The following is a 57,671-nucleotide window of genomic DNA, read 5'->3' on the forward strand; positions in this document are numbered from 1 at the left end:
CGATAAATCTTTCCACATCACCAGATGCCCGATGATGTCATATCCGGCATTAGCCCCGGTTTCCCGGAGTTATTCCAGAGCTTGGGGCAGGTTGCCCACGTGTTACTCACCCGTTCGCCGCTAGGAGCAAGCTCCTCGCTCGACTTGCATGTGTTAAGCACGCCGCCAGCGTTCGTCCTGAGCCAGGATCAAACTCTCCATCAATGCTTTGAAAGAGATGGCCGGGCCGCCAAGCCCAACCGATCCTGRCAAGACAGATTCTCGTATGAGTCTATCATTGCCAAAGGAATTTCCCACCACAACCAGAAGCACTAAGCCCTGGCCATGGACGGGGGTTAAAAAATATGGCACTGACTATTCGGTACGCTGTTGAGTTCTCAAGGAGCAGGTGCGTACAGGAGTTCACGCCGCGAAGCGGTTCCTCCAGGCACTTTTGCCCAAATTCGTCTTGTTTAGGTTGGAACGCCCCGATCCTTGCCAGGATCTTGCGCTCTACCCTCAGCCTCGCCCTCTCGGTCGAGGCCCTGTCCCGCGTGGAGCCACCCTGTTCGGTGTCTTCCGTGTCGCGCTGACAGAGAGAACATTACGGGTGGATGACGGGAGGCGTCAAATCAATCGGGACCTGGATAGTGTGACGTATGTCACATGGCTCTACTTGGAGCTTGACGTCGCTGTCTGATATGCGAGGCTTGAGGTTCTGCGCTCGAACGGATGGGCGACGGACCAGCCCCGCCACCAGCGCGGGAGGACCGCTCGAAACACCTGGGTACCAGCCACTGTGAAGCGGTGGACACCTCGCCGGGTCACCCGAAGCGGGGGACGTGCCGGCCGCGGGCGAGTGGCCTCTCTGTGCCGCAGGGAGCACAGTCCGTACGCGTCGGTCTGTGCGGGTTCGGTCGGGCCGTCGCAGACCACGCGCCTCAGGCGGGCATCCGCGGGGGCCGGCCCCGGCTCACCGACGGCTCGTGCAGGATCCAGAGCCGGTACGGGCGGTCGCGGCCCGTCCGGATGCCGATCCGGGGCCCACGGCCCACCTGGGTCTCGGCAACGGGTGCTCCGGAGTGAACCGTCACCGGGCCGGATCCGACGAGGTCGGTGCCGGTGAAGCCGCCGTCCACCCCCAGGGCCCGGGCGAAGCGTCCAGGCCCGCTCGCGACGCGCCAGGCGGCCGTGGCGCCCCGCGCTCCCGCGCTCCCGGCCCCGGCCTCCCCCGGCCCCGCGCCCCTCGTCGTCCCCGAGCTCGTCGCCCCGGCGGCCACGGACCCGGCCCCGGGCTCAAGCCCGGGCTCGGGCTCCGGCTGGCGGGCGCTGCCCGGAACATGCCGGGCCGGGACGGACCCGGCGACCGCACCAGCCCGGATCAGAACCGCGGCGGCCGTACCCTCCGGACCGCACACGACGTTGAAACACCAGTGCATGCCGTAGACGAAGTAGACGTAGGCGTGTCCGGGCGGTCCGAACATGACCCGCGAGCGCGGGGTCGGACCGCGGAAGGCATGGGACGCCGGATCGTCCGTGCCGCCGTAGGCCTCCACCTCGGTGACCCGCAACGCGACCGGCCCGTGCCGGACCGTCGTCCCGAGGAGATCTCGGGCGACGGCCAGCACGGGCCGGTCGTAGAAGTCGCGACTCGGAACGCCGGTCAGCTCCCGGCCCACGCCCGGTCCCGGTCGAGCACCGGCCCGAGCGCCTCGATCTGCTCCCGGACGCGCGCGGGAGCCGTCCCGCCCGGTGCCGAGCGTGCCTCGAGCGCACCACGCACCGAGAGCACCGATCGGACGTCGGCGGTGAGCAGTGGGTTGATGACCGCGAGATCGTCCTCGGAGACCTCGTCCATGTCGGCGTCGTGGGCCACACACCAGGCCACGAGCTGCCCGACGGCCTCGTGTGCCTCCCGGAAGGCGACCCCGTTGCGGACGAGGTACTCCGCCACGTCCGTCGCCAGCGCGAACCCGTCCGGCGCGGCGGCCGCGAGCCGTTCCCGGCGCACCCGCATCGTCGCGACCATGCCGGTCACCGCCGGCAGCACGACGAGGAGGGTGTCGACCGCGTCGAACACCGGCTCCTTGTCCTCCTGCAGGTCGCGGTCGTAGGCGAGCGGCAGGCCCTTGAGGGTGGTCAGCAGCCCGGTGAGCGCGCCGATGAGCCGGCCCGACTTGCCGCGGGCCAGCTCGGCCACGTCCGGATTCTTCTTCTGCGGCATGATCGAGCTGCCGGTGGCGAAGGCGTCGTCAAGCTCGACCCAGCCGAACTCCCGGGTCGTCCACAGGACGATCTCCTCACCGAGCCGGGACAGGTGCACCCCGATCAGCGCGGCGATGAAGAGGAACTCGGCGGCGAAGTCCCGGTCGGACACCGCGTCGAGCGAGTTGGCGAAGGCCCGGTCGAAGCCGAGCTCGGCGGCCACCCCCGCCGGGTCCAGCGGCAGTGAGGAGCCGGCGAGCGCGCCAGCGCCGAGCGCGCTCACCGAGGCACGCCGGTCCCAGTCCCGCAGCCGGTCGGTGTCCCGGGCGAACGCGTGGACGTGCGCCAGCAGCTGGTGCCCGAACGAGATCGGCTGGGCGTGCTGCAGGTGGGTCATCCCCGGTGCCGGGGTCTCGACGTGCTGCTCGGCCAGCCCGACGAGGGCGGTGGAGAGCTCGGTGACCCGCGCGGCGACCTGACGCGCGTGATCGCGCAGGTACAGGCGCAGGTCGGTCGCGACCTGGTCGTTGCGGCTCCGGCCGGCCCGGAGCTTGCCCCCGAGCGCGCCGAGGCGCTCGAGCAGCCCCCGCTCGAGCGCGGTGTGGACGTCCTCGTCCTCGATGGTCGGGCGGAAGCGGCCGTGGGCGACCGCGTCCGACAGGTCGTCGAGTGCGCCGAGCATCGCCGTCAGCTCGGCGTCGTCCAGCAGGCCGGCGCGGTGCAGGACGCGGGCGTGTGAGCGGGAGGCGAGCAGGTCGTACGGCGCCAGGCGCCAGTCGAACTGCACGCTGACCGACAGCCGCGCCAGCGCCTCGGCCGGCCCGCCCGCGAATCGCCCGCCCCACAGCCGCAGCGGCGGCGTCGACTCGGGGGCGTCCGCCTGCCCACCCGCGTCGGCGTGCCCCCCGGTGTCCTCTCCGGCGGTGTCGTCGGCGGTGTCCGTGCGCGCCGCGTCCGTGCGCGCGGCGTCGCCCTGTGCCCGTTCGGGATCCATCCGTTCCTGCTCCTCGTCGGCCGCCGGGTGACTCCCAGTCGCCACCGACCGAATCGACGTCACGGGTTGAGCCGCTGTTCGCGGGCCGCCCAGACCTTGGTGGGCAGGCCCCACAGCTCGATGAATCCCCGCGCGTCGGTCTGGTCGAACTGGTCGCCGGCATCGTAGGTGGCCAGCGCGTGGTCGTAGAGACTGCCCGGGCTGCGACGGCCCACGACCTGGGCGACGCCGCCCGCCAGCCGGATCCGGACGTCGCCGGTGACACCGACACTGGCCGAGTCCACGAAGGCGTCGAGGGCTGCCCGCAGCGGCGAGAACCACAGGCCGTCATAGACGATTTCACCCCAGCGCTGGTCGATGCCCCGCTTGAACCGGGCAACGTCCCGCTCGAGGGTGAGGTCCTCCAGGTCACGGTGCGCGGTCAGCAGCGTGATCGCCGCCGGGCACTCGTAGATCTCCCGGCTCTTGATGCCGACGAGCCGGTCCTCGATCATGTCGATGCGACCGACGCCCTGGGCACCCGCCCGGGTGTTGAGCTCGGCGACGAGGTCCACCAGCGACAGTGCCCGCCCGTCCAGCCCGGTCGGCAGGCCGTCGGTGAACGAGATCGTGACCTCGTCGGACGGCCGGGAGACCGTCGGGTCGGCCGTGTAGACGAAGACGTCCTCCGGCGGCTGCGCCCACGGGTCCTCGAGGACCCCGCACTCGGCCGTGCGGCCCCACAGGTTCTGGTCGATCGAGTACGGGGACTTCTTCGAGACGTCGATCGGCAGGCCACGCTCCTCGGCGAAGGCGATCGCCTTGTCCCGGGTCATGCCCGAGTCACGCACCGGGGCCAGCACGCGCAGGCCCGGGGCCAGCGCCATCACGCCGACCTCGAAGCGGACCTGGTCGTTGCCCTTGCCCGTGCAGCCGTGCGAGATCGCGTCCGCCCCGTGCTGTTTGGCGGCCTCGACCAGGTGCTTCACGATGATCGGCCGGGACAGCGAGGAGATGAGCGGGTAGCGGTCCATGTACAGGGCGTTGACGCGGATCGCCGGGGCGACGAAGGATGCCGCGAACTCCTCGCGGGCGTCGACGACGATCGACTCGACGGCGCCGCAGGTGAAGGCGCGCTGGCGGATCGCCTCGAGGTCCTCGCCGCCCTGGCCCACGTCGACGGCCAGGGCGATGACCTCGGCGCCGGTCTCGGCACCGATCCAGCCGATGGCCACGGACGTGTCGAGGCCGCCCGAGTAGGCAAGCACGACGCGTTCGGTCACGGAGTCACTCCTTAGTTGATTCTCGGTTCACGTGGTCGTTCATGACGCCGGTGGACGGGAGGTCTGCCCCGCCTGGTCCTCAGCCGGCGCCCGCGCCGGTACCTGCGCCGATGCCGGGATGCCCGCCCGTTCCGGGTGGGACCGCCACCCGTGCGACGCCGTCGGCCAGCGACAGCAGCCGGCCGGCGAACGCTGGCCCACCGGGGCCGGTGGGCCCCGCGCGGCAGACCACCAGGACGGTGTCGTCACCGGCGATGGTTCCCATCACCTCCGGCAGGGCCGCCCGGTCGAGCGCGGAGGCGAACAGCTGCGCGGCCCCCGGCGGGGTACGCAGCACGACGAGGTCGCCGTTGGCCTCGGCCGAGACGAGAAGCTCCTCGCAGAGCCGGGCCAGCGGGATGCGCACCGTCTCGGCCGGCGCCAGGTTCACGTCGACCGAGTACACGAGCGCACCGTTGGCCCCGCGGACCTTCGTCGCGCCGATGTCCTCCAGATCGCGGGACAGGGTGGCCTGGGTGACCTGCACGCCTTCCTCGGCAAGCAGACGCGCGAGCTCCGCCTGCGACCGTACCGACCGCGCCGCGATCAGCGCGGCGAGGCGGGCCTGCCGGGCGTGTTTCGTCAGCGGCGCGGCCGAGCGGATGGTCATCGGGAACCGACACCCGCCGTGGTCTCGTCCAGCAGGAACGACAGCAGGGCCTTCTGCGCGTGCAGCCGGTTCTCCGCCTGGTCGAACACCACGGACCGCGGCCCGTCGAGCACAGCCGCGGAGATCTCCATCTCCCGGTGCGCGGGCAGGCAGTGCATGACGATCGCGTCCGGGCGGGCCGCCTCGACGACCTTCTCGTCGAGGCGGTAGGGCTGGAAGACCAGCGCCCGGCTGTCGGACTCGGTGTCCTGCCCCATCGACGCCCAGACGTCGGTGTAGAGCACGTCCGCGCCGGCCGCGGCCTCGAGCGCGTCGTGCATCACCAGGGCCTCGCCGCCGGTGACCGCACCGATCTCGTTGGCGTGCCGCACGACCTGCTCGATCGGCTCGTAGCCCGGCGGCGAGGCGACGTGGACCCGCAGCCCGGCGAGTGCGCCGGCGAGCAGCAGGGAGTGGGCGACGTTGTTGCCGTCGCCCAGGTACGTCAGGGTCACGCCGGCGAGCCGGCCGCGGATCTCCCGGATGGTCTGCAGGTCGGCGAGCGCCTGGCAGGGGTGGGTGTGGTCGGAGAGCGCGTTGATGACGGGCACGGTGGCCGCCGCCGCCATCCGGTCGACCCTGTCCTGGGCGAAGGTGCGGATGACGATGGCGTCGACGTAGCGGCTCAGGACGGCTGCGGTGTCCTCGATGGTCTCGCCGCGGCCGAGCTGGGAGGAGCCGGAGTCGATCACGATCGGGTGCCCGCCGAGCTCGGCCACCGCAACGTCGAAGGACAGCCTCGTCCGGGTCGACGGCTTCTCGAAGATCAGCGCGACCGAGCGGCCCTCGAGCGGGCGGCGGGCGGGCTTCCGGTCGCGGCGCGTCGCCTTGAGCTGGTCGGCGAGATCCAGCAGTGCGGCCTGCTCGGACGAGGTCAGGTCGGTGTCGAGCAGGAAGTGTCGGGCCGTCATGCGCTGACCTTAGATCCTTCGTCCGACTTCTTCGGGCCGGTCGCCGCGGTCCTGTCCCCCTGGGCGTGGGTCTCCCGCGCCCGGTCGGCGATGCCGGGCAGCGCGGCGACGAACGCGTCGACGTCCGCCGGGGTGAGCACGAGCGGCGGCGCGAGGCGGACGGCGTTCGCCGCGACCGCGTTCACCAGGAAACCGGCCTCGCGGGCGGCGGTCTCCACCTCGGGCGCGAACGGGGCGTCGAGCTCGATCGCGAGCCACAGCCCGACGCCGCGCACCCCGGTGACCCCGGCCGCGTCCGCGGCGACGATGCCGTCGCGCAGTGCGCCGCCGAGCACCGCCGCGTGCTCGAGCAGGCCCTCGGCCACGATCGTGTCGAGCACGGCGAGGGCGGCCGAGCACACCACCGGCCCGCCACCGAAGGTGCTGCCGTGGTCACCGGGACGCAGCAGGTGACCGGCAGCGCCGATCCCGATGCAGACCCCGATGGGCAGGCCGCCGCCGAGGCCCTTGGCCAGGGTGATCACGTCCGGGACGACGCCCTCGGTCTGGTGGGCGAACCACGCGCCGGTGCGGCCGATGCCGCTCTGGACCTCGTCGAACACGAGCAGCGCGCCGTGTGCGTCGCAGGCGGCGCGGGCGGCGGCCAGGTAGCCGGGCGGCGACGGGATCACCCCGGCCTCGCCCAGGGTCGGCTCCAGGAAGACGGCGGCGGTCCGCTCGCTGACCGCGGCGGCCAGCGCGTCGGCGTCGCCGTGCGGGACGAAGCGCACGCCCGGCAGCAGCGGTTCGAACGGCGCCCGCTTCCCGGGCTGGCCGGTGATCGACAGGGCGCCCATGGTCCGGCCGTGGAAGGCCCCCTCGGCCGCGATGATCTCCGAACGGCCGGTCCGTCGGCTGATCTTGATCGCGGTCTCGTTCGCCTCGGCGCCCGAGTTGCAGAAGAAGGCCCGGCCGTCCACGCCCAGCAGCTCGATCAGGCGTTCGGCGAGCAGGAGCTGCGGGGTGTTCACGTACAGGTTGGACGTGTGGCCCAGGGTGTCGAGCTGTGCGACTACCGCCGCGCGCACCGCCGGGTGGCAGTGGCCGAGGACGCTCACCGCCACCCCGGCGATCAGGTCCACGTACTCGCGGCCGTCGGCGTCCCACACGTGCGCGCCGGACCCGCGGGTCAGGGCGATGGAGGGACGGCCGTAGGTGGCCATGATGACGGCGTCGCGCCGGTCGAGCAGATCGGCGTTCACGATCCTCCCCCGATGATGTCCACTGTTGCCGGGTCGCCCGCGCTGGAACTGGTGGTTGCCGTGACGGCGCCCTCGACCGCGACGGTGCCGGCGGCGGCGGGTGGGTCGGCGCGAATCAGCGTCCCGATGCCCTCGTCGGTGAAGATCTCAAGGAGCAGCGCGTGCGCGACCCGCCCGTCGAGCACGTGTGCCTGGGGGACGCCGCCGGAGACGGCGCGCAGGCAGGCCTCCATCTTCGGGATCATGCCCGACGACAGAGTGGGCAGGAGCCGCTCGAGCTCGCCGACGGTCAGCTCACTGATCACCTCGTCGCTCGCCGGCCAGTCGGCGTAGAGGCCCTCCACGTCGGTGAGCACGACGAGCTTGGCCGCACCCAGCGAGAGCGCCAGCACCGCCGCCGCGGTGTCCGCGTTGACGTTGTAGACGCCGCCGTCGAGGCCGCGGGCCACCGAGGCCACCACCGGCACCTTGCCCGAGTCGAGCAGGGCGTTGACGGTCGCCGGCTGGACGTCGACCACGTCGCCGACCAGCCCGACGTCCACCGGGCTGCCGTTGACCATCGCCGGGCGGCGCCGGGCGGTGAACAGGTTCGCGTCCTCCCCCGACAGGCCGACGGCGAACGGGCCGTGGTTGTTGATCATCCCGACGACGTCCCGGTTGACCTGGCCGACGAGGACCATCCGGACGACCTCCATGGTCTCCGGGGTGGTGACCCGCAGGCCGCCGACGAACTCCGAGCGCACCCCGAGCCGCTCCAGGTGGGCGGTGATCTGCGGGCCTCCGCCGTGCACGACGACGACGCGGATGCCGGCGTAGCGTAGGAAGACGATGTCCGCGGCGAACGCCTCGCGCAGCTCCGGGCGGGTCATCGCGTTCCCGCCGTATTTGATCACCATGGTGGCGCCGTGGAAGCGGGACAACCAGGGCAGCGCCTCGATGAGCACGGTGGTCTTGGCCAGCGCGGAATGCCCGCGGGCGGTTGCCGCCGGTCCGCGTGGCGGCGCGGGGATGTTCGCTCCGGCCCACCCCACGGGCTTCACCGGGTTCGTGTCCGCGCTCATGTCGAGTACGCCGAGTTCTCGTAGACGTAGCCGTCGGTGAGGTCATTCGTGCGCACGGTGAGTTCGACGTCGCCGGCGTGCAGGTCGGCGACGATGCTGATCTCCCGCCCGCCGAGGTCGACCAGTTCCCGCGGCTCACCCGGCGCGCCGCCGCGGCACACCTGGATGCCGTTCATGGTCACGTCGAGGCGGTCGGGCTCGAAGGCCGCGGACGTCGTACCGATCGCCGCGAGTACCCGGCCCCAGTTCGGGTCCTTGCCGTAGAGCGCGCACTTGAGCAGGTTGTTGCGGGCCACCGAGCGGCCGACCTCGAGGGCGTCCGCCTCCGAGGCCGCGCCGGTGACCGTGATGGAGATCGTCTTGGTGGATCCCTCGGCGTCGCCCAGCATCTGGCCGGCCAGGTCGTCACAGACGGCGGTGACCAGCTCGGTCAGCTCCGCCTCGGGCAGGGACCGCCCGGACGCGCCCGAGGCGAGCAGCAGCACCGTGTCGTTCGTCGACAGGCAGCCGTCGGAGTCGACGCGCTCGAACGTCGTCCGGCACGCCTCCCGGACCACCCGGTCCAGTGTGGCGCTGTCGGCGACGGCGTCGGTGGTGACGACGACGAGCATCGTCGCCAGCGACGGCGCGAGCATCGCCGCACCCTTACCCATACCGCCGACCGTGACGACACCGTCACCGGCCGCGCCGGATGTGCTGGTGCGCACCGCCTGCTTGGCGACGGTGTCCGTGGTGCGGATCGCCTCGGCCGCGGCGTCACCGCCGGCCGGCGAGAGCGCCACGACCGCCTGGGTGACGCCGGGGAGGAGAAGATCCATCGGCAGCCGCACGCCGATCAGCCCGGTGGAGCAGACCGCGACCTCACCGGCGCCGATCCCGAGCGCCGCGCCGACGTGCTCGGCGGTCGCGTGGGTGTCGGCGAACCCCTCGGGGCCGGTGCAGGCGTTGGCCCCGCCGGAGTTGAGCACGACAGCGCGCAGCCGGCCGGTGGTCAGCACCTGACGGGTCCACAGCACGGGCGCGGCCTGCACACGGTTGCGGGTGAACACACCCGCGGCGGCGTCGGCTGGACCATCGTTGACGACGAGGGCGACGTCCGGACGCCCGGACGGTTTCAGCCCGGCGGCGGCGCCGGCGGCCCGGAACCCCCGGGCGGCGGTGACGCTCACTGTTGCTTCCCTTCCCTAGCTGGCAGGGCCCTCGCTGCCACCGGGGCGGTCACGGCGCGAGGCCCTGAACGCTCAGACCGGTGGTCTCCGGCTGGCCGAGCATGAGGTTGGCGCACTGGACCGCCTGCCCGGCGGCTCCCTTGGTGAGGTTGTCGATCGCGGCGACGACGACCACCCGGCCCGCCTCGTCGTCCACCGTCGCCTGCAGGTGGATGCAGTTGCTGCCGAGCGTCGAAGACGTGCGCGGCCACCGCCCGGGCGGCAGTACGCGCACGAACGGCTCGTCGTCGTAGAAGGCGCGCAGGATGCCGGTGATCGTGTCGGCGTCGGCGCCGAGGCCCGTCCCCAGGTCGTCACCGGCGGCGAGGTCGGCGGCGGGCCGGGCGGTGCAGGTCGCCAGGATGCCGCGGGGCATCGGCGCGAGCACGGGGGTGAACGACAGCGACACCGGCGAGCGGGCGTACCGGGTGAGCGTCTGGACGATCTCGGGACGGTGCTGGTGGGTGCCGACCTTGTACGCGGTCATGTCGCCCATGACCTCGCTGCCGAGCAGGTTGACCTTCGCCGCCCGGCCGGCGCCGGATGTCCCGCTCGCCGCGACCACGACGATGTCGGACGGGTCGACCGCACCCGCCGCGACCAGCGGGACCAGCGCGAGGCTCACCGCGGTCGGATAGCACCCGGGCGCGGCGACCCGGTTACTGACCCGGATCTCCTCCCGCGCCCCGGGCAGCTCGGGCATTCCGTACGTCCAGGTGCCGGCGTGCTCCCCCCCGTATGCCCGGCGCCATGCCTGCGGGTCGTGGAGGCGATGGTCCGCGCCGAGGTCGACGATGCGGACCCCGGCCGGGAGGGTCGCGGCGACCGCGGCCGACTGCCCGTGCGGAAGCGCCAGGAACACGATGTCGGCGGTGGTCTCCGCCAGCGCGGCGGCGTCGACGAAGACGCGGCCGGCCAGGTCGGGCAGGTGCGGGTGGACGTCGGTCACCTCCACCCCGGCGGAGGTGTTCGCCGCCAGGTCGCCGATCTCGATGCCTGGATGGCCGAGCAGCAGCCTCAGCAGCTCGCCGCCGCCGTATCCGCTCGCGCCCGCCACTGCCGCAGTCACTCCCATGACTGCAACTTTATACACATGACCCTATGAAGATACAAGGGTTTACGGAGCGCGCCGAAGCTCCCACGGAGCGCCCTCACCGTGCCACCGCCATCGAGAACCTCCCTGAAACACGGCCCTACCTGCCCGTTGAGCGACGGTTGACGCCCTGGGGGACCACTGTGGGCACACTGGTCCCGACGCCACTCCGGACAACGGCGTTCCGGAGGCGGGTCGGGGTGGGCGGTCACGGCCGTCCACCCCGATCGTCACACCGCCCCGCCGGTCAYGCGGGCCGCTACCGCCCCCGGATCACGAGAAGGCACCTGCCCGGTTCGCCGCCCGTAACGCACGCTTCCGATCAGGCCAGGTGGCCCCGCCCGCCTCGCCCGCCCGGGCCAACTCGCCGGTCCGTCCGGTCCGTCCGGTCCGTCCGCCTCGTGCCATCGCCCGGCCGTCCGGGAACCTCTCGCGTTGAGAGTTCGACAACAAACCGTCAGTCACCTGACAGTCGGCCCCCGGGCCGGGATGCCACCATCCCGGCGTCGGGCCGACCCAGGATGGGAGTGACGATGGCGATCTCACTCGGTTACCTGCTCACAGTGCTTGCCGCGGTCGCCGTCGTGGCGGACATGCGGGCGAGGGCGGTGCGCGGACGCGGACGCGGACATGGAGCGGTGCATCCCGATCCACAGTCGGTCCCGATCGAGGACCTTGCGCTGGTCACCGCCGGCCCGCGGCGCGCCGCGCTGACGGCGCTCGTGGGCCTCTACGAGGCCGGCGCCGTCGACATCCCGCTGACCTGGCGACTCAGGGTGGCCGGACCACTCCCGCCGGGAAGCACACCGCTCGCCGCGAGCGCGCACCGGCTGATCGCGAGCGCCGGCCAGCCGCTCGTGCGCGGGATTCTCCGCCAGCTCGCCCGCGGCCCCGAGATCCGGACCGCGCAGGCACGCCTGGCCGCCGCCGGATACCTGCCGCCCGCTGGTCAGGCCCGCCTGCTGCGCATCCTGCGGCTGGTGCTGCCGCTGGCCATCGTCGCGGCGGCCGTCGTGTTGACCCCGCTGGCGGACGACGGAGACGGGGCTGGCCTGGTCCCGGTGGCGATGGTCGCCGCCGCGGTGGCCGTGATCGCTCTGGCCCGACCCGTGCCGGTCACCCTGGACGGCCGCCGGCTCGTGCAGGCCGCCGGTACCCGCGCCGCGGGTTACGCGGACGGGGGTGTCCCCGGTCAGCGCGCCGTGGCGGTCGCGCTGTTCGGACCGGCGGCCCTGCGGCGCGCCGACGCCGTCCTCGCGCGGCGAATGGGCGTCGGCTCCCGGCCCCAGCACGCCCGGCTCGGCGGCCGCGGCGGATCCTCCCGCGGCCACACCGGCTCGACGGACTCGGGTGAGACCGCCTTCGGCGGATTCGCCGGCTGGTTCGCATTCGGTGGGGACGGCTCGCACCACGGGGGCTGGGGGGGCGGCCACAGCGACGGCGGATGCGGCGGCGGCGGACACAGCGGCTGCGGCGGCGGGGGCGGCGGCTGCGGGGGCGGCGGCGGTGGCTGAGCGGCTCAGGGCCGCCRGGCCGGCCGGGCGCCTGGCAGGTCTCGGGGCCGGCTGGCGTCCCGAACTCGGCGCCGTCCTCGCCGAGCGGTCCGACCTGGGTTTCGTGGAGGTGATCGCGGAGTTCATGCGCCCCGGGGCGCCGCTGCCGCCGACACTCACCGGACTCGGCGTGCCGGTCGTCCCGCACGGCACCAGGCTCTCCCTCGGCGGCACCGAGCCGCTCGACCCGTCCCGGGTGGCGTGGCTGGCCGCGGTCGCCGAACAGCTGGGCTCACCCCTGGTCAGCGAGCACGTCGCCTTCGTCCGGGCGGGGGGAGTCGAGGCCGGGCATCTGCTCGGCGTCCCGCGCACCCGGGAGGCGCTGGGCGTGCTGACCCGCAACATCGCCGACCTGCGGGCCGAACTGTCCGTCCCACTGGCGCTGGAGAACACGGCGAGCGTGCTCGCCTGGCCGGACGATGAGCTGGACCCGGCCGCGTTCCTGACCGAGCTCGCCGACCGCACCGGCGCGCTGCTGCTCGTGGACGTCGCCAACCTGCACGGGGACGCGCTGAACCACGGCGTCGACCCGCTGCGGTTCCTCGACGCGCTGCCCTGGGAGCGGGTGGCGTACGCCCATGTCGCCGGGGGACGGGTGGCGAACGGGATCTACTTCGACACCCACCTGCATCCGGTGGCGCCGGAGGTCCTGGCCCTGGTGGGCGAGGCCGCGGCGCGCTGGTCGGGGGTCCCCGCCGTCCTGCTCGAGCGGGACGGGAACTACCCCCACGCGCCCGAGATCCACGCGGAGCTCGATGCCGTCCACGCCGCCGCTCTCGGGCCGGGCCCGGGACGGCCGGCGGGACGGCCGCCGGCCGCGGAGTTCGAGCAAAGACCGGTGACGCTCAGAGAGACACCGGTGACGCTCGAGGAGCGGCAGGTGACGCTGGTCGCCGATCTGGTGAGCGGCCGCGGTCCCGGCGACGGGTTCGATCCGGAACGGTTCGAGGCGGTCCGCGGGACGCTGATCGACAAGCGGCGCGCGGCGGTCGCCCGGTGCTGGCCCGAGCTCGCCGCGACGAGCGACTTCGCGAGCCGGTTCGCGGAGTTCGCCCGGACCCGTCCACCGGCCGGAACCCGCGCTGACGCGCTGGGCTTCGCCGCCACCGTCCACGACCGCCTCGGGCCGGGGGCTCGCCGGGAGGTGCTCGCCGCCCGCCTGTCGTCACGGCGGCTCGCCGTGATCGTCGACCGCGTGCCCGGCGGGCGGACCCTGATCGGCCTGCGACTCCCCCTGCTCGCCCCGTTCGTCCTGCCGACCGGAGCGGCGGCGGCCGGCGGCGGCTGAGCGGCGGCCGTCGCTCAGCCGCCGCTCAGCCGTCGGTGACGGCCGGCGGCCGCCGGCCGTCAGTCAGCCGCGTAGGACGGCGCCCGTCCGGCTGGTGGCCTCGGCGACGGCCGCGTCACGGGCATCGTTGGCCTCGGCCGCCGTCAGTGTCCGGTCCGGGGCCCGCAGGCGCAGGCCGAAGGCCAGCGAGCGGCGGTCGGGGCCGACCTGGTCGCCCTCGTAGACGTCGAACAGCGACAGCGCCTCCAGCAGATCCCCGGCCCCCGCCCGCAACGCCTCGGTCACCGCCGCGACGGAGACGTCCACCGCGGTGACCAGCGCGACGTCACGGTCGGCCGGCGGGAAGGTGGAGATCGCGGGAGCCGCGACCGGCGGCCGCTCGAGCGCGGCGCCGATCAGCGCGTCCAGGTCCAGCTCCATCGCGCAGGTGCGCGCCGGCAGCCCGGCGGACCCGAGGACCCGCGGGTGCAGCTCCCCGGCGTACCCGACGACCCGGCCGTCGACCGACAGCTCGGCGCAGCGGCCGGGGTGCCAGGGCATGGCGTCCCCGGCGGCGACGGCCAGCTCGACGCCGACCGCGGCGGCGGCGGCATGCGCGGCGGCCAGGGCGTCGCCCCAGTCGGCGGCCCGCCCCGGACCCCACCAGCCGGCGGGCTCGCGCAGGCCGGTGAGCACCACCGCGACATGACGCGGCTGACGGGGCAGGGCCGCGTTCAGCGCGGTGACCTCGTCCTCGCTGGGACGGCGGTCGACCGGCGGCGTGACCACCGCGGCCGGCGCGCCCGCCGGCTCCCGGAAGACCAGCCCGCTCTCGAACAGCGCGAGATCGGTCTGGCCGCGGCCGAGGTTGCGCACGGCCGTGGCGATCAGCCCCGACAGCAGCGTGGTGCGCAGGTAGGAGGCGTCCTGGGCGATCGGGTTCGCCACCCGCACCGCCGCCCGGCGCTCGTCGCCGGCGGGCAGGCCGAGCGCGTCGGCGGCGTCCTCGGCGACGAACGGGAGGGTGAGCACCTCGACGAACCCGTCGGCGGCGAGCGCCCGCCCGACGGCCCGCCGCATCTGCTGGGCGGCGGTGAGACCGCGCCCGGCGGGCAGCAGCGGCAGCGTCACCGGGATGGTGTCGTACCCCTCGAGCCGCACGACCTCCTCGACCAGATCCGCGGGGCGGAGCAGGTCGGGCCGCCAGGACGGCGCCGTCACCAGGAGCTCGCCCGGCTCGCCCGGACTACCCGCCGCCTCGGCGGGCTCCGGGTCGCGCAGCAGGCAGCCGACGTCGGTGAGGCGGCGGCGGATCGCATCCACCGGGTAGGGACGGCCGGCCAGCCGCTCGGGCTCGCCGAGCGGGAACACGATCGGCTCCGGCGCCGCGCGGTGGTCGACGTCGGTGACACCGGGCTCGGCGGTGGCTCCGGCCAGCTCGCGCAGCAGGTCGACGGCCCGCTGCGCGGCGACCGGCGCGAGCGCCGGGTCGACCCCGCGCTCGAAGCGGCGCGACGCCTCGGAGCCGAGGCGGTGCCGGCGGGCCGTCCGGGCGACGGTCACCGCGTCAAAGTGCGCGGACTCCAGCACGATGTCGGTGGTCGCCGCGGAGATCTCCGTCGCGGCGCCGCCCATCACCCCGGCGAGCGCGATCGGCCCGGAGTCGTCGGCGATGACGAGGTCCTCGGGGTCGAGCTCGCGGTCGACGCCGTCCAGGGTGAGCAGCCACTCCCCCGCCCGGGCGCGGCGGACGACGATCGGGCCGGTGAGCTTCGCCCGGTCGAACGCGTGCAGGGGCTGCCCCAGACCGAGCATGATGATGTTGGTGACGTCGACCGGCGCGGAGATCGGCCGCATGCCGGCCAGCGACAGCCGCCGCGACCAGTCCAGCGGGGTGCGCGCGGCGGGGTCGACACCGCTGACCGTCCGGGCGACGTAGCGATCGCAGGCGGCGGTGTCCTCGACCCGCACCGGGTATCCGGCCGCGGAGTCGGCGCCGGTCGCGGCGGGCTCGTCGGAGCCCCAGGCACCGGGGTCGTCGAACGGCAGGCCGAAAGCCGTCGCCGCTTCCCGGGCGATGCCGCGCACCGACAGGCCGTAGCCCCGGTCCGGGGTGACGGCGATGTCGAGCACCTCGTCGCCGAGGCCGAGCAGCTCGGCGACGTCCGTCCCGATCCGGGAACCCGCGGGCAGGACGAGGATCCCGCTGTGGTCCTCCCCGAGGCCCAGCTCCCGGGCCGAGCAGATCATCCCGTCGCTGACGTGCCCGTACGTCTTGCGGGAGCTGATCTCGAACCCGCCGGGCAGCACCGAGCCGGGCAGCGCGACCGGCACCCGGTCGCCGACCTCGAAGTTGAACGCGCCGCAGACGATCCCGCGCACACCGGGCTCCGCCTCCCCCGACCCGGACGCCACGGGCCCGCCCGGCTCACCGAGCTCGGCGACCCGCACCCGGCAGAAGCGGACGTCCTTCTTCTTCGCCGCGACGACCTCGATCGAGAGCACCTCGCCGACCACCACGCCGGCCAGGTCGCCACCGACGGTCTCCAGGCCCTCGACCTCGAAACCGGCGCGGATCAGCGCGTCGGCCACGGCCTTCGCCGGCGGCAGGCCGCCGACCTGCTCACGCAGCCACGACATCACGATTCTCACCGGGTCAGCCCTCGCTTCCGAACGGCAGGCCGAAGCGGACGTCCCCGTCGACGAAGTCGCGGATCTCGCGGACGTCGTGCCGGGTCATCGCGGCCCGTTCCAGGCCCATCCCGAAGGCGAAACCGCTGTAGCGCGCAGGGTCGACCCCGCAGGCCCGCAGCACGTTCGGGTCGACCATCCCGCAGCCGCCGGCCTCGATCCAGCCCTCGTCGGAACAGACCCGGCACGGCTGGCGGGCGGCGTCGCCACGGCAGGCGAAGCACTGGACATCCAGCTCGGCGGACGGCTCGGTGAACGGGAAGAACGACGGCCGCAGCCGGGTGGACAGTCCGGAACCGAACAGCGCCTGGGCGAACACCTCGAGGGTGCCGCGCAGGTCGGCCATGGTGATGCCCTCGTCGACGGCGAGGCACTCGAGCTGGCCGAACACCGGCGAGTGCGTCGCGTCGATCGTGTCGTTGCGGTAGGTGCGCCCGGGGCAGACCACGTAGACCGGCAGCGGGCGGGACAGCAGCGAGCGGATCTGCACCGGCGAGGTGTGCGTGCGCAGCAGCCGGCCGGACGCGGCCGGCTCGACGTAGAGCGTGTCGTGCTCGCTGCGCGCGGGGTGGTCGGGCGCCATGTTGAGCGCCTCGAAGTTGAACCAGTCGTGCTCCACCTCGGGGCCCTCTGCGACCTCGTAGCCCATGGCCACGAAGACGTCGGTGAGCCGGTCGGAGAGCAGGCTCAGCGGGTGGCGGGCGCCGCGGCGGCGGCGGTCGACCGGCAGGGTCACGTCGACCCGCTCGGCGACCAGGATCTCGGCGTCACGCCGGGCGGTGAGCTCGACCAGCCGGGCCTCGTAGGCGGCCCGGACCTTCGCGGTCGCGGCGTTGTGCGCGCGGCCGGCCTCCGCCCGGTGCTCGCGGGGCAGGGCGCCGAGCTCGCGACGGGCGAGCATCAGCGGCGCCTGCTGTCCGTCCACGTGGGCGGTGCGCACGGCGGACAGCGCGGCCAGGTCGTCGGCCCCGGCGATCGCGGCGAGTGCAGCGGCCGCGGCACCGTCGAGCCGTCCGGGATCCAGGGCACCGAGATCCACGGGATCAGCGGTCTCGTTGGGGGCGGGCACGATGATCATCCTCATCGACGGTGGGCGGGCTGGCACAGCCCGCCCGAATGGATGGGTCGGTTCTCCGGGGCGCCCGCCGGTGGTTCGTCGTACGCGGCCTCAGCCGAACACGGGCCCACCGGCGGGCACGAAAAATCGGAACTCCGCCCCGCCGCCCGGCGCCTTGCCGACCGAGATCRTCCCACCGTGCGCGTCGATCAGCGCCTTGGCGATGTACAGCCCGAGACCGGTGCCGTTCCCGCGGCTCGCGCCGCGCCAGAACTTGGCGAACACCCGGGTGGCGTTGGCCTCCGGGACTCCGTCGCCCTCGTCGCCGACCGTCACCTCGGCGCCTGTCCCCGTACCGCTGAGCACGACGGTCACAGTACCCGCGCCGTGGCGCAACGCGTTGTCGACGAGGTTGTGGAGCACCTGCTCGATCTTGTCGGGGTCGACCCACATCTCGGGCAGGTCGCCCTCCATCCGGACGGCGAACCGCTCCGGTGGGGCGGAGCCGGCCGCGATCTTGCCCTCGACGACCCGGCGGACGGCGACGCGCATGTCCACGATCTGCTTGCGGATCTGCACCCGGCCGGCGTCGATGCGGGAGACGTCGAGCAGCTCGGTCAGCAGCCTGGTGACCCGGTCGGCGTCGGTGTTGACAGTGTTGAGCATGAGCTTCTTCTGCTCGTCGGTGAATCTGTCCCACCGGGCGAGCAGGGTCGCCGTGAACCCCTTCACGCTGGTCAGCGGCGAGCGCAGCTCGTGCGCGACCGTGGCGATGAGATCGGCGCGGTTGCGCTCGATCCGCTCCCGGCTGACCGTGTCACGCAGGCAGACGGCGACCCGTACGAGGGCGCCTTCGACACGGGTGAACCGGGTGGTGACGTTGAAGTCATGGTCGGAGGCGGGACCGGCGTAGGTCAGCCGGCGCTCGGGTTGCCCGGTGACCCGGGGCAGCTCGCGGCTCGGCTGCGAGCACTCCCACCAGTCGTTGCCCCGCTCGTCGAGCAGCGGCAGGACGTCGGTGACGTGCCGACCGACCGCGTACCCGGCGGACAGCCCGGTCATCTTCGTCGCGGCGGCGTTGAAGAGCTCCACAGTGCCCGTCGCGTCGGTGACGACCACCGGGTCGGGCAGCAGGTCGAGGGCCGCCGGAGAAAGCACGTCCACCGACTCCTCCGCGGTCTCGGTCTCACCAGCCCCGTGCGCCGTGGCGCCGACGTCGGGGACACCGGCGGCTACGGCGTCACCCTCCGTGACACCGACGTCCGGTACACCGACGATCTGGTCGTCGTCCGCGACGTAATGCCCGGAAGTGGACGCGACGATGCGCGTCAATGCGCCCCACCTCCCCCGGCGCCGGACGTAGCGGACCCGACCATTCTCTGCGCCCGCGCCGACGCATACAGACACAGCGCTGACGCAACCGCAAGATTCAGCGACTCGGCCTGACCGTACACCGGTACCCGCACCGCCGCGTCCGCGGACGCCGCCGTCGCCGGCGTGAGGCCTCTCGCCTCGTTGCCGAAGACCCAGGCCGTCGGCCCCGCCAGCGTGCCCACGCCGGCCAGGTCGTCAAGGTCGCGGGCCGCGTGGCCCGAGGCCGCCAGCACCAGGCACCCGGCCCGGCGCAGCGCCCCGACGACCGCGGGGCCGTCCTCGGCGACCACGACTGGCAGGTGGAACAGGCTCCCCGCGGACGCCCGGACGCACTTCCCCCCGAAGGGGTCGACGCTGTTCCCGGTGAACACGACCGCGTCGGCGCCGGCCGCGTCGGCCGAGCGAATCACGGTACCGGCGTTCCCCGGGTCGTTCGCGCCCTCGCAGACCGCGACCAGGCGCGGCCGGCCCAGATCCGTCAGCTCGTGGCGGGGCAGCTCGGCGACGCCGACCAGGCCCTGCGGGGTCACCGTCTCCGACAGCGCCGCGGCGGCGGCGTCCGTCACGAGCCGGACCGGCAGGTCGGCCGCGGCCAGCAGGTCCGCGTGCCGCTCCGCCGCCGACTCGCCGACGAAGAGCTCCACCAGGGCACCCACGGCGAGCGCCGCGGTGACCGCCTGCGCGCCCTCGACGAGGAACAACCCCTCGCCGCGGCGATCCGCCGGCCGCCGCAGCCGGCGGGCGGCGGCGACCCGGGCCGAGCGCAGCCCGTCCACCCGCCCGGGCGACGGGCGGGCGGCCCGGCCGCCGGCCGCCGGCCCGGACCGGCCGCCGGCGAGGGCTGTCGGCCGGCCCGCGGAGCGGCCCTGCGGGTGGCGAGGCGACACCGGTGGAAGCCCGTGGTGCCTCAGGCGGCCGAGGTCTCGGCCGCCGCGGGCAGCGCCGCGCGGGCGACCTCGACGAGGGCGGCGAACGCGGCCGCGTCGTTGACGGCGAGATCGGCGAGGATCTTGCGGTCCACCTCGACACCGGCCAGCCGCAGGCCCTGGACGAAGCGGTTGTAGGTCAGACCGTTCGCCCGCGCCGCGGCGTTGATACGAGTGATCCACAGCTGCCGGAAGTCGCCCTTGCGCGCGCGACGGTCCCGGTAGGAGTAGGTCATCGAGTGGAGCATCTGCTCCTTGGCCTTGCGGTAGAGCCGCGAGCGCTGGCCCCGGTAACCGCTGGCGGCCTCGAGAACCTCGCGGCGCTTCTTCTGGGCGTTGACCGCCCGCTTCACGCGTGCCATGAGGGCACCTGTCTCCTTCGTTCGTTCACTTCCGGCCCCCGGACCCCGCCAGGGAGCGTCGGCGGAGGCGGAACTGTCAGCGAGCCAGCAGGCGCTTGATGCGCCGGTTGTCCGCGGAGCTCAGCGGGACCTCGTCGTACAGCCGGCGGGTGCGGCGGCTCGTCTTGTGCTCGAGCAGGTGGGCGCGGTTGGCGCGCCGACGCATGATCTTGCCGGTGCCGGTGACGCGGAACCGCTTCCCGGTACCGGTGTGGGTCTTCATCTTGGGCATGATCGTGTCCCTGTGGGTGGATTGCGGGCACGCGCCGCTGGCGCGCCTGTTCGAGGTATCCGTGCTGTGTGCACGTCGTTGCGACTTCGCCCGGCGTGACCTACACCTGGCTGGCGGACTCTGGGAGCCGCTGGGGCTTGGCGCCCTTGTGYGGGGCCATGACCATCGTCATGTTCCGGCCGTCCTGCTTGGGCTGGGCCTCGACGTAGCCAAGGTCGGCCACGTCGGTCGACAGCCGCTGCAGCAGCCGGATGCCGAGCTCGGGACGGGACTGCTCCCGACCTCGGAACATGATGGTGATCTTGACCTTGTCGCCGGCCTTGAGGAACCGCACTACGTGACCCTTCTTGGTCTCGTAGTCGTGCGGATCGATCTTCGGTCGGAGCTTCATCTCCTTGATGACCGTCTGGACCTGGTTCTTACGAGCCTCGCGACGCTTCTGGTCGGACTCGTACTTGAACTTTCCATAGTCCATCAGCTTGCAGACCGGCGGACGGGCAGTCGGTGCCACCTCGACGAGGTCGAGGTCGGACTCCTGCGCCAGGCGCATGGCTTCCCCGATGGAGACGATGYCGATCTGCTCGCCCTCCGCACCTACGAGGCGAACCTCCGGAACGCGGATCCGGTCATTGATACGTGACTCTGTGCTGATGTGCTTTCCTCCGTGGCTCGACGCGCGGGCACGACCTCACCGCAGCGGAGCACCAAGCCCGGGACATCCCGGACTCCCGGCCGACAATGCCGTGGGAACGGCTCGGCCGACCGGCGACCCGGCCACCGCGTGCGAGCCGGTCGAATTAACGACCAGCCGGCTGACTGTTCCGCGGCGACGACGGGTGGAGGGCGAACCCCCGCTTTGACCCGATCACGGGGCCCGAGCGACGTGCCGTCGGGACGCCTGCCACCGCAGTGGCCTTGCCACCTTGGTGACCCTGCCACGTCAGTGACCTTGCCACCTCAGTGACATGTCGCGCCCAAGCACGACCCCAGGACCCGCCATCAGGCGGTCTACGGTCCAGCGTAGCAGAGATGCCCGGCAGGACCGATCAACGCCGACCCCGGTGGCACGGCCCCACCCCGGCGCCGCGGCCGGCCAGGCACCGCGGCGGAGCGGGTCCGGGCCCGCGGGATGTCCACTCGGACCCGACCGACCTGCGCCGGCCACGCGGCCACAGGTCAGCTCCCATTAGGCGCGGCCGTCCCGACGGCGGAACAGCGAACGCCGCGGGGGGCGCACCCCGCGGCCGAGATGGGCGCGCACCGCTGGCACCTCGGTGGGGTCGACGACGAGCACGGCGGCCTCCGCGCTCCCGCCGCCCGCCGCGGATCCGCCGGGCCCGTCCTCGATCAGCAGGCGCAGCCGGCGCACGATCTCGGTGATCATGTCGTCACCCCCGGGAGCGGCGCCCCCGGCAGCCCCGGTGTCCCCGAAATCGCCGGGGCCGTCTGGATTCTCCGTGTCGCCTGGATTCTCGAGGTACCCGCGGTCGACGGCGTCCCGGCTCCCGGCCCTGCCCGCGGCGCCCCCGGCACCAGCGGTGGCACCGGCACCAGCCGCGGCGGCACCGACGGCGGCAGCGGCGGTGCCGGCGGCGCCGTTCACCGCGACGGCGAGGACCGGGCGGGCCGGCCAGCGCTGCCCGATCGACTCCGCCAGCTCCGCCGGCCAGACCTCCGTCTCCGGCGGCAGGCCGGCGAGCGCGGCGCGGATCCGCCGACGGCCCCGCGCGCCGAGCGGCACCGGGCGCGGGCGGAGCAGACCACCCCCGGAGTCTGCCGCGACGATCAGCTCGTCCGCGTGGCCGTCGGCGCCAGCGGTCGCCGGGCCCGCCGCGCCCCGCATGGCGGCGGACGTCCCCGGCTCGCCCGACGAGATCCACATGCCCTCGCCGCCACCGAAGGGCCGCGGGCCACGCCGGCCGACCCCGCCGCCGACATCCCCGGCGGCGGGCCGGACGTCCAGGGTGACCGGGGCCGGGCCGCCGAGGTCGATCACGACGGCGGCCAGGCCCATCCGGACAGCCTCCGCGCACGCGTCGGGCAGCGTCACGGGAACGGGGCGCACCGAGGGGCGCCAGGCCGCCATCACGTCCACCGCACTGAACACCGGCAGCGCACCGGAGCCTGACGGCGTACGCAGGGTGACCAGGACCATGTCGCTCTTCTTGTCCGCGCCGGTCAGCGCGTCGGTGGCGAGAGCCCGGGCCTCGACCCCGACGAACACCCGGGCGCCAGGAAGCGCCGCGGTGAGCGCGGCACGGTCGCCTGAGCGCAGGGCCGCCAGCAACGCGGAGTCGGCACGGCCGTGGTCACCCTGCCCGGGTGGCGTCAGCAGGTCGGGGGACACCCCATCGACTGTAGTGCGTGAAAGTGGCGCTCCGGGACCACACCCGTCGCCTTTGGAGGGGTAGGCGGCCAGGTGTCCGGCGCCGGCGGTCGCGCGGGGTGGGGCCGGCTCGGCCGGTCCGACCCCACCCCGCGCGACCGGCTCAGCCGGTGCCCGGCGGACGGCCGCCCGGACCCGCCACGGACGCCGGGTCGACGGCCGTGGCGAGATCGTCGAACGCGGCCCGGGTGCGCTTGCGCAGGCTCCGCCAGGCGAACGGACGGCTGTCCGTCAGCGCCGGGTCGAACGGGACGACCACCACTAGACGGGCGCGGCCGGCCAGGTCGTCCAGGCGCTGCCGGGCGGCGCGGGTCAGCCGGGTGGGGTAGGTCTCGACCACGGCCACGAGCGCCGAGGCTGCGAGGTCGCGGCGGCCGGCCCCGCCGAGCGCGGTGAGCGCGGTGAGCGCGGTGAGCGCGTCGTCCGTCGCGGCCAGTTCGGCCTCGCCGGCCCGGGTGGTGACCACAACGAGATCACTGCGCGCGAGCAGGGTCGCCGGCACCGGCTGACTCCATCCCGACGGCCCGTCCGCGATGACCACCGGGAACCACCGGGCAAGCAGGTCCAGGGCCGCGGCCAGCTCGTCGCCGGCCAGGCCGGGCGCGGTGAGATCGTGCACGCCGGGCAGCACCTCGAGCCCGCCCGGACCGTCGGCGGCCAGGTAGCGCCGCAGCTCGGTCAGCGACGCGACCGGGGGCCGGGCCCCCGCCAGCTCGCGCAGCCCGACCCGGCGCGGCCGCAGACCGACCCGCTGGGTCAGCATGCCGTACTGGTCCGGGCAGGCGTCGACGGCGGCGATGCGGGAGTGGGCGCGCGCGGCGAGCGCCATGCCCAGGCCGGCCGCCACCGTCGTGCGGCCGCAGCCGCCACCGAACCCACCGACCAGGACCCGCAGGGCGCGTACCGCCGGACGCCGGTCCGTAGCGGGAACGACTTCGGCCGACGGCCGGGGCGTCTCGGACGCGGCCGGCAGCGGCGCGGCCGGCCGGGGCACGGCGGGTGCCGGAGCCACCCGTTCCACCGCTCGCGACGGCACGGGTGCTCGAGGGGCCGGATTCGGCGGCGGCGGTGCTGGGGATGGCGGTGGCGGCGGAGCGGGCGGCAGCGGGACCGACGGCGGCAGGGTGGGCAGTGATCCGAAGGACGCCGCGCGCTCCCACTGGGCCGGGGGCCGCTCCCCGGTCGGTGTGGCGGCGATCCCGACGTCGGGCGTCCACCCGCCCGCGGACGGCGCCGGGGCGGGACTGGGCAGAGGAGCGGTGGCCTCGCCCTCGATCACCGCCCGCCCGGGCGCCGGAGCCCGCGTCGGCGTCGGCGGCGGCGGCGCAGACGGCGGCCGGACAGACGGCGGCGCAGGCGGCGGGACGGCCTGCTGACCGGATGACGGCGCGGGAGCGGGCGCGCCCGGCGGCACCTGCCGGTCGGGCGGTGTCTGCCGGTCGGACGGGGGCGCCTGGTGCCGGTCAGGTGGGGCAGCCGCGGGCGGAGGGACCGCGGGCGGGCCGGCCGGAGCGGGCGAAGCGGGCGTCCGCCGGACGGCCGGCGGAGTCGGCGGCGGTGCGCCGCGCCCCGGCTCGGGCCGCGGCGGGCGCGGGCGGCTGCGGGTCTGCCGGCGGCTGACCGTCGCCCGGCCGGGCTGGGTCTCCTGCGACATCCGCATGCCCAGCAGGGAGACCGGGCGGGCGTCGCCCTCGGAGTCGCTCTCGCCGCCCGCCTCGGGCGTCACCGGCTCCGGTTCGGCACCGAACGGGTCGCGGCCCGCTCCCGGGTAGTCGGACCCCTCGGAGCCCGAATCGCGCGAGGACGGCCCACCGGCCGCGTCACGTTCAGACCCGTGGCCCGTCACCTGCATGTCCCCACCTCATGTGTGTCGACCGTCCGAAAGGTCGGCACCGGTGGTGAGCCCCCCGCCCACCGCCGGTGCCGACCTGTCGCACCGGAACCTCGCCATGAGGTGACACGGACGCGGCGATCCCCCTCAGACCCGCTCCCGCAACCACCACCGTGCGGCAACCGTACGCCCCGACGGCGACGCACCTGACCAGGCCCTGCCGCACCAGGCCCTGCCGCACCAGACCCTGCCGCGCGAGGTCACCGATACGGTTCGAAACCACAGTCTCGCGGAACGTGTGACATCACAAGTACGCCGGGCCGTCACCGCCCGGTGACGACGGCCCGGCGACCGACGGCCCACCGGGGGCCCACACTGGTGGCCGGGCCCCGGCGAGGGCACGGCCGGCGGCTACCCGCGGCCGGCCGCGCCGCGGCGGCCCGTCAGGTGAGGGCGCCGATGCCGCGCAGGATGACGGCGGTGTCGAGCGCGGCGAGGGTGGCCTCGCGGCCCTTGTCCTCCGCCGAGCCCGGCAGGCCGGCACGGTCCCTGGCCTGCTCAACGGTGTCGCAGGTCAGCAGGCCGAAGCCGACCGGCACCCCGGCGTCGAGGGTGATCCGCACCAGGCCGTCCGTCACGAAGCGGCAGACGTACTCGAAGTGCGGGGTGCCGCCGCGGATCACCGCGCCCAGCGCCACCACCGCGTCGTGGCGCGCCGCCAGGGCGGCGACGACCACGGGCAGCTCGACGGCCCCGGAGACCCGCACGACGGTTGGCGTGGCCGTGACGCCCGAGTCCTTCGCCGCGCGCAGCGCGCCGGCGAGCAGCGCGTCGGTGATCTCCACATGCCACCGGGTGGCCACGATCGCCAGGCGCACCCCGCTGGCGTCGGGCAGCTCCTCGGCGGGTGCTCCGGCGCCGCTCATCGGGCCTCCTCGCAGGCCCGGTCCGCGCGGTCGGCGACCGGGGCCGCCGTCACCGGCCAGCGGTGGGCCTCGTGCGCGCCGGCGGTCTCGTCCCCGCCGACGACCTTCGGCAGGTCAGGCAGGCCGGGGAGGCCGGGGAGGCCGGGCAGGCCGGGCAGGCCGGGCAGGTCGTGGCCCATCCGGTCCCGCTTGGTCGTGAGGTAGCGCAGGTTCTCCGGGGTGTGGGTCACCGGCAGCCCCACCTGCTCGACGATGCGCAGCCCGTAGCCCTCCAGGCCCGCGCGCTTCGTCGGGTTGTTGGACAGCAGCCGCAGCCCGCGCACGCCCAGGTCCACCAGAATCTGGGCGCCGGTGCCGTAGTCGCGGGCGTCGGCCGGCAGCCCGAGGGCGAGGTTCGCGTCGACGGTGTCGTGCCCGGCGTCCTGGAGCTGGTAGGCCTGCAGCTTGTGCATGAGGCCGATGCCGCGGCCCTCGTGACCGCGCACGTAGAGCACCACACCCCGGCCCTCGGCCGCCACCGCGCGCAGCGCCGCGTCGAGCTGGTTGCCGCAGTCGCAGCGCTGGGAGCCGAAGACGTCCCCGGTCAGGCATTCGCTGTGCACCCTGACCAGGACGTTCTCCCCGTCACCGACCTCGCCGCGGATCAGCGCGATGTGCTCGACGCCGTCCAGGGTGCCCCGGTATCCGACGGCCCGGAAGGAGCCGTAGCGGGTCGGGATGCGGGCCTCGGCGACCCGCACGACCTGCTTCTCCGTCCGGCGGCGGTAGGCGATGAGGTCCGCGATCGAGATCAGGGCCAGGCCGTGTTCGCGGGCGAAGGCGGTCAGCTCCGGCAGCCGGGCCATGGAGCCGTCCTCGTTGACGATCTCGCAGATCGCCCCGGCCGGGCGCAGGCCCGCCAGCCGGGCGAGGTCGACGGCGGCCTCGGTGTGCCCGGGCCGGCGCAGCACGCCGCCCTCCTTCGCCCGCAGCGGGAAGATGTGCCCGGGCCGGGTCAGGTCGCCGGGCTGGGTGGCCGGGTCGGCGAGCAGCCGGATGGTCCGGGCACGGTCGGCGGCGGAGATCCCGGTGGTGACGCCGGAGCGGGCGTCCACCGAGATCGTGAACGCGGTGCCCATCCGGTCGGTGTTCTGCGGGACCATCTGGTCGAGGTCGAGCCGGTCGACCTCCGCGGGGTCGAGCGGTACGCAGACGACCCCCGCCGTGTGCCGGACCATGAAGGCGAGCAGCTCCGGCGTTGCCGCCTCGGCCGCGAAGATCAGGTCGCCCTCGTTCTCGCGGTCCGCGTCGTCGACCACGACGACCGGCCGGCCGGCGGCGATCTCGGCGATGGCGGTCTCGATCGTCGCGAAGCTCACCGACGCCTCGTCGGATGCCGTCGGGTGGGAGGCGGGCGCCGTCGGGTGGGAGGCGGCCGAGGAGTCGCCGGCCGGGTTCGTGGTCACCGGGTTCGTGGTCATCAGTGTGATCCGTTCAGGTCGGCGTGGAGCTTCTCGACATACTTGGCCACGACGTCCACCTCGATGTTGACCTTGTCACCGACGGCGCGGGTGCCCAGCGTCGTCGCGGCGAGGGTGGTCGGGATGAGGCTGACGGAGAAACTGGCCGGTTCACCGCCGGCCGCGGCGCGGACGTCGACGACGGTCAGGCTGACCCCGTCCACGGTCACCGAGCCCTTCTCGACGAGGTAGCGGTCCAGCCCCGGCGGCAGGCTGACGCGGACGACCTCCCAGTGCTCGGCCGGCACCCGCTCGAGGACGACGCCGACACCGTCGACGTGCCCCTGCACCAGATGCCCGCCGAGCCGGTCGGAGAGGCGGACGGGGCGCTCAAGGTTCACCCGGTCCCCGACCGAGAGGTCACCGAGGGCGGACCTGCGCAGCGTCTCGAGCATCACGTCCGCGGTGAAGCCGCCGGCCGCCGTCCCGGAGGAACCGGCCGGCCCAGATACGTCCCCGCCGGCGGCGCCGTCCGGGGGGTGGACGAACGAGGTCACCGTGAGACAGACCCCGTTCACGGCGACGGAAGCGCCGTGCGTCACGTCATCGAGTACGCCATGACACTCGACGGTCAGCGACGCGGCGTCATGCCGCGGCTCGATGGCGGTCACCACGCCGAGTTCTTCGACGATGCCGGTGAACATCCGACCCCGCACCTCCGGTCCCGGCACGTCCGGGACATCAGAAGGCGACGCGGGTCAGGGCCGACGCGCCCGCGCCGACCCACGCCGGGACGGCCACGCGCACGTGGCCGGCACAGCGGTGCCCCGCGCGCGTCCTCCCATCCGGACTTTCACCGTCGGTCCCGGAATTCCACCAGGTCAACCGGCCGCCACAAGGGCGGACGGGTCGCGGACTATCACCGCCGGCTCGGAGTTTCACCGACCCCGGAGCGCGCGTGCTGTTGTTAGTACACGGTTAAGTCTGACATACGGGCGCCGCGAACGCTCGGGGCGCGGACAGTAATCCACGTCATCCCCACCGGGAAACCGTGCGGGACGCCCCCGGCGGTCACCGCAGCAGGTGGTCGTTCACCGCCCGCACACCGTCAGCGAGCTCGGCGAGCTCGAGCACCTCGACACCGGCTGCGGCCAGCCGCTCGGCACCGTCGCAGTCGACGAACAGGGCCGGCTCCCGCCAGGCGAAGACGACCCGGCGGACCCCGGCGGCGAGCAGCAGCTCGGTGCAGGTACGCGGCCGGGACGCGCGGGCGCTGCACGGCTCCAGCGAGCTGTACACGGTCGCGCCCGCGGGCAGGCCGCCCGGCGGCAGCCGGCGCAGCGCCACCTCCTCGGCATGGTCGGCCGGCTCCTCGGCTCGGGAGTAGCCCTCGGCGACCGGCGTCCCGTCCGCGGCGACGACGAGTGCGCCGACGGCGAACGCGGTGACCGACGGCGGGCAGCGCCGGCCCAGCTCGACGGCCCGCCCCAGCCAGTGCCGGTCGCCTTCCGGGGTACCGGGCAGTGGCCGCCCGCCGGCCGCGGCGCGCGCCTCGCTCACGCCCGCACCCCGCCGACGGCGGCCGCCCCGCCACCCGCATCACGATCAGCGACGGGAGCCGGGGCCGGAGCAGGGGGCGAGGCAAAATCGGCGGCCGGGGCGGTGAGCCTCGGCGCGGCCGCCAGCGCGAGCGCGCGCAGGGACTCGACCGCCGCCGCCGGGTCGTCCAGGCCGAAGACCGCCGTGCCGGCGACGAAGACGTCCACCCCCGCCTCGGCGGAGCGCTCGATGGTCTCCCGGTTGACCCCGCCGTCGATCTGGAGCCACAGGTCCAGGCCGCGCTCGTCGATCAGGCGACGAGCCGCGGCGATCTTGGGCAGGACCTCGTCCATGAACTTCTGGCCGCCGAAGCCCGGCTCGATGGTCATCAGCAGCAGCAGGTCGAAGCGGTGCAGATCGTCCAGGTAGTGCTCGACGGGGGTAGCCGGCTTGACGGCCAGGCCGGTGCGGGCACCGGCCGCGCGGATCGCGTCGGTGGTGCGCGCGATGTCGCCGACCGCCTCGGCGTGGATCGTCACGTTCGCCGCGCCCCGCTCGGCGAAGCCGGGCGCCCAGCGGTCGGGGTTCTCGATCATCAGGTGGCAGTCGAGCGGGGTGTCGGTGACCCGGCGCAGAGCGTCCACCGTGTCCGGGGAGAACGCCAGGTTGGGCACGAAGTGGTAGTCCATGACATCGACGTGCAACCAGTCCGCGTGCCCGGCCACGGCGCGCGCCGCGTCCGCGATCCGGCCGAAGTCGGCGGCCAGCATGCTGGGATATATCTGCGCGGTTGCCACGCGGCGAGCGTATCCAGCCTCGCCGGTCAGCGGTCCGCCCGGCGCAGCAGCGCCAGGAACATCGCGTCGGTGCCGTGCAGGTGCGGCCAGAGTTGGACGAACGGACCGTCCCCGAGGCCGCCCGGCGCACCGTCACCGAACGGCGGGCCGGCGAACGGCGGGCAGCGCCGCGCGTCGAGGATGGCGACGTCCCCCCGCTGTTGGGCGATCGCGGTGACCACCTCGGACGTCTCCTCCGGGTGCGGCGAGCAGGTGACATAGGCCACCGCCCCGCCCGGACGCACCAGATCCAGCGCGGCGACGAGGAGCTGGCGCTGCAGCGGCACCAGCGCGGCGACGTCCGCGGGCGTGCGCCGCCACCGGGCCTCGGGCCGGCGCCGAAGCGCGCCGAGGCCGGAGCACGGGACGTCCACCAGCACCCGGTCCGCCATGCCGGGACGCACCGGCGGGAACCGCCCGTCGGCGCGCACCGCCAGGGCGGCCGGGAACCCGGCGAGCGAGGCGGCGACCAGGCCGGCGCGAGCCGCGCGCGGTTCGAGCGCGAGCAGCCGCGCCGGCGGCGGGCGGTGCCCCCCTGCCGCCGGCTCGCGCGCAGTCTCCGCCGGCTCGCCGACCGCCTGCAGCGCGGCCAGCAGGGCGGCCTTGCCACCGGGCCCGGCGCACAGGTCCACGGTCAGCCCGGTGTCCCGGCCGATGGTGGGGACCGAGGCAAGGGCCAGGGTGACCAGCTGGCTGCCCTCGTCCTGTACCGACGCGTCGCCGGCCGCGACGGCCGGCAGCGACCCCGGGTCTCCCCCGTCCAGGTGGACGGCGTAGGGCGAGCCGGCGCCGCGCCGTGCCCCCAGGCCGACCGAGGCGGCCTGCGCCACCAGCGCCTCGGCGTCGATCCGGCCGGGCCTGGCGACCAGGTGCACCGCGGGCCGGGTGTCGTTGGCGGCCAGCGCGGCGTGCGCGCCGGCGACGTCCCCACCCAGGGCGTCGAGCACGACGTCGACGATCCAGCGCGGGTGGGCGGTGACCACCGCGAGGTGGCCGGCCGGGTCCTCGGCGATGTCCGGGGCCGAGAGCAGGACCGCGATGTCACCGGCCGCCGCCTCGATCCGCGCGGCGACCCGGCGCAGCACCGCGTTCGCGAACCGCACCGGGCGTTCCCCGCAGGTGGCGCGGACCAGGTCGACCGTGGACGCGACCGCCGCGCGGGGCGGCACCCGGGTCGACAGGAGCTGGTAGGCGCCCAGCCGCAGCGCGTCGCGCACCGGCGGGTCGACGCTGGCGACGGGCCGGCTGGTCACCGTGTCGAGGACCCCGTCCAGGGTGCCCTGGGCCCGCAGCGATCCGTAGGTCAGCTCGGTGGCGAAGCCGCGGTCGCGCGGGGAGAGCCGGCGCCCGGACAGCAGGGCGGGCAGCAGCAGGTTGGCGTAGGCGCCGCGCTCGTCGACAGCGCGCAGCACCTCCCAGGCGAGCAGGCGCGCCGGGTCTGTCGTGCCGCCCCGGCGGGGCGCGGAGACGCTCACGCGAACGCCTCGTCCGTGCCGGGCCGCAGGCCGCGGATCCAGTCGGCCGCCGGCATCGGCGCCTTTCCCTCGGGACGAACCTCGTCAAGGACCACCGGCGTGGTCGCCGTCCCCACCAGTACGAGCCCGCGCTCGGGCACCGCGAGCCGCCCGGGGGGCAGCGGCGGGTGGCCCGCGGGCGCCGGCCGCACAGGACCGAGCTTGACGCGCCGGTCACGGAAGGTCGTCCAGGCGCCCGGCGCCGGGGTGGCGGCCCRCACCAGCCGGTCAACCGCGGCGGCCGGGGCCGACCAGTCGACGCGGACGTCCTCGACGGTGAGCTTCGGGGCCAGCGAGACACCGTCGGACGGCTGCGGGCGGGCCTGCAGGGTGCCGTTCTCGATGCCGTCCATGACGGCCTCCAGCAGCCGCGCGCCGGCGACGGCGAGGCGGTCGAGGAGATCTCCGGACGTGTCCGTGGGACGGATCCGCTCGGTGAGGACCCCGTAGACCGGGCCGGAGTCCAGGGCGGGCTCGATCTCGAACACGCTGGCGCCGGTCATGTCCTCCCCGGCGAGGACGGCGCGCTGCACGGGCGCCGCGCCCCGGTAGGCCGGCAGCAGCGAGAAGTGCAGGTTGACCCAGCCGTGCTTCGGGATCTCCAGGGCCGGCCGGGGCAGCAGCGCGCCGTAGGCGACCACCGGGCAGCAGTCGGGGGCGATCTCACCGAGCCGGGCGAGGAAGTCGGGGTCACCGGCGCGGGCCGGGGCCAGCACCTCGAGACCACGCTCGTCCGCCAGCTCCCGCACCGGCGAGGACCGCTGGTGCCGGCCCCGGCCGGCGGGCCGGTCGGGACGGGTCACCACCGCGACCACCTGGTGGCGGGGACTGTCGAGCAGCGCGCGCAGGCTGGGCAGCGCGACCGCCGGCGTGCCGGCGAAGACAAGACGCATGACCACAGCTCCCTCAGCGCCGATCCCGGGCCGGATCCCCGGCCGCGGATCCGATCGTCCCGACCATCATCACGATCATCGACCCGGCGGCGGACCCGATCGTCGACCCTACCGCCGTGCCGATCACCGTTCCGGTGGCCATCGTGGCGAGGACGGCCAACGCGATGATCTTTCCCTGGCGACTCAGCGCCCGCGGCCGAACAATGGGTGCGGCGATACCTTGACCACGGGCTTCGGCTCGTTCGACCACTCCGCCTCGCGGATCGCCTTCATGGCCGCCCGCTTCGTCTCCTTGTCGAGACGGTCGATGAACAGGATCCCGTCGAGGTGATCGGTCTCGTGTTGCAGGCATCGGGACAGGATGCCACTGCCCTCGACCGTGACCGGGTCACCGTGGGAGTTCTGGCCGACGGCGAGGACGCGTTCCGGACGGCGCAGGTCGAATGCCAGCCCCGGCAACGACAGGCAGCCCTCCTCGCCGTCCATCATCTCCTCGCTGAAGGGCCCCAGGACCGGGTTGATCAGGTGCCCGACCTCGTCCGAGTCATCGAGATACGTGAAGACACGCAGCGACACCCCCAGCTGCGGCGCGGCGAGGCCGACGCCGCCGGCGTCGCGCATGGTCTCAGCGAGATCGTCAACGAGGCGGCGCAGCTCCCGGTCGAAGGTCGCCACCGGGTCGGCGACCGTACGCAGCACCGGATCCCCGAGAAGGCGGATATCACGGACGGACACGGTCACTCCCAGAATGTCGTCACCTGACCGACCTCGGTCCGGCGAGATCGGACGCTTTCATGCTACGGGTCGCGCGGGAACCGGCGCCGGATTGGACCGGCGGCCCCGCCCCGGTCCACCGGCTGACGGCTGACGGCCGGCAGCCGTCAGCCGATCGTCAGCGGGTCGAGCTGGACGCGCACCCGACCCGCACGGCGGGCGTCGAGCACCCCGCGGGCGGCCCGCAGCGCGGCGGCGAGGTCCGCGCCCTGCTCCCGGCGCACCCGGATGATCAGACGCTCGGGCTCCTCCGCCGGCTCCGGTGGCTTCACCTGCTCAGGCGGCCCCCGGCGCCTCGGCTCGTTCGGATCTCCGGACCCCGCCCGCACCCGACCCAGCCCCCTGCCCTGCTCACGCCCCTGCGCCCGGCCCGACCCACGGCCCGGTGCGTGGCCCGGCCCGGGAGCCGGCTCCCCGCCGGCCCCGCGGCCCGGTTCCTGCCTCGGGACCGGCTCCCGTCTCGGGACCGGCACCGGGCCCAGGACCTCCGCGCCGGCCGGCAGCGTGGCGGCCGCCAGCAGGTCGTCGAGCGCCGCGGGGGTGCCCTCCACCGCCGCCACCCGGCTCACCGGGGGGAAGCCGAGCTCGGCGCGCTCGTCCGACTCCCGGGCGACGAACAGCCCGGGATCCCAGCGCACCAGCGCCTGCACGGGCCCGAGCCCGAGATCCGCCGCCACGACCACCAGCCCACCGGCCGGCGCCGGCCGGGCCAGCGCGGACGCGGCCATCCACCGGCGCAGCGTCTCCTCGCCGGCTCGCAGATCGGGACGCCCGAGCAGCGCCCAGCCGTCGAGGAGCAGCACCGCCCCGTAGCCGGCCTCGGCGACCGGCTCCGCGCCCGGTGTCGCGATCACGAGCGCCGGCGCGGCCGGCACCGTGGCCAGCACCGTGTCGCGCCCGGATGCCCGCACCGGGATGCCGGGAAACGCCCGCCCCAGTTCCTCGGCGGTGCGGCGGTCACCGGTCACCGACGCGCGCAGGCGCGTTCCGCCGCAGCCCGTGCACCGCCACCCACCCACGCCGCCCCCGGACACCGCGGAACGACCGGAGCCCACACCAGCGCCGAAAGCCCCGGCTCGCCCCGGGACGGGCTCCTGCCCAGACGCCGTCGGATGGCCGGTGGGTCGCGGCACCGGGCGCCCGCACCAGCGGCAGGCCAGTGCGGCCCCGGCGGCGGACCGGCCGAGCGGGCCGGAGCAGCTCCGGCACCGGGCCGGGCGGCGGCAGTCCGCGCAGGCGATGGACGGGTGATATCCCCGCCGCGGCACCTGGACCAGCACCGGCGCGCCACCGGCCAGCGCGGCGCGCGCGGCACGCACGGCGAGCGAGGGCAGCCGGGCCGCCCGCGCGGCCGGGTCGATGGACGCCTCGAAGTCGGAGCCGACCGCCTCCACCCGGGGCGCGAGCCGCCGCACGGCGTCCCGGCCGGCCGCCAGCCGGCCGGCCCAGCCCACCCGGGCCAGGGCCTCGGCGTCCACCGACGGCGAGAACCCGCCGACCAGCACCGCGCAGCCCTCCTCCCGGGCCCGCAGGACCGCCACGTCGCGCGTGTGCGGGTAGGGCGCCCGGGGTTCGGAGTGCAGGTCGTCCCCGTCGTCCCAGACGACGAGCAGGCCGAGGTCGGCCACTGGCGCGAACACCGCGGCGCGGGTCCCCACGACCACCCGCGTCTGCCCGCGGCGGACCGCCAGGAAGCGCCGGTACCGCTCCGCCGGGCCGAGATCGGCCCGCAGCACGGCCGGGACGCCACCCGCCGCCGGCCCGGCCTCGGTCTCGGTCTCGGGAGGTGTCAGCGCCGCGGCGACCCGGTCGGCGTCCCGGTGGTCGGGAACGACGACGAGCGCGCCGCGCCCGGAGGCCACCGTGGCCGCGACCGCCACGGCGATCATCGCCGGCCAGGAGGGCCCCGGCGGCGCCCACCAGACCGCCCGCGGCGAGCGCCCGCTCGACAGCGCCGCCAGGAAGTCGGGGCCGTCGGGATAGATCGACCACCCCGCGCGGCCAGGATCACCGGACCGGCCGCCGCCCAGCTCGGCCGCGCCACCGCTCTCGGTAGCCGCCGGCGCCACGCCGATGCCGGGACCGGTGACAACCGGCTCAGCCTCGGCGCGGGCATGGCGCGGCGGGACGGCCAGGCGCAGCACGTCGGCCATCGTCCCGGCGTATCTGTCGGCGACGGCGCGGGCGAGGCGGGCGACCGGCTCGGAGAGCACCGGCTCCGCCGACACCGACCTGGCCAACGGCGCGAGACGCCCGGTGTGATCGGACCGCTCGGACCTCTCGAGGACGAACCCGTCCACCAGGCGCCCGCCGAAGCGGACGCGCACCCGCGAGCCGGGAACCGCGGCGGCGGCCATGGCGGCCGGCACGAGGTAGTCGAACGGGCGGTCAAGGTGGACGAGCGGGGTGTCGACCACGACCCGGGCCACCGGCAGCTCGTCAGCCGGAACCACCGCGCCGGGCTTCTCGGAGCCGCCCGGCTTCGCGGCGACGGCACCTCGCTTCGCCGGAGCGACGCCAGACTTCGCCGCGCCGGCGGCGGGCCGCGCCGGGCGCCCGGCCGGTGCCGCGGAGGGCACACCGCCCGCGGGCGTCGGCCCCCCGGTGGACCGGGAGCCCGCGGCCACCACGGCGCCGGCGAGGCCCGGAATCACCGCGCTCTCGTCGTCCATGCCGCATTCGTACCAGTCGCGGCGGACAGGATCGGCCCCCACTGCGCCCGCCCGGCGAACCGGATCACCGAACGGCCACGGACCGTCGGAAAGCAGACCACCGCAAACAAACCGTCCCAAAAATGCGCAGGGGCGGAGCCGTCCCCGATGGGGGGTCGGCTCCGCCCCTGCGGGCGGATCAGGTGGCGTCAGCCCTTGACGGCGGCCGTCAGGGCGTCGGCGCGGGAGGTCGCCTCCCAGGTGAAGTCCAGCTCCGGGCGGCCGAAGTGCCCGTAGGCGGCCGTCTGCGCGTAGATCGGGCGCAGCAGGTCGAGGTCCCGCACGATCGCGGCCGGGCGGAGGTCGAAGACCTGCGTGACGGCGTCCTGGATCTGCGCGTCCGGCACCTTGCCCGTGCCGAAGGTCTCGACGAACAGGCCGACCGGGTGGGCCTTGCCGATCGCGTAGGCGACCTGGACCTCACAGCGGCTGGCCAGGCCCGCGGCCACGACGTTCTTGGCGACCCAGCGCATGGCGTAGGCAGCCGAGCGGTCGACCTTGGACGGGTCCTTACCCGAGAAGGCGCCGCCCCCGTGCCGGGCGTACCCGCCGTAGGTGTCCACGATGATCTTGCGCCCGGTGAGGCCGGCGTCGCCCATCGGGCCACCGATCTCGAAGCGACCGGTCGGGTTCACCAGCAGGCGGCGCCCCTCGGTGCTGATCTCGAGGAGGGCGAGCTCCGGCTCCACGACGTACTCGGCGACGTCGGGCGCGAGCAGGGTGTCGAGGTCGATGTCGGCCGCGTGCTGCGAGGAGACCACAACGGTGTCCAGGCGGACCGGCTTGCCGTCCTCGTACTCGATGGTGACCTGCGTCTTGCCGTCGGGGCGCAGGTAGCCGACCTGGCCGTCCTTGCGGACGGCGGACAGCCGCCGGGCGAGCCGGTGCGCCAGGGCGATCGGCAGCGGCATGAGCTCGGGAGTCTCGTCGCAGGCGAACCCGAACATCAGGCCCTGGTCGCCAGCGCCCTGACGGTCGAGGTCGTCCTCGGTGGAGCCCTCGACGCGCGCCTCGTGGGCGGTGTCGACACCCTGGGCGATGTCGGGCGACTGCGAGCCGATCGAGACGCTCACGCCGCAGGAGGCGCCGTCGAAGCCCTTCTTGGAGGAGTCGTAACCGATCTCCAGGATCCGCTCGCGGACCACCGAGGCGATGTCGACGTAGGTCTTGGTGGTCACCTCGCCGGCCACGTGCACCTGGCCAGTGGTGATCATGGTCTCGACGGCGACCCGGCTCTTCGGGTCGTCCTTGAGCATGGCATCGAGGATGGAGTCGCTGACCTGGTCAGCGATCTTGTCCGGGTGTCCTTCCGTGACGGACTCGGACGTGAAAAGGCGCGTCGCCACTGGACTACCCCCTGGGGAGATCAGGACTGATACCGGCGCAGTTTACCGAGGTTCGCTCAGGGGTATGCGCACCGGCCGGCTTCCGGTCGTGCAGCGCGTCGACGATCCGGTCGAGCACCTGGTGGGCAAGAAGATCCTTACTGGTCAGGGGGATCTCCGCGGCCCCGCCCGCACGGTCAAGGAGGACCGCGCTGTTCTGCTCCACCTCGAACCCCAGGCCGGACCCGACCCGGTTCACCACCAGCAGGTCCACCGGCTTGCGGGCGAGCTTCGCCCGGGCGAGGTCGAGGACCCCGGCGTCGGGTCCGCCCGTCTCCGCCGCGAACCCGACCAACACCTGGCCGGGACGGCGGTTCGCGACAAGCTCGGCCAGGACGTCCGGGTTGCGGATCAGCTCGATCGCGTCCGGCGCCGCGGACTCCTTCTTGATCTTGTACTTGTGCTCGGTGGCGGGCCGGAAATCGGCCACCGCCGCCGCCATGACCACGACGTCGGCGCGGGGGGCGGCGTCGTGCACGGCCGCCCGCAGCTGTTCGGCCGAGCCCACCGGCACCGTGGTCGCGCCGGCCACGTCGGGCAGGGCGACGTTGGCGGCCACGACGGTGACCGCCGCGCCGCGGGCCACCGCCGCGCGGGCCAGCGCGTATCCCTGCCGGCCGCTGGAGGCGTTACCGAGGAACCGCACCGGGTCGAGGTACTCGCGGGTGCCACCGGCGCTGACGAGCACGTGGCGGCCGGCGAGGTCGGGCCGCATGCCGTCACGCCCGCGGGCGAGAACCGCCCGGGCGACCGAGGCGATCTCGGTGGGCTCCGGCAGCCGGCCCGGCCCGGAGTCGGCACCGGTCAGCCGGCCGACGGCCGGTTCCAGCACGAGGGCGCCCCGCTCGCGGAGCAGGGCGACGTTGGCGCGGGTCGCCGGGTGCTGCCACATCTCGGTGTGCATGGCGGGGGCGAACAGCACCGGGCAGGTGGCTGTGAGCAACGTGCCGGTGAGCAGGTCGTCCGCCCGGCCCGCCGCGGCCCGCGCCATCAGGTCCGCGGTGGCGGGCACGATCAGCACCAGGTCGGCCTCGCGCCCGACCCGGACGTGCGCCACGTCCTCGGCGTCGGTGAACAGGTCGGTCACCACCGGCTGGCCGGACAGCGCCGCCCAGGTGACCTCGCCGACGAAACGCAGCGCCGCAGCCGTCGGCACGACGCGGACGTCGTGGCCGGACTCGGTCAGCTGGCGCAGCACCTCGACGGCCTTGTACGAGGCGATGCCGCCGGACACGCCGAGCACGACCCGCGGCCGCCGCGCCGCCCCGGCCGAACCACCGCCGCGCATCCCCGCCCCGCCGCCTGTCACGCGGAACAACCGAGGCGGGCAGGACGGGCAGGGCCGGCGAGACGGACGCGAGCCGCGGAGGCCGCGTGGGTCAGGAGATCGGCGGCAGCGGGTCGGTGATCGTCTCGTGCGTGAGCAGACCGGAGTTGATCTCGCGGAGCGCGATCGACAGCGGCTTCTCCTGGGCGCTGGTCGTCTCCACCAGCGGGCCGACGTACTCCAGCAGGCCCTCGCCGAGCTGGGAGTAGTAGGCGTTGATCTGGCGGGCCCGCTTCGCCGCGTAGATGACGAGGCTGTACTTCGAGTCGGTGGCCTCGAGCAGCTCGTCGATCGGCGGGTTCGTGATGCCCTCGGGCTGGGCGACAGTACCGGACACGGTGTCCTTCCGGGGTGGGGCGGTCGGGCGGCTCCAGGCGCGCCGTGGGCGGCCTGGGCCGAGCCCTGTCCCGGACAACAGTACAGCCGCAACCGGTACAGCCCGTCACCGAGCCGTTCGCCGCCGGGCCGTGGGTGCCCCGGAGATCGCGCGTCCCCGGGAGGTGGAGCGCCGAGCCGCCGGTCACGGGACGTCCGCAGCGCGGTGCGCGTCCCGCGGGCGACCGGTCATCAGCCCCACCAGCTTCGCGGCGGCGGCCGTGACCTCGTCGTTCACGACGACCTCGTCGAACTCCGTCTCGGCCGCCAGCTCGATGCGTGCCCGGTCGAGGCGTCGGCGGATCACATCAGGTGCCTCCGTGCCCCGACCGGTCAGGCGACGGACGAGCTCGTCCCAGGTGGGCGGGGCCAGGAAGACGAACCGGGCGCCCGGCATTGCCGACCGGACCTGCCGGGCGCCCTGCAGCTCGATCTCCAGCAGGCAGGGAACGCCCTGTGCCAGCCGCTCCTCGAGCGGTCCCCGAGGAGTGCCGTAGGCGTGCCCCGCGAACATCGCGTGCTCGACGAACTCCCCCACCTTGACCATGTGGGCGAACTCCTCCGCGTCGGCGAAGTGGTACTCGACGCCGTCCGTCTCGCCCGGCCGCGGCGCTCGCGTCGTCACGCTCACCGACACCCACACCTCGGGGTGCAGCCGGCGGACGGCGGCGACGACCGTGCCCTTCCCCACTCCGGACGGCCCCGACAACACGGTCAGTCCCATCCCGACACCTTAGAGCCCCTCCACCGGGTCACGCAGGTTCAGGCGGGGCGGGCGGGCCACGCCGGCGACGGCCGGCCCGGCGCCCCCCGGCGCCCGCCGTCCCCTACCGTCAGCCAACGGACCATCGTCATCAGGATGCCATCAAAGGACGGGTTCCCCCGTTCACCCCGATGGTATGCGGCCGTCAATGGGAACCCGGTCGGGTGACCACACGGGTGGCCCCGGCCGGTGCACGCCAAACGGATCGGGATCGCCATCACCGAACCCCTGGGACTTTAGTCCCAGGACATTCGGCGAGAACTCCTCACGGCCCGCCGGCGATTGATCGAGTGACGCGAATCCGCGACGCAATGAACGCCGACGGCACCGGAACGTGTCGACGCCTCGCGGCCTCAACACCTTCCGGCGGCGCCCGTTACGGGCCGTTACCAACGACCCGGCAATCGGAACGCCTATGCATCACGCCACACTCAGGCGCCCGTGCCGAACTCCTCGAGGAGCGCGGCACGCTGCTTGGCCCCGAGCCCGCGCAAACGGCGGGTCGGGCTGATACCGAGACGCTCCCGGATCTTCTGGGCCCGAACACGGCCCACTCCGGGAAGCGACTCCAAGACCGCGGAAACCTTCATCTTGCCGACGACCTCATCGCTGTCCGCCAGCTCGAGAACGGCGGCAAGACTGATCTCCCCCTTCTTCAACCGCTCCTTGAGTTCGGCGCGCTGCTTACGGGCCAGCGCGGCTTTCTCGAGGGCGGCGGCCCTCTGCTCGGGCGTCAGGGGCGGCAGGGTCACGGGTACGCCTCCTCAATTCGGTGATCGCGCCGCGCAAACTAGCGAGGAAGAGGCTCCTCGGTCCAGCCGGAGCTGCATCACGGGGGTACCCCGCATTGTCCCCACAAGACACAGCCTTTGCCCGGATGAATGACCTGCGTCGCACGCGCCGGACGCATTCGGTCCGTAGCGGCCCCACCGTACCGGTACTCGGGCACCCAGAGCGGCCCAGATCCACCCGTAGTGGCGTTTGCGCAGGTCAAGGGCCTACCGGAGTGGAGTAACCCTGGTGGCGATAGTGGCGGCGGCCACGGCCCGATCGGCCGCGGAGGTGATCGGACGGCCGATCACGAGGAGGTCCGAACCGTCGGCGAGTGCCCGTTCCGGGGTGGCGACCCGGACCTGGTCAGCCCGCTCAGACCCCTCTGGACGCACTCCAGGCGTGACCAGAGTCACAGTTTCACCAAGCTCCGCGCGGACCACAGAGACCTCTTTCGGGCTGCAGACGAGTGCCCGCGCACCGGCCTCCACGGCGAGCACCGCGAGCCTGCGGACGGCGTCCGAGGGCGGTCCGGACAGCCCGACGGCGGCGAGCGTGGCGGCGTCCAGCGACGTCAGCACCGTGACCGCGGTTACATGAACATCGGGCCCGGCGTCGACCGCGGCGCGCACCATGGCCGCGCCGCCGGCCGCATGCACGGTCACGAAGCGAGGTGCCAGCGTGGCCAGCGAGCGCATCCCGCCGGCCACGGTCGCCGGGATGTCGTGGAGCTTCAGGTCGAGGAAGAGCTCGGGCGCCGCGGAGCCGCGCGGCTCACTCCAGCCGTCCGCCACATCACCCCCCGTGACGGAACTCACCACCCGAGCGGACGCCGCGGGCTGCGCCGGCCGAGCCGGAGCGAGCAGCCCTTCGTCACGCAGCGCAGTCACGATCGTCGGCCCGGCCCGGTAGAAGAGCTCCAGACCGATCTTCAGCACGGCGACGTGCGGCGCCACCTCACGGGCCCAGCCCAGTGCGGTGGCGGCGTCCGGAGCGTCGAGCGCGACCGCGATCGGGGCGCGACCCGCCGGTGGCGTCCACCGGCGGGGGGCGCCCGACGAGGTCACCGGTCCGCCACGGTCGAGGCGGGCGCCCCGCCGGCCGAGCCGGATCCCGACCCGGCGCCCGGCGCGGGTCCCGGCCGCGCCCCCCGCGCCCGGGAGCCCGAGCCGGAGGTCGCACCCGGCAGTCCCTCGGGGGTCGTCCCCCAGGTCGACCGCAGGGCCGCGTGGTACTCCTGCAGCGGCCGCACCCCCAGTTCGCCCCTTACGAGCGACTCGATACCCTGCACGCACGCGGCGGCGCCCTGAATGGTGGTGATGCAGGGCACCCCGGCGCTGACACAGGCGGTGCGGATCTCGTATCCGTCCAGCCGTGGCCCGACACCCCACGGCGTGTTGATGACCAGGTCGATCTGGCCAGACATGATCATTTCGACGCAGTCGATGAGGTTCTCGCTGGGAGCCCGATGCTTGCCGAGAACCACGGCCTTGACCCCGTTGCGGCGCAGCACGTCGGCGGTGCCCTCGGTCGCGTAGACGACGAAGCCGAGGTCCGCCAGCCGTTTGATCGGGAAGATCATCGCACGCTTGTCGCGGTTGGCGACGGAGACGAACACCCGTCCGTAGGTCGGCAGCGACGCGTAGGCCGCGGCCTGCGACTTGGCGTACGCGGTACCGAAGCCGTCGTCGATGCCCATCACCTCGCCGGTGGAGCGCATCTCCGGGCCGAGCACCGTGTCCACCCCGCGGCCGCCCGCGTCCCGGAACCGGCCGAAGGGCAGCACGGCCTCCTTGACCGAGATATGCGAGTCCAGCGGCAGGGTGGCGCCGTCGCCGTACTCCGGCAGCAGGCCCTCGGCCCGCAGCTCGGGCACGGTGGCGCCGAGCATCACCCGGGCCGCGGCCTTGGCCAGCGGCACGGCCGTCGCCTTGGAGACGAACGGCACCGTGCGCGACGCGCGCGGGTTGGCCTCCAGCACGTAGAGCACGTCGGACTGCAGCGCGTACTGCACGTTGAGCAGCCCGCGCACGCCCACCCCCTCGGCGATCAGCCGGGTGGACTCGCGGATCCGGTCGAGCTCCGAGCGCCCGAGGGTGATCGGCGGCAGCGCGCAGGCGGAGTCGCCGGAGTGCACCCCGGCCTCCTCGATGTGCTCCATCACGCCCGCGAGGTAGAGCTCGGAGCCGTCGTAGAGCGCGTCCACGTCGATCTCGACCGCGTCGTCGAGGAAGCGGTCCACCAGCACCGGATGCTCCGGCGAGATCTGCGTGGCGCGCTCGATGTAGTCGCGCAGCATCGGGTCGTCGTAGACGATCTCCATGCCCCGCCCGCCGAGCACGTAGGACGGCCGCACCAGCACCGGGTAGCCGATCCGGTCCGCGACCGTGCGCGCCTCGGCGTAGGAGGTGGCCACCCCGTGCGGCGGCGAGGGCAGGCCGGCGGCGGCGAGCACCTGCCCGAACTGGCCGCGGTCCTCCGCGAGGTGGATCGCCTTCGGTGGCGTGCCGACGAGCGGGACGCCGGCGTCGGCGAGCGCGGCGGCGATGCCCAGCGGGGTCTGGCCGCCCAGCGACACGATCACCCCGGCCAGCGGCCCCGCCTGCGACTCGGCGTGCACGACCTCCAGGACGTCCTCGACGGTCAACGGCTCGACGTAGAGGCGGTCGGCGGTGTCGTAGTCGGTGGAGACCGTCTCCGGGTTGCAGTTGACCATCACGGTCTCGTAGCCGGCCTCGGAGAGCGCCATCACCGCGTGGCAACAGGCGTAGTCGAACTCGATGCCCTGCCCGATCCGGTTCGGCCCGCTGCCGAGCACGATCACCCGGGGCTTCTCGCTCGGCGCGACCTCGGTCTCGGAGTCGTAGGACGAGTAGTGGTACGGCGTCGCGGAGGCGAACTCGGCGGCGCAGGTGTCGACCGTCTTGTAGACGGGACGGATGCCCGCCCGGTGCCGGAACGACCGGACCACGTCCTCCTTGGTGCCGAGCAGGCCCGCGAGCTGGGCGTCGGAGAACCCGGCGCGCTTGGCGCGGCGGATGCCGTCCGGGTTGCGGACCAGCGACGCGGCGATCTCGTTGATGAACACGATCTGGTCGACGAACCAGGGGTCGATGCCGGTGGCATCGGTCACCTCGGCGGGCGTCGCGCCGGCCAGCAGCGCCTGCTGGACGGTGTGCAGCCGCCCGTCGTGCGGGGTGCGGGCCGCGTCGAGCAGCTCCGCCGCGGACCGGCCCGGCGGGTCGAAGGTGAACGCCAGGCCCGACTGCTCCATCGAGCGCAGCGCCTTCTGCAGGGCCTCGGCGAAGCTGCGCCCGACCCCCATCGCCTCCCCGACGGACTTCATCGTCGTGGTCAGCATCGTGTCGGCGCCCGGGAACTTCTCGAACGCGAAGCGCGGCACCTTCACCACGACGTAGTCGAGGGTCGGCTCGAAGGCCGCCGGGGTGGTGCGGGTGATGTCGTTGGGGATCTCGTCGAGGGTGTAGCCCAGCGCCAGCTTGGCCGAGATCTTCGCGATCGGGAAGCCGGTCGCCTTCGAGGCCAGCGCGGACGAACGGGACACACGCGGGTTCATCTCGATGACGACGAGACGTCCGGTGGCCGGGTCGACCGCGAACTGGATGTTGCAGCCGCCCGCGTCGACCCCGACGGCGCGCATGACGGCGATCGACATGTCCCGCATGCGCTGGTACTCGCGGTCGGTCAGGGTCATCGCCGGGGCGACGGTCACCGAGTCACCGGTGTGCACGCCCATCGGGTCGATGTTCTCGATCGAACACACGACGACCACGTTGTCGGCGCGGTCCCGCATGAGCTCGAGCTCGAACTCCTTCCAGCCGAGCACCGACTCCTCGACGAGCACCTCGGTGGTCGGGCTGGCCGCCAGCCCGTCCGCGGACATCCGGCGCAGCTCGTCGGGGTCGTGGGCGAACCCGCTGCCGGCACCGCCGAGGGTGTAGCTCGGCCGCACCACGACCGGGTAGGAGAACTCCTCGGCCGCGGCCAGGCACTCCGCCACGGTCGTGCAGATCGCGCTGCGGGCCGTCTCGCCGTCGACGGAGGCGACGATGTCCTTGAAGGCCTGCCGGTCCTCACCGGAGCGGATCGCGTCGATGTTGGCGCCGATGAGCCGGACGCCGAAGCGCTCGAGCACCCCGGCGTCGTGCAGGGCGACCGCCGTGTTCAACGCCGTCTGCCCGCCCATGGTGGCCAGGATGGCGTCCGGCCGCTCCCGCTCGATGATCTTCGTGACGATGTCCGGCGTGATCGGCTCGACGTAGGTCGCGTCGGCGATCTCCGGGTCCGTCATGATCGTGGCCGGGTTGCTGTTGACCAGGATCACCCGCAGGCCCTCGGCCCGCAGCACCCGGCACGCCTGCGTCCCGGAATAGTCGAACTCGCACGCCTGGCCGATGACGATCGGCCCGGAGCCGATCACCAGCACGGAGCGCAGGTCCTCGCGCCTGGGCATCAGCCTTCTCCCCGCTTCCGCCGGCCGGCCGCCATCAGGCCGCAGAACCGGTCGAACAGTCCCTGGGCGTCGTGTGGGCCAGGCGCCGCCTCGGGATGGAACTGGACACTGAACGCCGGCACGTCCAGGCAGGTCAGGCCCTCCACCACGTCGTCGTTGAGCGCCACGTGGCTCACCTCGACCCGCCCGTAGGGGGTGTCGGTCGTACCGGTCAGCGGCGCGCGCACCGCGAAGCCGTGGTTGTGGCTGGTGACCGCGATCCGGCCGGTCCGGGTGTCGGCGACCGGCTGGTTCACGCCGCGGTGGCCGTAGGTCAGCTTGTACGTCTCGAAGCCCAGCGCCCGGGCGAGGACCTGGTTGCCGAAACAGATCCCGAAGACCGGGACACCGGCCTCCAGCACCCCGGTGAGCGTCTCGACCGCGTAGTCCGCGCGGGCCGGGTCACCCGGGCCGTTCGAGAGGAAGACCCCGTCGGGCGAGAGGGCCAGCAGCTCGGCGGCCGTGCTGCGGGCCGGCAGCACGTGCACCTCGCAGCCCAGCGCGGCCATGGAGAGCGGGGTGTTCCGCTTGATGCCCAGGTCCAGCGCGGCGACGGTGAAGACCGGCAGGCCCGACCGCGCCTCGACGACATAGGGCTGGTCCGTGCTGACCTCCGGGGCGAGGTCCGCGCCGACCATCTCCGGCGACGCCCGCACCCGGTCGAGCAGCGAGTCGAGATCGGTGTCGGTGCTGCTGACCCCGCACCGCATCGCGCCGCGCTCGCGCAGGTGACGGGTCAGCGCGCGGGTGTCGACCCCGCTGATCCCGACCACGCCGGCGTTCTCGAGCTCGTCGTCCAGGGTGCGCTGGGCGCGCCAGTTCGACGCCAGCCGGCTCGGGTCCCGCACGACGAAGCCGGCCACCTGGATGCGGTCGGACTCGTAGTCGGTGTCGTTCACCCCGGTGTTGCCGATGTGCGGCGCCGTCATGATCACGACCTGACGGTGGAACGACGGGTCGGTGAGGGTCTCCTGGTAGCCGGTCATCCCGGTGGAGAAGACCGCCTCGCCGAACGCCTCGCCGACCGAGCCGAACGCGTCCCCGGCGAAGCTCCGGCCGTCCTCGAGCATGAGCACCGCGCGGCGGGGCGCTCCCGGCCCGCGCCGGGCCTGTTCCCGCTCCGGCGGAGCCGGCTGCCTGTCCAAGCCGGTCACCGGCTCACCCCCGCATCGATCCGTCGTGCCCGGCCGCCGGCCAGGCCCCCTCCACCCCTGGCAGACCGCCAGGGCGCCGCTGTCACGGGTACTCCTCCCGTCGGTACGAGGCCTCACCAGGCGGTGCGGTGAACGCGTCGGTCCCCTGGTCGCGCGGCCGCTCCGCCGGGTCGGCGCCGGTCCGCCAGTAGTTCCCCTGGTCACCCGGCACGCCGCCGGCCGGCGGCGTGCCGGCCCGGCCGCGGGAGGCGTACGCCTCCCGGTCGTATCCACCCTGGTCACGTCCGCCCGGGTCGCGCCGGCCCTGGTCATATGCGCCCTGGCCGTATCCACGCGAGTCGTGGGCACCCGTGTCGTTGGCACCGGAGCCGTAGGCGCCGGAGTTGTAGGCACCCGAGCTGTAGGCACCCGAGCTGTGGACGCCGGCGTCGCCGGCACCCAGGTGGTACGCGGCCGAGTCGAGCGCCCCCTGGTCGGGAGCGGCCGGCCCGGGGGCGCCGGGGCGCCCGTACCCGCCGGTGGCGTGGCCGCGCGCGTCCAGCCCGCCGGTGCCCTGGCGTCGCAGGTCGTAGCTGTCAGTCCCGTACCCGGCCGTGTCATAGCCGGCTGTGCTGTAGCCGGCGGTGTCGTAGCCGGCCGTCCCGCCGCTCACGGCCTGGGAGCCCTGGGCGCCCACGTCGTGGGCACCTGGCCGGTAACCGCCGGTGTCGTACGCACCCGTCCGGTGCGAGCCCGTCCCGTACCCGCCAGCACGATGGGAGCCGGTGTCGTACGCGGCGGCGCCGTACGCACCGGTGCCGTGGGCGCCGGTGCTGTCGGTACTGATGCTGTGCGCTCCGGTGACGTGGGCGCGGATGTCGTAGGCGCCCGTGTCCTGGGCACCCGTCCCAAGGGCACCCGTCCCGTGGGCAGCGGTGTCGTAGCCGCCGGAGGCGCCCGTGCCGGGCGCCTCCGCGCCGTATCCGCGCTGGCCGGCGTGGGTCTCGGCGGCGGCGCCCTGACTGGCCGCGGCGCCACCGCGGCGCCACCCGGCCCGCTCCGACCGGGGCTGGCGGCCGTTGACCGGGATCGGCATCGTCGCGGGCCCGCCCGGAGCCACCGCGGCGAGATCAGGACGCTGCCCGCGGGCGGGGGCCGCGGCGGCCGGCGCGCCGGGCTCGGCCGGGCGTGCCGGCGCCGGCACGCGGGGCCGCAGCCGGTTGCGCGGCCGGGGCAGGGCGTGCGGCGAGGTGATGTCGCCGGACATCGGCTGGGCGGGCGCCGGCCCGATGAGGTCGTGCACGGAGCGGACGACCTTCGGCTGGCGGGCCCGGTCCTCGCCGCGGAAGCCGGCCTCCAGTTCCCGGCCCTCGAACGACCACGCGACCACGATCAGCCGGCTCGGCGCGGCGACCTTCCCGGCGTGCGCCCGCTCGAGACGGGCGCCCCGCACGGCCTCCCGGGGGATCCAGAACGCCTCGCCGTCCCGGTCGACCCGCACTCCAAGCTCGTAGACGGCGATGTAGTCGCCGTCGTGCCCGGCCAGGCCGCGCGCGGCGATCCACTCCCGCCAGTGGCCGGCGTCCACCGTGCCGAGGTAGCGCCCACGCAGCGGGGCGGCCAGCACGTTCCCGGTCTGCTCCGGCGGCTCGGGCAGGTCCGGCAGGTTCTCCTCCTGCTGTTGCGCACGGCCGCGCCAAGCCCGTCGCATCGCGCCCACGACTGCCACGACCAGCAGCAACAGGCCGAAGGCGAGGAGCAGGTGCAGGCCCGTCTGATCCTTGCCACCGGCGGCCAGCACGGGGCCGGCCAGCGCGAACGGGGTGATCCCCGGCAGGGATGTGGATCGTGAGGCGGAGGTCATATGATCTTCCCGTCGAGCACGGTGGGCCGGCCTCGCAGGAACGTCGCCCGGATGGCACCGGGCAGCGTGCGGCCACCGTACGGAGTGTTGCTGCTCCGGCTGGCGACGGCGAGTGGATCGATCACCCGTCGCGCCTCCGGGTCGAGCAGGGTCAGGGTGGCGGGCACGCCCACCTGGGCGAAGCTCGCCGGGTCACGCGGCATGTCGGCGACGGCGCCGATCCGGGCCGGCGCCAACGCCATCCGGTCGGCGACACCGGCCCAGTCGAGCCGGCCGGTTTCGACCATGGTCTGGATCACGATGGACAGCGCCGTCTCGAGGCCGAGCATCCCGGGCCGGGCGGCGGCCCACTCCGTCTCCTTGTCCTCGGAGGCGTGCGGGGCGTGATCGGTGGCCACACAGTCGATCGTGCCGTCCGCGAGCCCGGCTCGCAGTGCCTCTGTGTCGGCCTCGGTGCGCAGCGGCGGATTGACCTTGTACACCGGGTCGTACGAGGCGACGAGCTCCTCGGTGAGCAGCAGGTGGTGCGGGGTGACCTCCGCGGTCACCCGCCAGCCCTTCGCCTTGGCCCACCGGATGAGCTCGACCGAGCCCGCCGTGGACACGTGGCAGATGTGCAGGCGCGACCCGACGTGCCCGGTCAGCAGGGCGTCCCGGGCGATGATCGCCTCCTCTGCGACGGCCGGCCAGCCGGGCAGGCCCAGCCGCGCGGCCATGGCGCCCTCGTTCATCTGCGCCCCGGCGGTCAGCCTCGGCTCCTCCGCGTGCTGCGCGATCACACCGTCGAAAGCCTTGACGTACTCCAGCGCGCGGCGCATGAGCAACGCGTCGGACACACAGTGACCGTCGTCGGAGAACATCCGGACCGCCGCCGCGGAGGAGGCCATGGCGCCCAGCTCGGCGAGCCGCTCGCCGGCGAGCCCCCTGGTCACCGCGCCGACCGGGCGCACGTCGCAGTGCCCGGCGTCCTGGCCGAGCCGCCACACCTGCTCGACCACCCCGGCGGTGTCGGCGACGGGGTCGGTGTTGGCCATCGCGAACACCGTCGTGTAGCCGCCGAGCGCCGCCGCGCGGGTACCGGAGTCGACCGTCTCGGCGTCCTCCCGGCCAGGCTCGCGCAGGTGGGTGTGCAGGTCGACCAGCCCGGGCAGCGCCACGAGCCCGGTGGCGTCGACGACCAGGGGGGCGGGACGGGTCCCGTCGGCGGAGCCCGCGGCGGCCTCGGCCACGACGCCGGTGCGCTCGCCGCCCCCGGCCGGCGCGACCGCGGCGATCGTCCCGTCGGCGATCACCAGATCCCGCGCGTCACCACCCAGCGGACGGACGCCACGCACCACGATCACCGATGTCATGAGGACTCCCGTTCGGCGCCGCTGCCGCCGAGCAGCAGGTAGAGGACGGCCATGCGGACGCTCACGCCGTTCGCGACCTGCTCGACCACCGTCGAGCGCGGCGAGTCGGCCACCGAGGAGGCGATCTCCATCCCGCGGACCATCGGCCCGGGGTGCATGACCAGGGCGTGCTCGGGCATGAGCGCGGCCCGGTCCGCGTCGAGGCCGTAACGGCGGCTGTACTCCCGCTCGGTCGGGAAGAACGCCGCGGACATCCGCTCCCGCTGCACACGCAACATCATGACCACGTCGCTCTTGGGCAGGACCGACTCGAGGTCGTAGGACACCTCGACGGGCCACCCGGAGATACCGAGCGGCAGCAGCGTGGGCGGGGCGACCACGGTCACCCGCGCGCCGAGGGTCGTCAGCAGCCAGACGTTGGAGCGGGCAACCCGCGAGTGCAGGACATCCCCGACGATCGTCACGGCCAGCCCGTCCAGCCGGCCGAGCCGGCGGCGGATGGTGAAGGCGTCGAGCAGCGCCTGGGTGGGGTGCTCGTGCGTACCGTCACCGGCGTTCACGACGCTGCCGCGCACCCAGCTGGCCAGCCGGTGCGGGGCGCCGCTCGCGGGATGACGACAGACGACGGCGTCCGCGCCCATCGCCTCGAGGGTCTGCGCTGTGTCCTTCAGGCTCTCGCCCTTCGACACGCTTGACCCCCGGGCCGAAAAATTGATCACATCTGCCGACAGCCTCTTGGCGGCGACCTCGAAGGACGTGCGGGTACGGGTGGAGTCCTCGAAGAACAGATTGACCACGGTCCGGCCGCGCAGCGTCGGCAGCTTGCGGACCGGCGCGTCCGCGACCCGCGCCATGCGGTCCGCCGTGTCGAGCACCAGTAGCGCGTCGTCGAGCTTGAGATCCGCGGTGGAAAGCAGATGGTTCATCACATTCACCACCTCGGGCGGCGGCGCGGGGTCGTGTGCGCGGTCACGGCGCGTCCGACGAGACGATGAGGACGGCGTCGGCGCCGTCTACCTCCCGGAGCCGGACGGCGACCGACTCGCGGCGCGAGGTGGGCATGTTCTTCCCCACGTAGTCGGCGCGGATGGGCAGCTCGCGGTGGCCCCGGTCGACCAGGACGGCGAGCTGCACAGCGCGGGGGCGGCCATAGGCGGACAGTGCGTCGAGCGCGGCCCGGACGGTGCGCCCGGAGTAGAGGACGTCGTCGACCAGGACGACGACCATCCCATCGACCCCGCAGTCGGGGATCTCGGTCACCTCGAGCGGGCGCACGCCGCGCAGCCGCAGGTCGTCCCGGTACATCGTCGGGTCCAGGGAGCCCACGGGAAGGGTCACGCCCTCGACCGCGGCCACCCGGCGCGCCAGCCGCTCCGCGAGCGGCACGCCGCGGGTCGGGATGCCGAGCAGGACCACGCCGTCACCGCCGGAGGTCTTCTCCAGCACCTGGTGCGCCATCCGGCTCACGACCCGGTTCATGTCGGCGGCGGAGAGCACGGTGCGGGTGATGCCGAGCCCCTCGGACCCGGTGAGCCCCTCGGACCCGGTGGGGGTGCTGCTCACATCGGCCGTCCCGGCACGGAGCTCGTCCCGTGGACGGGCGGTACGCCCGGTACGCCCGGTCGTGTTCCGGGCAGGGTCGCCTTGTGCGGCCGAGGCCACGAGGTGTCCCTCCTTCCCCGCCTCACTGGACGGTCCTTAAAGGAGCGGTCAACGCGACGGTACCAGCCGCCTCCGGGCCCAAGGGACCGGTCGAGCAGGCCTGAGGGCCGGGGCCACGCAAGACGTCGGCCCGGTACGGACGGATTCCGCGGACGCTTCGACCAGCCCGCGAGAGCCGTTGCTGAGAGTGACACGGGTCACGATGCTCCGCATACCGAGCATCAAAATCGTCACTACACGTCACCGTAGATAGACGAAACGCACCGGCCGGCGCCCCATCCGGGAAGTACCAGCGGCGCTAATGCCAGCCGCAACCAGGAGGCTACAGAAAGTGGTACAAAGAAAGAGGCGACACGACCCCCCGGGTGTCGAGCCTCAACCTGGCGGGCACTACTATCGGTAACCGCCGGCGGCAAGAGCCCCGGTTCCAGCTGATCGACCACGACAGGAGTGGGCACTTCGATGTCCGACTATGCGAAGGCGCTCGGTGCTCGGCTGCGCGCGATACGCACCCAGCAGGGGCTCTCGCTTCATGGCGTCGAGGAGAAGTCGCACGGTCGCTGGAAGGCCGTCGTGGTGGGCTCCTACGAGCGTGGAGACCGCGCCGTCACCGTCCAGCGCCTGTCTGAACTGGCCGAGTTCTACGGCGTGCCGGTAGGGGAGCTGCTCCCCGAAGGCTCCACCGTGGCGCCCCTCGAGCAGTCCCCGCGCATCGTCCTCGACCTTGAACGTCTCGCGCAGGTTCCCAAGGAGCAGGGCGGTCCGCTCGCGCGGTACGCGGCCACCATCCAGAGCCAGCGCGGCGACTACAACGGCCGGGTGCTCTCAATCCGTTACGAGGACCTGCGTTCCCTCGCGGTCATCTACGACACCTCCCCGAGCAAGCTCACCGAGCAGCTCGTGTCCTGGGGTGTTCTCTCACCGGAGCAGGGCAGCGAGCCGGCCGCGTCGGACGCCTAGTCCCGCTGTCGGCTGGTTCCACACCCGGATGCCCGGCCCGGGCATCCGGACGCACCAGGCACCACGGGCGGACGGTCACCGGGGGGTACCGTCGCTCCGCTCCACCACCCAGCGGTGGCACGCACAGCACCAGCACCAGCACCAGGGATCTTCTGGGGGACGACCCGGTACGTCACATCCGTGACGTACCGGGACACCGCGCAGACTCAGGCGCGAGCCTCGGTACGCGAGCTCAGGCCTCGGCCGACTCGCCGCCCACGGCCTCAGCCGCCCCAGCTGCCCGAGGGCTTCCCTCCGGCACCGGTTTCTCCTTGAGCAGGCTCGCCAGCAGGCCGTTGACGAATGCCGGCGACCGCTCGGTGGAGATCGTCTTGGCCAGCCGCACCGCCTCGTCGATCACGACCCGGTCCGGCACGTCGGAACGCCAGAACAGCTCCAGCACCGCGATCCGGAGGATGTTCCGGTCCACCGGGGGCATCCGGTCCAGTGTCCAGCCCTGGGCGAACCGGGCGATGTGCGCGTCTATCTCGGCCAGGTGGGCCACCACGCCCTCGACGAGGTCCGAGGTGTAGTCCGGCACCGGCGGGTCGGCCTGCGCCCGGTGCGCGGCAAGGGTCTCCATCGCCCGCACCGAGCGCATGTCCGCCTCGTAGAGGACGTCCAGCGCCCGCTTGCGGGCCTTGGACCTGGCGCTCAGCTCGTCACCCGGCCCAGGTACCGGCCGTCGCGGGTGTCGACCTTGACCTTCTCGCCGGTGGTGATGAACAGCGGCACCTGGATGTTCGCGCCGGTCTCGAGCGTCGCCGGCTTGGTGCCGCCGGTCGAGCGGTCGCCCTGGACGCCCGGGTCCGTCGCGGAGATGGTCAGCTCGACGCTCGCCGGAAGCTCGACGTACAGCGGCGCGTCGTCGTGCAGCGCGACGGTGGCAATCGTGTTCTCCAGCATGTAGTCGGCAACCCCGCCGACCACTCCCGGAGGGACCGGGATCTGGTCGTACGACTCGCTGTCCATGAACACGAAGTCGGCGCCGTCACGGTAGAGGTAGGTCATCTCGCGGCGGTCGACGGTCGCGACGTCCACCTTGATTCCGGCGTTGAACGTCCGGTCGACCACCTTGCCGGTGAGCACGTTCTTCAGCGTCGTCCGGACGAACGCCCCGCCCTTGCCCGGCTTGACGTGCTGGAATCCGACGACGTTCCACAACACCCCGTCGATGTCGAGCGTCATGCCGTTCTTCAGGTCGTTCGTTGTCGCCACTGCGCGTGTCTCTCCGTTCCGGTCGCCGTCCGGCCGATCGCCGTAGGCCTAATCGCCGTATGACCGATCGCCGTGTTGTCGACCGACCGTCAGCTGGTCGATCGCCGGCCCGCCGCCCGTCACCGGGTCAGGCCGCGGCAAAGTCTACAGATCGAGGGCATGGCCGCCTCGCAGCCCACGGCGGACCACGCGCGGTGCCAGCCGAACGGTCAGCTCCCGGTAGCGCTCACACCGCCCGCGGCGACCGAGCCGTACGCGGCCAGCAGCAGGCCGGGCTCGGGATCGTCGAATCCGCGCGGCCGGCCGAGCGCTTCGAGCACAACGAAACGCAACCGCCGGCCCCGGGTCTTCTTGTCGACCCGCATCGCGTCGAGCAACGCCGGCCAGCGGTCCCCCCGGTACTCCACCGGCAGCCCGATGGCCCGCAGCAGCTCGCGGTGGCGATCGGCGGTCGCGCGGTCGAGCCCGGCGACGAGCCGGGAGAGCTCGGCGGCGAAGACCATGCCGACCGAGACCGCCGCGCCGTGCCGCCAGGAGAAGTTCTCGACCTTCTCGATCGCGTGGGCGAGGGTGTGCCCGTAGTTCAGGATCTCGCGCCGGCCGGCCTCGCGCGGGTCGCCGGACACCACCGCCGCCTTGACCCGGATCGACCGCTCGACGAGCTCGGGCAGCCGCGCCGACCCGGTCGGATCGGCCTCCAGCAGCTCGAGGATGCGCGGATCGGCGATGAACCCGGCCTTGACGACCTCGGCGAGCCCGGCCCGGACCTCGACCGCCGGCAAACTGGCCAGGGTCGACAGGTCACAGAGCACCGCCAGCGGCTGGTGGAAGGCGCCGACGAGGTTCTTGCCCGCCTCGATGTCGATACCCGTCTTGCCGCCGACCGCCGCATCGACCATCCCGAGCACGGTGGTGGGCACCTGGATGACGTCGACACCACGCAGCCAGCCCGCCGCGGCGAACCCGGCCAGGTCGGTCGTCGTCCCGCCGCCGAGCCCGACCACCAGGTCGTCGCGGGTGAAGCCGACACGGCCGAGGGCGTCCCAGCAGGCGCCCGCGACCCGCAGCTGCTTGGCCTCCTCGCCGTCCGGCACCTCGAACGCGTGCGTCTCGACGCCGGCACCGGCGCCGGCCCGCAGCTCGGCGATGACCGCCGCGGCGGTGGCCCGCAGCGCTCGCGGGTGAATGACCATGACCCGGGTGCGCCCCGCGGCCAGCGCCGGTAGCTCGCAGAGGGCGCCCTCGCCCAGCACCACGTCGTAGGCCCGGTCACCGGACGGGGTGACCTGGATGCGGACCATGTCGGAAACCTTCATCGCGCACATCAGTGCCCCGCCCTCCCGGCGAGCTCGATCAGGATCGCGGCGACGACGTCGTCGATCCCGAGGGCGGCGGTGTCCACGGTGATCGCGGCCACCTCCTCGTACAGCGGACGGCGGGCCTTCAGCAGCGCGGCCAGCCGGGTCCGCGGGCCCTCCACGAGCAGCGGCCGGTCGCGCGCGAGCCCGACCCGCTTCGCCGCGTCAGACGCGGTCACGTCGAGGTAGACGACCCAGTGCCGGGCCAGCTCCGCGCGGACGCCGGCGTCCAGCACTGCCCCGCCGCCCAGGGCGAGCACACCCGGGTGCTCGGCCAGGGCGGTCAGCACCGCCGCCCGCTCCGCCGCGCGGAAGTACTCCTCGCCGTGCTCCAGGAACACGTCCGAGACGCTCATTCCGAGGTTCGACTCGACATCGGCGTCGGTGTCGCGGAAGGCCACCCCGAGGCGCGCCGCGACCGCCATACCGACGGTGCTCTTACCCGCCCCCGGCGCGCCGACCAGCACGGCGACCGGGCCGGACACAGCTGCCCCCGGCCCGTCGGCCCGCGCCCCGCTCTCCGCGCGCATGGTCAACGCACCGCCAGCGACTTCAGGTAGCCCTCGTAGTTGCGCCGGGTCTCCTCCACCGAGTCGCCGCCGAACTTCTCCAGCGCCGCGCCGGCGAGCACGAGGGCGACCATCGCCTCGGCGACCACGCCGGCCGCCGGCACCGCGCACACGTCCGACCGCTGGGCGATGGCGACCGCCGGGTCGCCGGTGGCGACGTCGATCGTGGCCAGCGGCTTCGACAGGGACGAGATCGGCTTCATCGCCGCGCGGACGCGCAGCGGCTCGCCCGTCGTCATCCCGCCCTCGACGCCGCCGGCGCGATCGCTGGCCCGCCGGACCCGCCGGCCCGGCCCCTCGAGCGGCTCGATCTCGTCGTGGGCGACCGATCCGCGCCGGCGCGCGGTGCGGAAACCGTCACCGAACTCGACGCCCTTGATCGCCTGGATGCCCATCAGCTCGCCGGCGAGCCGCGCGTCGAGCCGGCGGTCGCCGTGGACGTAGCTCCCCAGCCCCGGCGGGCAGCCGTAGGCCAGCACCTCGACGATGCCGCCGAGGGTGTCCGCGTCGCGGTGGGCGGCGTCGATCTCGGCGACCATGAGCGCGCTGCTGGCCGGGTCGGCACAGCGCACCGGGTCGGCGTCGACGACGGCCAACGAGGTCGGCGGCGGCGTGCCGGGTGGCACCTCGACCGCGCCGATCGCGACGACGTGCGAGACCACCTCGATGCCGTACGCCTGGCGCAGCAGCGCCCTGGCGACCGTGCCCAGCGCGACCCGGGCGGCCGTCTCCCGGGCGCTCGCCCGCTCCAGCACCGGCCGCGCGTCGTCGAAGCCGTACTTCTGCATGCCGGCGAGGTCGGCGTGACCCGGGCGCGGGCGGGTGAGCGGGGCGTTGCGGCCCAACCCCTCCAGCTCCGCCGGGTCGATCGGGTCGGGCGCCATCACCCGCTCCCACTTCGGCCACTCGGTGTTGCGCACGACGACGCTCACCGGGCCGCCCAGGCTGACCCCGTGCCGCAGGCCGCCGAGCAGCTCGATCTCATCCTGCTCGAACTTCATCCGGGCGCCGCGACCGTGGCCGAGACGGCGCCGGGCCAGCTCGGCGCCGATGTCCGCGCTGGACACCCGGATGCCCGCCGGCAACCCCTCGACCGTCGCAACCAGTGCGGGGCCGTGTGACTCCCCCGCTGTCAACCAACGCACCATGCCTGCCAGTCTTTCACGGCCGGTCCGGTACGAGCCCCCGTCGCGGGCCGGAGATCGCTCAGCCGGCCGGCTCCCAGCCCACGCCGAGCACCGCGATCAGCGCCCCGAACAGCAGAAACGGGCCGTAGGCGATCGGATCACGGCGGGACACGCGGCGCAGCGCCAGCAGCACGAGGACCACCGCACCGGAGATCATGGTCGTCGCGACCAGCCACACCACGACGGCCGACCAGCCCAGCCAGCCCGTCGCCACGCCGAGCAGCCCGGCGAGCTTCACGTCCCCCCGCCCCAGCCCGGCCCCCGGCAGCAGGCGCAGACCCGCGTACAACAGCCAGGCCACGGCGCCGGCGAGCAGCGCCCGCGGCCAGCGGCCGGGCGCGCCCTCGGCCAGCGCGGGCACGGCGAGCAGCGCGGCCAGCACGGCGTACGAGGGCAGCACGATCACGTCCGGCAGGCGGTGCACCCGCAGGTCCACGGCGGCAAGCACGACCCCGACGACCGTCAGGTACAGGTACGCGGGCAGACGTCCCGGGTGCGGGTAGGTCGACGCGGCGACGGCGGCGATCAGGACGGCGGTGACGGCGCCGAGCACGGCCGGCGCGGGGGTCGCCCGGCGCGGCAAACGGCCGTCCACCGGATCGAAGGAGCCGACGACCCGGGGCAGCAGCGGGATCGGCAGCGCGGCGCAGACCGCGGCCGCCACGGTGGCGGCGACCACCGTGTTCACCTGACCACCGTGCTCATCCGGCCGCCGGGCTCATCCGATCCGGCTCGCGACGCGGGCCGACAGCGCCGCGTGGCCGGCGGCGAGCAGGACCCGTTCGTCCACCGGGCGGCCGGTGAAGTGGCACACCTGGCCGACCGCCTGGCCGGCCAGCACCTCGAGGCCGCCGACCACCCGCGCACCGCCGCGGTAGGCGCAGGCCGCCAGCGCCGTGGGCCAGGGGTGGTAGAGGAGCTCCAGCAACGCGCAGGTCACCGGCCACGGGCGACGCGCGAGCTCGTCGGTCACCCCGGCGGGGGTCGTGGCGACCACCAGGTCCGGCCCAGCCGGCATCCCGCCGCTGAGGATGTCCCAGGGCAGCGCCGTGACCGAGACGCCGAGCCGGGCGCCGATGCCGACGAGCTCGGCGACCGCGTCGGGGCGGCGCGCCACGATCGCGACCCGGGTGGCACCGGCCCGGGCGAGCGCGGCGACCACCGCCCGCGCCGTCCCGCCGGCCCCGAGCACCAGCGGCTGGACCGGGGCCGCGCCGCCGGTGAGCCGCCGCAGCGCGTACCCGACGCCGTCGACGTCGGTGTTGAACCCGGCGAGCCGCCCCTCCTCCCGGACGACCACGGTGTTCACCGCGCCGAGCAGGGCCGCGGTGGGCTCGACGTCGTCAAGCAGGTCGACCGCGGCGGTCTTGAGCGGCATCGTCAGCGACACCCCGGCCCAGCCGGGCTCGTCGCGCAGGCGGTCGAGCATGCCCGGCAGGCCGGCCTCGTCGCACTCGATCGCCGTGTAGGTCCAGTCCAGGCCGAGCCGTTCGTAGGCGGCCGCGTGCAGCACCGGGGAGAGGGAGTGACCGATGGGCGAGCCGAGCACCGCCGCCCGCCCGGCGTGCGGACCCGGCCCGGCCGGCTCCGCACGGTCACGAGAGCTGATCACCACGGCTACTCGGCCCCTCCCTGGCGGTGGTATTCGTCCAGCGCGTCCTGGAACTCCGCGTCGGTGGTCGCGAAGACCGTCTCGTGCGTCTGGGGCATGGAGACGAAGTAGAACCACGAGCCCTGTGCCGGGCTGAGCGCGGACTCGATCGCCCAGGTACTCGGATTCGAGATCGCGCCGGGTGGGAGACCCTCGACCGCGCGGGTGTTGTACGGATTGTTCTGGCGGAGCTGGTCCTGGGTCAGCGGGCCCTCGTACTCGTCGAGGGCGTACCGGGTGGTCGAGTCCATGTCGATCCGCCGGAAGCGGCCCGAGGTGTCGTTCAGCCGGTTGTAGATGACCCGCGCCACCTTGGGCCCCTCGCCCTCGTTCGCCACCTCCTTCTCGATGATGGAGGCGATGATCACAACGTCCTGGGGCTTCACGTGCCCGGCCTCGGCGCGCCCGACGAGGTCGATCTCCTCGGCGTTGGCCCGGAACCGGGCGACGGCCTCCTTGAGCACGTCCACCGGGTCCGTGCCGGGCGCGACGTCGTAGGTCGACGGGAAGAGGTAGCCCTCCAGCCCCGTGGCGTAGTCGGGCAGGCCCAGC

51 protein-coding genes, 1 rRNA gene and 1 riboswitch (1 of these 53 running past the window's edge) are annotated in these 57,671 nt (G+C 74.0%); of the genes, 3 read left to right on the forward strand and 49 right to left on the reverse strand.

Annotated features, from left to right (window positions below; genetic code table 11):
• The 10 genes from BBK14_RS20230 to argC all read right to left on the reverse strand — a co-directional run.
• Window positions 1-204: ribosomal RNA gene (locus BBK14_RS20230) — 16S ribosomal RNA — on the reverse strand; the annotation flags it as partial.
• Between the two features lie 716 nt (window positions 205-920).
• A complete protein-coding gene (locus BBK14_RS20235) occupies window positions 921-1,658 on the reverse strand; it encodes a DNA-3-methyladenine glycosylase (protein ID WP_071064848.1) in 738 nt (245 codons plus the stop codon).
• Window positions 1,643-3,178, reverse strand: coding sequence for an argininosuccinate lyase (gene argH / locus BBK14_RS20240; RefSeq protein ID WP_420849177.1), 1,536 nt, complete (start codon window positions 3,176-3,178; stop codon window positions 1,643-1,645). The genes BBK14_RS20235 and argH overlap by 16 nt, the downstream gene beginning before the upstream one ends.
• A 59-nt stretch (window positions 3,179-3,237) precedes the next feature.
• Window positions 3,238-4,440 carry an argininosuccinate synthase gene (locus tag BBK14_RS20245; RefSeq protein WP_071064852.1) on the reverse strand — a complete coding sequence of 401 codons (1,203 nt, stop codon included), beginning with the start codon at window positions 4,438-4,440 and terminating at the stop codon, window positions 3,238-3,240.
• Between the two features lie 79 nt (window positions 4,441-4,519).
• On the reverse strand, window positions 4,520-5,089 hold the full coding sequence (gene argR / locus BBK14_RS20250; protein ID WP_020459352.1) for an arginine repressor: 570 nt from the start codon (window positions 5,087-5,089) through the stop codon (window positions 4,520-4,522).
• Entirely contained in the window at window positions 5,086-6,039 is a 954-nt protein-coding gene (gene argF / locus BBK14_RS20255) for an ornithine carbamoyltransferase (RefSeq protein WP_071064854.1), read from the reverse strand. The genes argR and argF overlap by 4 nt, the downstream gene beginning before the upstream one ends.
• Window positions 6,036-7,280, reverse strand: a complete 1,245-nt coding sequence (locus tag BBK14_RS20260) for an acetylornithine transaminase (protein ID WP_071064855.1) — start codon at window positions 7,278-7,280, stop codon at window positions 6,036-6,038. Before BBK14_RS20260 ends, argF begins: the two co-directional genes overlap by 4 nt.
• Complete coding sequence (argB, locus tag BBK14_RS20265) at window positions 7,277-8,341, reverse strand: acetylglutamate kinase (protein ID WP_071064856.1); 1,065 nt, start codon at window positions 8,339-8,341, stop codon at window positions 7,277-7,279. Before argB ends, BBK14_RS20260 begins: the two co-directional genes overlap by 4 nt.
• Window positions 8,338-9,510 (reverse strand): bifunctional glutamate N-acetyltransferase/amino-acid acetyltransferase ArgJ, encoded by a 1,173-nt coding sequence (gene argJ / locus BBK14_RS20270; RefSeq protein WP_020459348.1) that lies wholly within the window; start codon window positions 9,508-9,510, stop codon window positions 8,338-8,340. Before argJ ends, argB begins: the two co-directional genes overlap by 4 nt.
• A 49-nt stretch (window positions 9,511-9,559) precedes the next feature.
• On the reverse strand, window positions 9,560-10,624 hold the full coding sequence (argC, locus tag BBK14_RS20275; protein WP_041253871.1) for an N-acetyl-gamma-glutamyl-phosphate reductase: 1,065 nt from the start codon (window positions 10,622-10,624) through the stop codon (window positions 9,560-9,562).
• 551 nt (window positions 10,625-11,175) lie between these two features.
• Between argC and BBK14_RS41380 the strand changes: the two genes are divergently transcribed.
• Window positions 11,176-12,156 carry a TIGR04222 domain-containing membrane protein gene (locus BBK14_RS41380; RefSeq protein WP_198541361.1) on the forward strand — a complete coding sequence of 327 codons (981 nt, stop codon included), beginning with the start codon at window positions 11,176-11,178 and terminating at the stop codon, window positions 12,154-12,156.
• Window positions 12,149-13,483, forward strand: a complete 1,335-nt coding sequence (locus BBK14_RS20285; RefSeq protein WP_071064882.1) for an MbnB/TglH/ChrH family RiPP precursor modification enzyme — start codon at window positions 12,149-12,151, stop codon at window positions 13,481-13,483. The genes BBK14_RS41380 and BBK14_RS20285 overlap by 8 nt, the downstream gene beginning before the upstream one ends.
• A 63-nt stretch (window positions 13,484-13,546) precedes the next feature.
• On the opposite strand, the gene pheT is transcribed toward BBK14_RS20285, so the two are convergent.
• From pheT to pyrR, 31 genes are all read right to left on the reverse strand, one after another.
• A complete protein-coding gene (pheT, locus tag BBK14_RS20290; protein ID WP_071064858.1) occupies window positions 13,547-16,114 on the reverse strand; it encodes a phenylalanine--tRNA ligase subunit beta in 2,568 nt (855 codons plus the stop codon).
• Window positions 16,115-16,118: 4 nt separating this feature from the next.
• Window positions 16,119-17,231: a phenylalanine--tRNA ligase subunit alpha gene (pheS, locus tag BBK14_RS20295; RefSeq protein WP_241831698.1), complete on the reverse strand. Its 1,113-nt coding sequence runs from the start codon at window positions 17,229-17,231 to the stop codon at window positions 16,119-16,121.
• 90 nt (window positions 17,232-17,321) lie between these two features.
• Complete coding sequence (locus BBK14_RS20300) at window positions 17,322-18,542, reverse strand: sensor histidine kinase (RefSeq protein WP_071064859.1); 1,221 nt, start codon at window positions 18,540-18,542, stop codon at window positions 17,322-17,324.
• Window positions 18,539-19,471 carry a TrmH family RNA methyltransferase gene (locus BBK14_RS20305; protein ID WP_071064860.1) on the reverse strand — a complete coding sequence of 311 codons (933 nt, stop codon included), beginning with the start codon at window positions 19,469-19,471 and terminating at the stop codon, window positions 18,539-18,541. Before BBK14_RS20305 ends, BBK14_RS20300 begins: the two co-directional genes overlap by 4 nt.
• A 20-nt stretch (window positions 19,472-19,491) precedes the next feature.
• A complete protein-coding gene (rplT, locus tag BBK14_RS20310; protein ID WP_020459340.1) occupies window positions 19,492-19,872 on the reverse strand; it encodes a 50S ribosomal protein L20 in 381 nt (126 codons plus the stop codon).
• A 76-nt stretch (window positions 19,873-19,948) separates the two neighbouring features.
• Entirely contained in the window at window positions 19,949-20,143 is a 195-nt protein-coding gene (gene rpmI, locus BBK14_RS20315) for a 50S ribosomal protein L35 (RefSeq protein WP_020459339.1), read from the reverse strand.
• Between the two features lie 100 nt (window positions 20,144-20,243).
• A complete protein-coding gene (gene infC / locus BBK14_RS20320) occupies window positions 20,244-20,795 on the reverse strand; it encodes a translation initiation factor IF-3 (RefSeq protein ID WP_083391116.1) in 552 nt (183 codons plus the stop codon).
• A 534-nt stretch (window positions 20,796-21,329) separates the two neighbouring features.
• Window positions 21,330-22,490 carry an SseB family protein gene (locus BBK14_RS20325; RefSeq protein WP_071064861.1) on the reverse strand — a complete coding sequence of 387 codons (1,161 nt, stop codon included), beginning with the start codon at window positions 22,488-22,490 and terminating at the stop codon, window positions 21,330-21,332.
• Window positions 22,491-22,632: 142 nt separating this feature from the next.
• Complete coding sequence (locus tag BBK14_RS20330) at window positions 22,633-24,381, reverse strand: hypothetical protein (RefSeq protein ID WP_071064862.1); 1,749 nt, start codon at window positions 24,379-24,381, stop codon at window positions 22,633-22,635.
• A gap of 422 nt (window positions 24,382-24,803) precedes the next feature.
• The gene (ribH, locus tag BBK14_RS20335; protein WP_071064863.1) at window positions 24,804-25,286 is read right to left on the reverse strand and encodes a 6,7-dimethyl-8-ribityllumazine synthase; all 483 of its coding nucleotides are present in this window, start codon (window positions 25,284-25,286) and stop codon (window positions 24,804-24,806) included.
• A complete protein-coding gene (locus tag BBK14_RS20340; protein ID WP_241831699.1) occupies window positions 25,283-26,746 on the reverse strand; it encodes a bifunctional 3,4-dihydroxy-2-butanone-4-phosphate synthase/GTP cyclohydrolase II in 1,464 nt (487 codons plus the stop codon). Before BBK14_RS20340 ends, ribH begins: the two co-directional genes overlap by 4 nt.
• Entirely contained in the window at window positions 26,746-27,429 is a 684-nt protein-coding gene (locus tag BBK14_RS20345; RefSeq protein WP_071064864.1) for a riboflavin synthase, read from the reverse strand. Before BBK14_RS20345 ends, BBK14_RS20340 begins: the two co-directional genes overlap by 1 nt.
• Window positions 27,430-27,554: 125 nt before the next feature.
• Window positions 27,555-27,685: riboswitch (FMN riboswitch) on the reverse strand.
• A 111-nt stretch (window positions 27,686-27,796) separates the two neighbouring features.
• Entirely contained in the window at window positions 27,797-28,285 is a 489-nt protein-coding gene (locus tag BBK14_RS20350) for a cytidine/deoxycytidylate deaminase family protein (protein WP_071064865.1), read from the reverse strand.
• Window positions 28,282-29,061, reverse strand: coding sequence for a ribulose-phosphate 3-epimerase (gene rpe, locus BBK14_RS20355; protein ID WP_241831700.1), 780 nt, complete (start codon window positions 29,059-29,061; stop codon window positions 28,282-28,284). The genes BBK14_RS20350 and rpe overlap by 4 nt, the downstream gene beginning before the upstream one ends.
• A 26-nt stretch (window positions 29,062-29,087) precedes the next feature.
• The gene (locus BBK14_RS20360; protein WP_071064866.1) at window positions 29,088-30,575 is read right to left on the reverse strand and encodes an RsmB/NOP family class I SAM-dependent RNA methyltransferase; all 1,488 of its coding nucleotides are present in this window, start codon (window positions 30,573-30,575) and stop codon (window positions 29,088-29,090) included.
• The gene (gene fmt / locus BBK14_RS20365) at window positions 30,572-31,507 is read right to left on the reverse strand and encodes a methionyl-tRNA formyltransferase (RefSeq protein WP_071064885.1); all 936 of its coding nucleotides are present in this window, start codon (window positions 31,505-31,507) and stop codon (window positions 30,572-30,574) included. The genes BBK14_RS20360 and fmt overlap by 4 nt, the downstream gene beginning before the upstream one ends.
• A 13-nt stretch (window positions 31,508-31,520) precedes the next feature.
• Window positions 31,521-31,667: a hypothetical protein gene (locus tag BBK14_RS38455; protein ID WP_157904310.1), complete on the reverse strand. Its 147-nt coding sequence runs from the start codon at window positions 31,665-31,667 to the stop codon at window positions 31,521-31,523.
• Window positions 31,668-31,690: 23 nt separating this feature from the next.
• Window positions 31,691-32,242 (reverse strand): peptide deformylase, encoded by a 552-nt coding sequence (def, locus tag BBK14_RS20370; RefSeq protein WP_071064886.1) that lies wholly within the window; start codon window positions 32,240-32,242, stop codon window positions 31,691-31,693.
• Window positions 32,243-32,388: 146 nt separating this feature from the next.
• Window positions 32,389-34,953, reverse strand: coding sequence for a primosomal protein N' (locus BBK14_RS20375; RefSeq protein WP_071064867.1), 2,565 nt, complete (start codon window positions 34,951-34,953; stop codon window positions 32,389-32,391).
• A gap of 188 nt (window positions 34,954-35,141) precedes the next feature.
• Window positions 35,142-36,338, reverse strand: a complete 1,197-nt coding sequence (gene metK / locus BBK14_RS20380) for a methionine adenosyltransferase (RefSeq protein ID WP_020459326.1) — start codon at window positions 36,336-36,338, stop codon at window positions 35,142-35,144.
• Between the two features lie 4 nt (window positions 36,339-36,342).
• The gene (coaBC, locus tag BBK14_RS20385) at window positions 36,343-37,665 is read right to left on the reverse strand and encodes a bifunctional phosphopantothenoylcysteine decarboxylase/phosphopantothenate--cysteine ligase CoaBC (RefSeq protein ID WP_112107582.1); all 1,323 of its coding nucleotides are present in this window, start codon (window positions 37,663-37,665) and stop codon (window positions 36,343-36,345) included.
• 91 nt (window positions 37,666-37,756) lie between these two features.
• On the reverse strand, window positions 37,757-38,041 hold the full coding sequence (gene rpoZ, locus BBK14_RS20390) for a DNA-directed RNA polymerase subunit omega (protein ID WP_020459324.1): 285 nt from the start codon (window positions 38,039-38,041) through the stop codon (window positions 37,757-37,759).
• Between the two features lie 183 nt (window positions 38,042-38,224).
• Window positions 38,225-38,803, reverse strand: a complete 579-nt coding sequence (gmk, locus tag BBK14_RS20395; RefSeq protein WP_020459323.1) for a guanylate kinase — start codon at window positions 38,801-38,803, stop codon at window positions 38,225-38,227.
• A 470-nt stretch (window positions 38,804-39,273) separates the two neighbouring features.
• A complete protein-coding gene (gene mihF / locus BBK14_RS20400) occupies window positions 39,274-39,594 on the reverse strand; it encodes an integration host factor, actinobacterial type (RefSeq protein ID WP_020459322.1) in 321 nt (106 codons plus the stop codon).
• Window positions 39,595-39,840: 246 nt separating this feature from the next.
• Window positions 39,841-40,680 carry an orotidine-5'-phosphate decarboxylase gene (gene pyrF, locus BBK14_RS20405; RefSeq protein WP_071064868.1) on the reverse strand — a complete coding sequence of 280 codons (840 nt, stop codon included), beginning with the start codon at window positions 40,678-40,680 and terminating at the stop codon, window positions 39,841-39,843.
• Window positions 40,677-44,087, reverse strand: a complete 3,411-nt coding sequence (gene carB / locus BBK14_RS20410) for a carbamoyl-phosphate synthase large subunit (RefSeq protein WP_071064869.1) — start codon at window positions 44,085-44,087, stop codon at window positions 40,677-40,679. Before carB ends, pyrF begins: the two co-directional genes overlap by 4 nt.
• Window positions 44,087-45,280, reverse strand: a complete 1,194-nt coding sequence (gene carA, locus BBK14_RS20415; protein ID WP_083391117.1) for a glutamine-hydrolyzing carbamoyl-phosphate synthase small subunit — start codon at window positions 45,278-45,280, stop codon at window positions 44,087-44,089. Before carA ends, carB begins: the two co-directional genes overlap by 1 nt.
• A gap of 82 nt (window positions 45,281-45,362) precedes the next feature.
• Window positions 45,363-47,123, reverse strand: a complete 1,761-nt coding sequence (locus BBK14_RS39010; protein WP_071064870.1) for a PH-like domain-containing protein — start codon at window positions 47,121-47,123, stop codon at window positions 45,363-45,365.
• Entirely contained in the window at window positions 47,120-48,475 is a 1,356-nt protein-coding gene (locus tag BBK14_RS20425; protein ID WP_071064871.1) for a dihydroorotase, read from the reverse strand. The genes BBK14_RS39010 and BBK14_RS20425 overlap by 4 nt, the downstream gene beginning before the upstream one ends.
• Window positions 48,472-49,401, reverse strand: coding sequence for an aspartate carbamoyltransferase catalytic subunit (locus BBK14_RS20430; protein WP_020459316.1), 930 nt, complete (start codon window positions 49,399-49,401; stop codon window positions 48,472-48,474). Before BBK14_RS20430 ends, BBK14_RS20425 begins: the two co-directional genes overlap by 4 nt.
• 43 nt (window positions 49,402-49,444) lie before the next feature.
• On the reverse strand, window positions 49,445-50,038 hold the full coding sequence (pyrR, locus tag BBK14_RS20435) for a bifunctional pyr operon transcriptional regulator/uracil phosphoribosyltransferase PyrR (RefSeq protein WP_071064888.1): 594 nt from the start codon (window positions 50,036-50,038) through the stop codon (window positions 49,445-49,447).
• Between the two features lie 561 nt (window positions 50,039-50,599).
• On the opposite strand from pyrR, the gene bldD reads away from it, so the two are divergent.
• Entirely contained in the window at window positions 50,600-51,097 is a 498-nt protein-coding gene (gene bldD, locus BBK14_RS20440; protein ID WP_006540108.1) for a transcriptional regulator BldD, read from the forward strand.
• Between the two features lie 232 nt (window positions 51,098-51,329).
• Here bldD and nusB read toward each other — a convergent pair whose 3' ends face one another.
• The 8 genes from nusB to mltG all read right to left on the reverse strand — a co-directional run.
• Window positions 51,330-51,737 carry a transcription antitermination factor NusB gene (gene nusB / locus BBK14_RS20445; protein WP_071064872.1) on the reverse strand — a complete coding sequence of 136 codons (408 nt, stop codon included), beginning with the start codon at window positions 51,735-51,737 and terminating at the stop codon, window positions 51,330-51,332.
• Between the two features lie 53 nt (window positions 51,738-51,790).
• Window positions 51,791-52,354, reverse strand: a complete 564-nt coding sequence (efp, locus tag BBK14_RS20450; RefSeq protein ID WP_020459313.1) for an elongation factor P — start codon at window positions 52,352-52,354, stop codon at window positions 51,791-51,793.
• Between the two features lie 209 nt (window positions 52,355-52,563).
• A complete protein-coding gene (gene aroB / locus BBK14_RS20455) occupies window positions 52,564-53,679 on the reverse strand; it encodes a 3-dehydroquinate synthase (protein ID WP_071064873.1) in 1,116 nt (371 codons plus the stop codon).
• Window positions 53,679-54,242, reverse strand: a complete 564-nt coding sequence (locus BBK14_RS20460) for a shikimate kinase (protein ID WP_071064874.1) — start codon at window positions 54,240-54,242, stop codon at window positions 53,679-53,681. Before BBK14_RS20460 ends, aroB begins: the two co-directional genes overlap by 1 nt.
• A 2-nt stretch (window positions 54,243-54,244) precedes the next feature.
• The gene (aroC, locus tag BBK14_RS20465; RefSeq protein WP_071064875.1) at window positions 54,245-55,429 is read right to left on the reverse strand and encodes a chorismate synthase; all 1,185 of its coding nucleotides are present in this window, start codon (window positions 55,427-55,429) and stop codon (window positions 54,245-54,247) included.
• Window positions 55,430-55,487: 58 nt separating this feature from the next.
• Window positions 55,488-56,156, reverse strand: coding sequence for a prepilin peptidase (locus tag BBK14_RS20470; protein WP_071064876.1), 669 nt, complete (start codon window positions 56,154-56,156; stop codon window positions 55,488-55,490).
• 30 nt (window positions 56,157-56,186) lie between these two features.
• Window positions 56,187-57,083 carry a shikimate dehydrogenase gene (locus BBK14_RS20475; RefSeq protein WP_071064877.1) on the reverse strand — a complete coding sequence of 299 codons (897 nt, stop codon included), beginning with the start codon at window positions 57,081-57,083 and terminating at the stop codon, window positions 56,187-56,189.
• A 2-nt stretch (window positions 57,084-57,085) separates the two neighbouring features.
• On the reverse strand, window positions 57,086-57,671 hold the 3' portion of the coding sequence (gene mltG, locus BBK14_RS20480) for an endolytic transglycosylase MltG (RefSeq protein ID WP_071064878.1). 824 nt of this gene lie beyond the right edge of the window; the window shows 586 of its 1,410 coding nt (coding positions 825-1,410); the start codon falls outside the window, past its right edge — the gene reads right to left on this strand; it ends in the stop codon at window positions 57,086-57,088.

Source organism: Parafrankia soli (genome assembly GCF_001854695.1).
Lineage (GTDB): Bacteria > Actinomycetota > Actinomycetes > Frankiales > Frankiaceae > Parafrankia > Parafrankia soli.

Bases quoted from the DNA above. Each gene is read 5' to 3' on its own strand.
- argH (WP_420849177.1), bottom strand. From the start codon at position 3,178: ATGGATCCCGAACGGGCACAGGGCGACGCCGCGCGCACGGACGCGGCG.
- argR (WP_020459352.1), bottom strand. From the start codon at position 5,089: ATGACCATCCGCTCGGCCGCGCCGCTGACGAAACACGCCCGGCAGGCC.
- argF (WP_071064854.1), bottom strand. From the start codon at position 6,039: ATGACGGCCCGACACTTCCTGCTCGACACCGACCTGACCTCGTCCGAG.
- argB (WP_071064856.1), bottom strand. From the start codon at position 8,341: ATGAGCGCGGACACGAACCCGGTGAAGCCCGTGGGGTGGGCCGGAGCG.
- argC (WP_041253871.1), bottom strand. From the start codon at position 10,624: ATGGGAGTGACTGCGGCAGTGGCGGGCGCGAGCGGATACGGCGGCGGC.
- BBK14_RS41380 (WP_198541361.1), top strand. From the start codon at position 11,176: ATGGCGATCTCACTCGGTTACCTGCTCACAGTGCTTGCCGCGGTCGCC.
- pheS (WP_241831698.1), bottom strand. From the start codon at position 17,231: ATGATCATCGTGCCCGCCCCCAACGAGACCGCTGATCCCGTGGATCTC.
- rplT (WP_020459340.1), bottom strand. From the start codon at position 19,872: ATGGCACGCGTGAAGCGGGCGGTCAACGCCCAGAAGAAGCGCCGCGAG.
- rpmI (WP_020459339.1), bottom strand. From the start codon at position 20,143: ATGCCCAAGATGAAGACCCACACCGGTACCGGGAAGCGGTTCCGCGTC.
- BBK14_RS20330 (WP_071064862.1), bottom strand. From the start codon at position 24,381: ATGCAGGTGACGGGCCACGGGTCTGAACGTGACGCGGCCGGTGGGCCG.
- ribH (WP_071064863.1), bottom strand. From the start codon at position 25,286: ATGAGCGGCGCCGGAGCACCCGCCGAGGAGCTGCCCGACGCCAGCGGG.
- BBK14_RS20340 (WP_241831699.1), bottom strand. From the start codon at position 26,746: ATGACCACGAACCCGGTGACCACGAACCCGGCCGGCGACTCCTCGGCC.
- BBK14_RS20345 (WP_071064864.1), bottom strand. From the start codon at position 27,429: ATGTTCACCGGCATCGTCGAAGAACTCGGCGTGGTGACCGCCATCGAG.
- BBK14_RS20375 (WP_071064867.1), bottom strand. From the start codon at position 34,953: ATGGACGACGAGAGCGCGGTGATTCCGGGCCTCGCCGGCGCCGTGGTG.
- coaBC (WP_112107582.1), bottom strand. From the start codon at position 37,665: ATGCGCGGCGGTGGTTCGGCCGGGGCGGCGCGGCGGCCGCGGGTCGTG.
- gmk (WP_020459323.1), bottom strand. From the start codon at position 38,803: ATGGGACTGACCGTGTTGTCGGGGCCGTCCGGAGTGGGGAAGGGCACG.
- carB (WP_071064869.1), bottom strand. From the start codon at position 44,087: ATGCCCAGGCGCGAGGACCTGCGCTCCGTGCTGGTGATCGGCTCCGGG.
- BBK14_RS39010 (WP_071064870.1), bottom strand. From the start codon at position 47,123: ATGACCTCCGCCTCACGATCCACATCCCTGCCGGGGATCACCCCGTTC.
- BBK14_RS20425 (WP_071064871.1), bottom strand. From the start codon at position 48,475: ATGACATCGGTGATCGTGGTGCGTGGCGTCCGTCCGCTGGGTGGTGAC.
- BBK14_RS20430 (WP_020459316.1), bottom strand. From the start codon at position 49,401: ATGAACCATCTGCTTTCCACCGCGGATCTCAAGCTCGACGACGCGCTA.
- bldD (WP_006540108.1), top strand. From the start codon at position 50,600: ATGTCCGACTATGCGAAGGCGCTCGGTGCTCGGCTGCGCGCGATACGC.
- nusB (WP_071064872.1), bottom strand. From the start codon at position 51,737: ATGCGCTCGGTGCGGGCGATGGAGACCCTTGCCGCGCACCGGGCGCAG.
- aroB (WP_071064873.1), bottom strand. From the start codon at position 53,679: ATGTGCGCGATGAAGGTTTCCGACATGGTCCGCATCCAGGTCACCCCG.
- BBK14_RS20460 (WP_071064874.1), bottom strand. From the start codon at position 54,242: ATGCGCGCGGAGAGCGGGGCGCGGGCCGACGGGCCGGGGGCAGCTGTG.
- aroC (WP_071064875.1), bottom strand. From the start codon at position 55,429: ATGGTGCGTTGGTTGACAGCGGGGGAGTCACACGGCCCCGCACTGGTT.